The sequence below is a fragment of the Phenylobacterium sp. GW821-FHT12F10 genome (assembly GCF_058806695.1).
On record NZ_JBXAPY010000005.1, the window covers coordinates 169003 to 224699 of the forward strand.

At 68.8% G+C, this 55697-nt stretch carries 52 protein-coding genes (2 of these 52 only partly in view); 23 read left to right on the forward strand and 29 right to left on the reverse strand.

What is annotated here, in order from left to right:
* The 3 genes from AC1RN5_RS21880 to AC1RN5_RS21890 form a co-directional block, all read right to left on the reverse strand.
* Positions 1-1714, reverse strand: the 5' portion of a protein-coding gene (locus AC1RN5_RS21880; RefSeq protein ID WP_493043931.1) for a heavy metal translocating P-type ATPase. 476 nt of this gene lie to the left of the window's left edge; the window shows 1714 of its 2190 coding nt (coding positions 1-1714); it begins with the start codon at positions 1712-1714; its stop codon lies beyond the left edge, outside the window.
* 102 nt (positions 1715-1816) lie between these two features.
* The gene (locus AC1RN5_RS21885; RefSeq protein ID WP_493043933.1) at positions 1817-2539 is read right to left on the reverse strand and encodes a hemerythrin domain-containing protein; all 723 of its coding nucleotides are present in this window, start codon (positions 2537-2539) and stop codon (positions 1817-1819) included.
* Between the two features lie 37 nt (positions 2540-2576).
* Positions 2577-3776, reverse strand: a complete 1200-nt coding sequence (locus AC1RN5_RS21890; protein WP_493043935.1) for an MFS transporter — start codon at positions 3774-3776, stop codon at positions 2577-2579.
* A gap of 185 nt (positions 3777-3961) precedes the next feature.
* Here AC1RN5_RS21890 and AC1RN5_RS21895 point away from each other — a divergent pair, with 185 nt between their 5' ends.
* Positions 3962-4264: a PadR family transcriptional regulator gene (locus AC1RN5_RS21895; RefSeq protein WP_493043937.1), complete on the forward strand. Its 303-nt coding sequence runs from the start codon at positions 3962-3964 to the stop codon at positions 4262-4264.
* A 91-nt stretch (positions 4265-4355) separates the two neighbouring features.
* Positions 4356-5519: a chromate efflux transporter gene (gene chrA / locus AC1RN5_RS21900; RefSeq protein ID WP_493043939.1), complete on the forward strand. Its 1164-nt coding sequence runs from the start codon at positions 4356-4358 to the stop codon at positions 5517-5519.
* A 33-nt stretch (positions 5520-5552) separates the two neighbouring features.
* On the opposite strand, the gene AC1RN5_RS21905 is transcribed toward chrA, so the two are convergent.
* The 3 genes from AC1RN5_RS21905 to AC1RN5_RS21915 form a co-directional block, all read right to left on the reverse strand.
* On the reverse strand, positions 5553-6962 hold the full coding sequence (locus AC1RN5_RS21905; RefSeq protein WP_493043941.1) for an alkaline phosphatase PhoX: 1410 nt from the start codon (positions 6960-6962) through the stop codon (positions 5553-5555).
* A 164-nt stretch (positions 6963-7126) separates the two neighbouring features.
* Positions 7127-7921 (reverse strand): nucleoside phosphorylase, encoded by a 795-nt coding sequence (locus AC1RN5_RS21910; protein WP_493043943.1) that lies wholly within the window; start codon positions 7919-7921, stop codon positions 7127-7129.
* A 78-nt stretch (positions 7922-7999) separates the two neighbouring features.
* On the reverse strand, positions 8000-8665 hold the full coding sequence (locus tag AC1RN5_RS21915; RefSeq protein WP_493044102.1) for an ArsR/SmtB family transcription factor: 666 nt from the start codon (positions 8663-8665) through the stop codon (positions 8000-8002).
* Between the two features lie 89 nt (positions 8666-8754).
* On the opposite strand from AC1RN5_RS21915, the gene AC1RN5_RS21920 reads away from it, so the two are divergent.
* From AC1RN5_RS21920 to AC1RN5_RS21950, 7 genes are all read left to right on the forward strand, one after another.
* Positions 8755-9495, forward strand: coding sequence for an MBL fold metallo-hydrolase (locus AC1RN5_RS21920; RefSeq protein WP_493043945.1), 741 nt, complete (start codon positions 8755-8757; stop codon positions 9493-9495).
* A 4-nt stretch (positions 9496-9499) separates the two neighbouring features.
* Positions 9500-10744: an MFS transporter gene (locus AC1RN5_RS21925; protein ID WP_493043947.1), complete on the forward strand. Its 1245-nt coding sequence runs from the start codon at positions 9500-9502 to the stop codon at positions 10742-10744.
* Positions 10745-10804: 60 nt separating this feature from the next.
* Complete coding sequence (locus AC1RN5_RS21930; protein ID WP_493043949.1) at positions 10805-11158, forward strand: DsrE/DsrF/TusD sulfur relay family protein; 354 nt, start codon at positions 10805-10807, stop codon at positions 11156-11158.
* A 95-nt stretch (positions 11159-11253) separates the two neighbouring features.
* A complete protein-coding gene (locus tag AC1RN5_RS21935; protein ID WP_493043951.1) occupies positions 11254-11634 on the forward strand; it encodes a GFA family protein in 381 nt (126 codons plus the stop codon).
* 25 nt (positions 11635-11659) lie between these two features.
* Complete coding sequence (locus AC1RN5_RS21940; RefSeq protein ID WP_493043953.1) at positions 11660-12787, forward strand: cysteine desulfurase family protein; 1128 nt, start codon at positions 11660-11662, stop codon at positions 12785-12787.
* An 8-nt stretch (positions 12788-12795) separates the two neighbouring features.
* Complete coding sequence (locus AC1RN5_RS21945; RefSeq protein WP_493043955.1) at positions 12796-14853, forward strand: methyltransferase domain-containing protein; 2058 nt, start codon at positions 12796-12798, stop codon at positions 14851-14853.
* A gap of 100 nt (positions 14854-14953) precedes the next feature.
* Entirely contained in the window at positions 14954-15343 is a 390-nt protein-coding gene (locus AC1RN5_RS21950; RefSeq protein ID WP_493043957.1) for an SHOCT domain-containing protein, read from the forward strand.
* Between the two features lie 48 nt (positions 15344-15391).
* On the opposite strand, the gene AC1RN5_RS21955 is transcribed toward AC1RN5_RS21950, so the two are convergent.
* Positions 15392-15724 carry a YnfA family protein gene (locus AC1RN5_RS21955; RefSeq protein WP_493043959.1) on the reverse strand — a complete coding sequence of 111 codons (333 nt, stop codon included), beginning with the start codon at positions 15722-15724 and terminating at the stop codon, positions 15392-15394.
* Positions 15721-16170: a MerR family DNA-binding protein gene (locus AC1RN5_RS21960; RefSeq protein WP_493043961.1), complete on the reverse strand. Its 450-nt coding sequence runs from the start codon at positions 16168-16170 to the stop codon at positions 15721-15723. Before AC1RN5_RS21960 ends, AC1RN5_RS21955 begins: the two co-directional genes overlap by 4 nt.
* 203 nt (positions 16171-16373) lie before the next feature.
* Here AC1RN5_RS21960 and AC1RN5_RS21965 point away from each other — a divergent pair, with 203 nt between their 5' ends.
* The 3 genes from AC1RN5_RS21965 (at position 16374) to AC1RN5_RS21975 (ending at position 20322) form a co-directional block, all read left to right on the forward strand.
* Positions 16374-16652, forward strand: a complete 279-nt coding sequence (locus AC1RN5_RS21965) for a metal-sensing transcriptional repressor (protein WP_493043963.1) — start codon at positions 16374-16376, stop codon at positions 16650-16652.
* Complete coding sequence (locus AC1RN5_RS21970) at positions 16652-17695, forward strand: hypothetical protein (protein WP_493043964.1); 1044 nt, start codon at positions 16652-16654, stop codon at positions 17693-17695. The genes AC1RN5_RS21965 and AC1RN5_RS21970 overlap by 1 nt, the downstream gene beginning before the upstream one ends.
* Before the next feature lie 149 nt (positions 17696-17844).
* Complete coding sequence (locus tag AC1RN5_RS21975; RefSeq protein ID WP_493043966.1) at positions 17845-20322, forward strand: heavy metal translocating P-type ATPase; 2478 nt, start codon at positions 17845-17847, stop codon at positions 20320-20322.
* A gap of 188 nt (positions 20323-20510) precedes the next feature.
* Here the strand turns inward: AC1RN5_RS21975 and AC1RN5_RS21980 are convergent, their stop codons facing one another.
* The 4 genes from AC1RN5_RS21980 to AC1RN5_RS21995 are packed head-to-tail and all read right to left on the reverse strand — an operon-like array spanning position 20511 to position 22336.
* Positions 20511-21014: a nuclear transport factor 2 family protein gene (locus AC1RN5_RS21980; protein WP_493043968.1), complete on the reverse strand. Its 504-nt coding sequence runs from the start codon at positions 21012-21014 to the stop codon at positions 20511-20513.
* Positions 21015-21027: 13 nt separating this feature from the next.
* A complete protein-coding gene (locus tag AC1RN5_RS21985; protein WP_493043970.1) occupies positions 21028-21612 on the reverse strand; it encodes an RNA polymerase sigma factor in 585 nt (194 codons plus the stop codon).
* Positions 21609-22049 (reverse strand): Spy/CpxP family protein refolding chaperone, encoded by a 441-nt coding sequence (locus AC1RN5_RS21990; RefSeq protein WP_493043972.1) that lies wholly within the window; start codon positions 22047-22049, stop codon positions 21609-21611. The genes AC1RN5_RS21985 and AC1RN5_RS21990 overlap by 4 nt, the downstream gene beginning before the upstream one ends.
* Positions 22049-22336: a hypothetical protein gene (locus AC1RN5_RS21995; RefSeq protein ID WP_493043974.1), complete on the reverse strand. Its 288-nt coding sequence runs from the start codon at positions 22334-22336 to the stop codon at positions 22049-22051. Before AC1RN5_RS21995 ends, AC1RN5_RS21990 begins: the two co-directional genes overlap by 1 nt.
* A gap of 139 nt (positions 22337-22475) precedes the next feature.
* On the opposite strand from AC1RN5_RS21995, the gene AC1RN5_RS22000 reads away from it, so the two are divergent.
* Positions 22476-22883, forward strand: coding sequence for a MerR family DNA-binding protein (locus tag AC1RN5_RS22000; RefSeq protein ID WP_493043976.1), 408 nt, complete (start codon positions 22476-22478; stop codon positions 22881-22883).
* Between the two features lie 20 nt (positions 22884-22903).
* Here the strand turns inward: AC1RN5_RS22000 and AC1RN5_RS22005 are convergent, their stop codons facing one another.
* The 9 genes from AC1RN5_RS22005 to copC form a co-directional block, all read right to left on the reverse strand.
* Positions 22904-23245, reverse strand: a complete 342-nt coding sequence (locus AC1RN5_RS22005) for a copper-binding protein (protein ID WP_493043977.1) — start codon at positions 23243-23245, stop codon at positions 22904-22906.
* A gap of 522 nt (positions 23246-23767) precedes the next feature.
* The gene (locus AC1RN5_RS22010) at positions 23768-26929 is read right to left on the reverse strand and encodes an efflux RND transporter permease subunit (protein WP_493043979.1); all 3162 of its coding nucleotides are present in this window, start codon (positions 26927-26929) and stop codon (positions 23768-23770) included.
* Positions 26926-28407 carry an efflux RND transporter periplasmic adaptor subunit gene (locus tag AC1RN5_RS22015; RefSeq protein WP_493043981.1) on the reverse strand — a complete coding sequence of 494 codons (1482 nt, stop codon included), beginning with the start codon at positions 28405-28407 and terminating at the stop codon, positions 26926-26928. The genes AC1RN5_RS22010 and AC1RN5_RS22015 overlap by 4 nt, the downstream gene beginning before the upstream one ends.
* A complete protein-coding gene (locus AC1RN5_RS22020) occupies positions 28404-29633 on the reverse strand; it encodes a TolC family protein (protein WP_493043983.1) in 1230 nt (409 codons plus the stop codon). The genes AC1RN5_RS22015 and AC1RN5_RS22020 overlap by 4 nt, the downstream gene beginning before the upstream one ends.
* 128 nt (positions 29634-29761) lie before the next feature.
* Positions 29762-30031 (reverse strand): hypothetical protein, encoded by a 270-nt coding sequence (locus AC1RN5_RS22025; protein WP_493043985.1) that lies wholly within the window; start codon positions 30029-30031, stop codon positions 29762-29764.
* 100 nt (positions 30032-30131) lie between these two features.
* Entirely contained in the window at positions 30132-30518 is a 387-nt protein-coding gene (locus tag AC1RN5_RS22030; RefSeq protein ID WP_493043987.1) for a hypothetical protein, read from the reverse strand.
* 46 nt (positions 30519-30564) lie between these two features.
* Positions 30565-31677 carry an acyltransferase family protein gene (locus tag AC1RN5_RS22035; protein WP_493043989.1) on the reverse strand — a complete coding sequence of 371 codons (1113 nt, stop codon included), beginning with the start codon at positions 31675-31677 and terminating at the stop codon, positions 30565-30567.
* Between the two features lie 245 nt (positions 31678-31922).
* Positions 31923-32858: a copper homeostasis membrane protein CopD gene (copD, locus tag AC1RN5_RS22040; RefSeq protein WP_493043991.1), complete on the reverse strand. Its 936-nt coding sequence runs from the start codon at positions 32856-32858 to the stop codon at positions 31923-31925.
* 6 nt (positions 32859-32864) lie between these two features.
* Positions 32865-33239: a copper homeostasis periplasmic binding protein CopC gene (gene copC, locus AC1RN5_RS22045; RefSeq protein ID WP_493043993.1), complete on the reverse strand. Its 375-nt coding sequence runs from the start codon at positions 33237-33239 to the stop codon at positions 32865-32867.
* 179 nt (positions 33240-33418) lie between these two features.
* Between copC and AC1RN5_RS22050 the strand changes: the two genes are divergently transcribed.
* The 6 genes from AC1RN5_RS22050 (at position 33419) to AC1RN5_RS22075 (ending at position 42514) form a co-directional block, all read left to right on the forward strand.
* Positions 33419-35203 (forward strand): copper resistance system multicopper oxidase, encoded by a 1785-nt coding sequence (locus tag AC1RN5_RS22050; RefSeq protein WP_493043995.1) that lies wholly within the window; start codon positions 33419-33421, stop codon positions 35201-35203.
* Positions 35200-36225, forward strand: a complete 1026-nt coding sequence (locus AC1RN5_RS22055; RefSeq protein WP_493043997.1) for a copper resistance protein B — start codon at positions 35200-35202, stop codon at positions 36223-36225. Before AC1RN5_RS22050 ends, AC1RN5_RS22055 begins: the two co-directional genes overlap by 4 nt.
* 136 nt (positions 36226-36361) lie before the next feature.
* On the forward strand, positions 36362-38728 hold the full coding sequence (locus tag AC1RN5_RS22060; protein ID WP_493043999.1) for a phosphoketolase family protein: 2367 nt from the start codon (positions 36362-36364) through the stop codon (positions 38726-38728).
* Between the two features lie 14 nt (positions 38729-38742).
* Positions 38743-40101, forward strand: a complete 1359-nt coding sequence (locus tag AC1RN5_RS22065) for an MBL fold metallo-hydrolase RNA specificity domain-containing protein (RefSeq protein WP_493044001.1) — start codon at positions 38743-38745, stop codon at positions 40099-40101.
* Positions 40098-41621, forward strand: coding sequence for a thymidine phosphorylase family protein (locus AC1RN5_RS22070; RefSeq protein WP_493044003.1), 1524 nt, complete (start codon positions 40098-40100; stop codon positions 41619-41621). The genes AC1RN5_RS22065 and AC1RN5_RS22070 overlap by 4 nt, the downstream gene beginning before the upstream one ends.
* The gene (locus tag AC1RN5_RS22075; protein ID WP_493044005.1) at positions 41618-42514 is read left to right on the forward strand and encodes a ribose-phosphate pyrophosphokinase; all 897 of its coding nucleotides are present in this window, start codon (positions 41618-41620) and stop codon (positions 42512-42514) included. Before AC1RN5_RS22070 ends, AC1RN5_RS22075 begins: the two co-directional genes overlap by 4 nt.
* Positions 42515-42530: 16 nt before the next feature.
* Here AC1RN5_RS22075 and AC1RN5_RS22080 read toward each other — a convergent pair whose 3' ends face one another.
* The 8 genes from AC1RN5_RS22080 to AC1RN5_RS22115 form a co-directional block, all read right to left on the reverse strand.
* A complete protein-coding gene (locus AC1RN5_RS22080; RefSeq protein ID WP_493044006.1) occupies positions 42531-43163 on the reverse strand; it encodes a sigma-70 family RNA polymerase sigma factor in 633 nt (210 codons plus the stop codon).
* A gap of 228 nt (positions 43164-43391) precedes the next feature.
* Complete coding sequence (locus AC1RN5_RS22085; RefSeq protein WP_493044008.1) at positions 43392-44585, reverse strand: methionine adenosyltransferase; 1194 nt, start codon at positions 44583-44585, stop codon at positions 43392-43394.
* A 20-nt stretch (positions 44586-44605) separates the two neighbouring features.
* On the reverse strand, positions 44606-44884 hold the full coding sequence (locus AC1RN5_RS22090) for a hypothetical protein (RefSeq protein ID WP_493044010.1): 279 nt from the start codon (positions 44882-44884) through the stop codon (positions 44606-44608).
* Positions 44885-44995: 111 nt separating this feature from the next.
* Positions 44996-47356: a heavy metal translocating P-type ATPase gene (locus AC1RN5_RS22095; RefSeq protein ID WP_493044012.1), complete on the reverse strand. Its 2361-nt coding sequence runs from the start codon at positions 47354-47356 to the stop codon at positions 44996-44998.
* A gap of 33 nt (positions 47357-47389) precedes the next feature.
* Positions 47390-48058, reverse strand: a complete 669-nt coding sequence (locus tag AC1RN5_RS22100; RefSeq protein ID WP_493044014.1) for a methyltransferase family protein — start codon at positions 48056-48058, stop codon at positions 47390-47392.
* Between the two features lie 9 nt (positions 48059-48067).
* Positions 48068-48271: a DUF2933 domain-containing protein gene (locus AC1RN5_RS22105; RefSeq protein WP_493044016.1), complete on the reverse strand. Its 204-nt coding sequence runs from the start codon at positions 48269-48271 to the stop codon at positions 48068-48070.
* 61 nt (positions 48272-48332) lie between these two features.
* Complete coding sequence (locus AC1RN5_RS22110; protein ID WP_493044018.1) at positions 48333-48821, reverse strand: hypothetical protein; 489 nt, start codon at positions 48819-48821, stop codon at positions 48333-48335.
* Positions 48822-49051: 230 nt separating this feature from the next.
* Positions 49052-50092, reverse strand: a complete 1041-nt coding sequence (locus AC1RN5_RS22115) for a type II glyceraldehyde-3-phosphate dehydrogenase (RefSeq protein WP_493044020.1) — start codon at positions 50090-50092, stop codon at positions 49052-49054.
* A gap of 225 nt (positions 50093-50317) precedes the next feature.
* Here AC1RN5_RS22115 and ppsA point away from each other — a divergent pair, with 225 nt between their 5' ends.
* The 4 genes in view from ppsA to AC1RN5_RS22135 are tightly spaced (at most 20 nt apart) and all read left to right on the forward strand, a layout consistent with a single transcriptional unit that may run on beyond the window.
* A complete protein-coding gene (ppsA, locus tag AC1RN5_RS22120) occupies positions 50318-52738 on the forward strand; it encodes a phosphoenolpyruvate synthase (protein WP_493044022.1) in 2421 nt (806 codons plus the stop codon).
* A gap of 20 nt (positions 52739-52758) precedes the next feature.
* The gene (locus AC1RN5_RS22125) at positions 52759-53979 is read left to right on the forward strand and encodes an acetate/propionate family kinase (RefSeq protein WP_493044024.1); all 1221 of its coding nucleotides are present in this window, start codon (positions 52759-52761) and stop codon (positions 53977-53979) included.
* Positions 53976-55256 carry an ATP-grasp domain-containing protein gene (locus AC1RN5_RS22130; RefSeq protein ID WP_493044026.1) on the forward strand — a complete coding sequence of 427 codons (1281 nt, stop codon included), beginning with the start codon at positions 53976-53978 and terminating at the stop codon, positions 55254-55256. The genes AC1RN5_RS22125 and AC1RN5_RS22130 overlap by 4 nt, the downstream gene beginning before the upstream one ends.
* Positions 55257-55262: 6 nt before the next feature.
* Positions 55263-55697 carry the start of an MFS transporter gene (locus AC1RN5_RS22135; protein WP_493044028.1) on the forward strand. The gene runs 801 nt beyond the window's last position, so 435 of the gene's 1236 nt are visible here — the first part of the coding sequence; it begins with the start codon at positions 55263-55265; the stop codon falls past the right edge of the window.

The following is a 55697-nucleotide window of genomic DNA, read 5'->3' on the forward strand; positions in this document are numbered from 1 at the left end:
CGGTCAGCATGACGGTGCGCACCCCGGCCGCCTTCAAGAGCCTCAGCCCGGCCAGGGCGTCCGCCCGGGGTTCGTCGCGCATGGCGATGGCGCCCAGGATCGCGCCGTCGCGAAGGACGATGGAGACGGTCTTGCCCTGGTCGTTCAAGGCGGTGATCTGGTCGGTCTGTTCGGCGCCGAGGGCGGTCTGTTCGCTCGCCGCCAGGGGGGAGCCCAGGAAAATCCGCGCGCCCTCGACCGTCCCGGTGACGCCCTTGCCCCCGACCGCGGCGGCGTCCGTCGCCTGGGGGATGGCGATCCCGTCCGCCGCGGCCCTGGCCAGGATCGCGCTCGCCAGCGGATGGCTGGAGCCGGTCTCCAGGGCGGCGGCATAGCGCAGGACCTCGGACTCGGCGGCTCCGAAGCTGACGACGTCCGTCACCCTGGGCTTGCCTTCGGTCAGGGTGCCGGTCTTGTCGAAGGCCGCCAGATTGATCTTGCCGAGCGTCTCCAGGACCGCGCCGCCCTTCAGCAGCAGGCCGCGCCGGGCGCCTGACGATAGGCTGGCGGCGATGGCGGCCGGGGTCGAGATCACCAGGGCGCAGGGGCAGCCGATCAGCAGGATCGCGAGGCCCTTATAGACCCAGCCATGCCAGGCCGCGCCGAACAGCAGGGGCGGAACCAGCGCCACAGCCAGGGCGACCAGCACGACGCCCGGCGTATAGTAGCGTGAGAACTGGTCGATGAACCGCTCGGTAGGCGCCTTGCTCTCCTGGGCTTCCTCGACGAGCTTCACGACGCGGGCGATGGTGTTGTCCGCCGCTGTGGCTGTGACCCGCACGCGCAGGGCCGCGTCCGCATTGACGGTTCCCGCGAAGACGAGGTCCCCGGGTCCCTTGCGGGTCGGCGTGCTCTCCCCCGTCACCGGCGCTTCGTTGATCTCCCCCGCGCCCGATTCGATCGTCCCATCCGCGGCGATGCGGTCGCCGGGACGGACAAGGATCATATCGCCCACCACCAGGTCCTCGGCCGGGACCTCGTCGGTCGCGCCCGCCCGTTCGCGGAAGGCGGTCTTGGGGACAAGCTTGGCGAGGGCCTGGATGCTGGCGCGCGCCTTTCCGGCGGCGACGCCTTCCAGAAGCTCGCCGATCAGGAACAGGAACACGACGGCGGCGGCCTCCTTCGACGCGCCGATGAAGACCGCGCCGACCGCGGCCACGGTCATCAGCATCTCGATCGAGAAGGGCGTGCCGGCGCGCGCGGCCATGAAGGCGCGCCGGCCGATGGGCAGCAGGCCGACCAGCATCGCCGCCGTGAAGAGCCAGTCGCTGGAGGCCGGCGCGAACCTGGAGCCGAGGAAGGCCAGGACCAGCGCCCCGCCGTTGAAGCTCATCAGGCGGCCCTTGGGCGCGCGCCACCAGGGCTGCGGGACGGCGTCGTCGCCGTGGCTGTGCAGGCCTTCCACACACGGATAGTCGGCCTCGGCCCCGTGAGCGGCGGGATCAGCCAGGGGCTGGGGTGTCGCCGGGGAGACTCCGTAGCCCAGGCCGGTCACCTGCCTCACCAGGGCGACCAGATCGGTCTGCGGGCTGTGTTCGACCACCATGCTGTGGCCGGCGACCGACACCGTCACCTCCGCCACGCCGTCCACCCGGCGCGTGGCGGTCTCGATCTTCGCGGCGCAGGACCCGCAGTCCATGCCTTCGATGCGGTAACGGGTCTTGAGCAGCGCCATGGTCGGGAATCCTTCGTGCGACGCCAGCCTGCATCCTCAAGTCACTAGAGGAGCAAGGCGTTTGCGCGGGCCGGATCAGGGTTCCCCGTCGCGATGGCGCTCCTAGGATCCGCCCAGGGCGGGGGCGGTGTAGCGATCAAGGTCGGAGAGCCCCAGCCTCTGTTCGATCGCCTTGACCTGGTCGACCGCCAGGTCGAACCCGTCGCCCTTGAACTGCTGGAGCTCGATATCCTCGAACTTCTCCGACAGGTCGGCGAGCTGGGCCTTCGGCATGGAAGCCTTCCAGGCCTGGAAGACCACGGTGTCTTCGAGGGCGGCGTGGATCTCATACATCCGCGCGAAGCCTTCGAGCGCCCGCGCCAGCTGTTCGCCGTTCCCGGCCGGCACCTTTCCGGACTTGCAGGTGGCGGTGACGAAGTCGTTGATCTCCCGGCCGCGGGCGTGCTGGCGCAGGAGGGCGTCGATCAGGCCCGCGGCCTCGCCGCCGGCCTTGCGGACCGCCGGGAACACATACTGCTCCTCCAGCTGCTTCTCATGATAGTCCTCGCCGAACCGCCGGAAGAGATCGGCGGCGGCGACCAGGGCGCCGGCGTCGAGGTCCGCCGCGCCGGCGCGGATCATGCCCGCGCTCTCGCGGTAGACCACCAGGATGCGGCGCAGGATCCCATGTTCCCGCATGAGGTCTTCATTGGCTGAAACCCCGCCGTCGTCCTCCTTGTCCTGGGCCTTGGTGCAACCCGGCAGCATGAGGGCGGTTCCCGCGGCGAGCCCCACTGCGGTGGCGAAGGCGGCGCGGCGCGAGACGGATTGGGGGGAAGAGCTCATCGGGTGACTCCCAGGTGGCGATGAAGACGGTGAACGCTCAAGGCGCGGACAGTGAGGACTGCGCCGGAACCAGGATCAACAGGGCAAGGGCGCCGACGATCGCGGACGCCGCGCCGTAGAGGAACACCGTGGCGTGGCCCACATGGTCCCAGAGCAGGCCGGCCATCAGGCTCGCCACAAGGCCGGAGAGCCCGACCGTGGCGCTATACCAACCGACGCCGCTGGCGCGCAGCGCCGCAGGCGTGAAGTCGCTCGCCATGGCCTTGCCGACCGCGCGGAAGACGCCCTGAAAGAGGCCGTAGAGGATGAACAAGGCTCCGGCGACGGCGAGGCTTCGGGTCGCGGCGAAGCCGAGATAGGCCGCCAGGAAGATGGCGAAGGCCGCCAGCAGGATGTTGCGCCGGCCCAGGCGGTCGGAGAGCGCGCCGGCCGGATAGGAGATCAGCGCCGCGACGAGGTTGAAGGCGGCATAGATCAGGATGGTCATGGGCAGGGACGCGCCGAGGTCCTGGGTCTGCAGGATCAGGAAGGCGTTGCTGGAATTGCCGATGCCGAACAGGGCGGTGACCAGCAGGTAGCGGCGATAGGGGCCAGGGAGGCGGCGCGGATCGATGTCGACCTTCGCCTTCGCCTGGGGTGGCACCACGGGCGCCTCGCGGACCAGACTTATCATCAGGACGGCCAAGAGACCGGGGATGATCGCGAGGTAGAAGATCCAGCGCAGGTCGATGCGCCAGACCGCCAGGAGGGCCAGGGCCAGCAACGGGCCCAGGAACGCCCCGGCGTTGTCGCCAATCCCCTCAAGCCCGAAGGCCTTGCCGCGGTCGGCCTCGGCCACCGATCCGGCGATCAGGGCGTCCCGGGGCGCCGAGCGAATCCCGGATCCGAGCCGGTCGAGGCTGCGGGCGGCCAGGGCCGCCGGCCAGACCGTGGACAGGCCGATGAACGGTTTGGCCAGGGCGCCGAGCCCATAGCCGACCAGGGCGACGGGCTTGCGGCGCTGCAGGCGATCCGACAAAGATCCGGAGAAGCCCTGGACGATGTTCTGGGCTGCTTGGGAGACGCCCTCCACCAGGCCGACCACGCTGCCGCCCGCCTTGAGGGACTGGGTCAGGAAGGTCGGCAGGACCGGATAGAGCATCTCCGAGGAGATGTCGGCGAACAGGCTCGCGCAGGCGAGCAGGACGGTGTCCCGCGAGAGACCGGCGAACGGCCGACGAGGCGTCGCCTGCGCCATCTTCGTGTCAGCTGCGCTGGAGGGGAGGGAGGGGACCGCCGGTTTCCATTGCGCGCTGATCCTCTAAGCTGCGGCTGGTCCCTTGGCAGGGCTCACTCAAGCCGTGACAAGGACCTTCGCCGCGACTACTACGGCATTCGTTATCGATATTCGATTTCGTAGGGCTGTCAACGGAATGTCCCCCCGTGCTGGAACATCAAGACCTGCTCGCCGGCCTGGTCCGGCTCCACGTCCTGCATCACGCCGCCGAGGGCGAGATCTACGGCCAATGGATGATCGAGGAGCTCGCCCACCACGGCTACAAGCTGAGCCCAGGCACCCTCTATCCCTTGCTGCACGCTATGGAGCGCAAGGGCTATCTGGTGTCGCGCAAGGAGAAGCTCGGCCGGACCTTCCGCCGGCTATATCGCGCGACGCCGCTGGGGTTGGAGGGGCTGGAGCTCGCCGAGCTGCGCTTGAAGGAACTGGTGCGTGAAGTCCGAAAATAGGCCAAGTCCAGTCGGTGAGGGGACCGGCGCGATGGTCGCCGAAGCTGTTGAGGCTGGCGGGCCCAAGCGTTCTGTACTCAAGGTCTTTGTCGTGTCGCTAGGCCTGGGCCTGACCTCGTTCGGCGGACCGATCGCCCATCTAGGCTATTTCGAACGGGCCTATGTTCAGCGCCGCAAGTGGCTGTCGGCCGCCGACTATGCGGGCCTGGTGGCGCTCTGCCAGATGCTGCCGGGGCCGGCCAGCAGCCAGGTCGGCGCCTTGATCGGGCTAAAGCGCGCCGGCTGGGCGGGCGCCCTGGCGGCCTGGCTCGGTTTCACCCTGCCGTCCGCCCTGGCGCTCTATCTGTTCGCCCTGGCCGCGACGGCGCTCCGAGATCCGCTCACCCTGGCGGGTCTGCACGGCCTCAAGCTCGTCGCCGTCGCCGTGGTCGCCCAAGCGGTCTGGAGCATGGGGCGTAAGCTCTGCCCCGATCTGACCCGCGCTGGCCTCGCCCTGGCCTCGGCCGCCCTGTTGCTGGTGTTCGGCGGCGCCATCCTCCAACTCGCCGCCTTGGCGCTTGGAGCCGTAGGAGGTCTTCTGCTCTGTCGAAACGGCGATGTTCCGCCGACGCCGCCCGCCCTGCCGATCCGCAGGCGGGTCGGCGCGGTCGCCTTCGTGATCTTCGCGGTGCTGCTGGTGGGACTGCCCTGGCTGGGCCGTCTGGCGCCGCACTCCCTGGCGGATCTGGCCGGCATCTTCTACGGCGCCGGCGCCCTGGTGTTCGGGGGCGGCCATGTGGTGCTGCCGCTGCTGCACGACGCCCTGGTCCCGTCCGGCTGGCTGAGCGACGACGGCTTCCTGGCGGGATACGGCGCCGCTCAGGCGGTCCCGGGGCCGTTGTTCACTTTCGCCGCCTATCTGGGGGCGGCGGTCGCGCCGACGCGCGATCCGGCCGTGATGGCGCTGTGGGCGGCGGTGGCGACCGGATTGATCTTCCTGCCCGGCGTGCTGATCGCGGTGGCGGGTCTACCGCTCTGGACTTGGATCAGCAGGCATCCCGCCGCGGCCGGTGCGCTCGCCGGGGTCAACGCCGCGGTCGTCGGCGTCCTGGGCGCGGCGCTCTACGATCCGATCTGGACCAGCGCTATCGGCGACGGCCGCGATGTCGCTATCGCCGCGACGGGCTTTCTGCTGCTCGAGCGCTGGAAGGCGCCGCCCCTGGCGGTGGTGAGCTTCTGCGTTGCGGCCGCGGTGCTCTTCGCGGCGATCCGATGACGCCGGTGCGGCCTTGTCGTTGCTGAGCTTGGCTCAGCTGCGGAGGCTGCGCCAGGGCCCGGTGACGGCCAGGGTGATGCCAGGCCAGTAAATGTTCACGAACAGGGTCGAGCCGTCGGGGGAGAAGCAAGCGCCGGCCAGTTCCGCATTCTCCCGGAAGACGTTTCGGGCGATCGTGTAGACCTTCCCCTCCGGCGTCACGCCGCGGAGGTGATTGCGTTTGACGTCGGAGTAGCGATCCTCGCACACGATCAGATGCCCCCACGGCGCCACGGTCAGGTTGTCGCCGAAGTCGTAGACCTTATCGTTGGCCGATTCGAGGAACAGCTGGATCCGACCTGGTGCGTCGCGCTCTCCGGAGCCGCCTTCACTGGCGCTCGGGACATAGCGCATGATCTGACCGTGCCTGGCGCCGCCGCCAGCGGTGCAGGTGAAGAACATCTCTCCATCGCCAAAATGGATGCCTTCACCCCTGGCGAACATCGCCGCGCCGGCCTTGGCGCCCCGCAGACGAAGGTCGTCATCGGGACTTTCGACCCCGTCGAGATCGATCCACACCACGTCCTTCCAATCACCCGGCCGCCAGACGACCTCGCTGTGATTGCTGGTGTTCACGCCCTCAGGCGCGTCGCGGAAACCGAGGGCCTGCAATTTCCCACCCTCATGGAGCTCACCGCGTGCGTTGGGCAGGAAGCGGTAGAAGAGACTGTTGGTCCCGAAACTGTCCTCGGTCATGTAGACAATGCCGGTGCGGGGATCGACGCAGGCCGCTTCGTGCTGGAACCGGCCCATCGCCTTTAGCGGGACCGCCTGGACTAGACCTTTCGCCCGGGCGGGCACCTCGAAGACCCAACCATGGTCCTGTGAGCGGCCGCCGCCGGCCTTCACGGTGGTTTCTTCGCAGCTCAGCCAAGATCCCCAGGGTGTCGCCCCGCCGGCGCAGTTCATCGCCGTGCCCGCAAGGCTGAGGTGCTGACGGATCAGCGTCTGCTTGGCGAGGTCGTAGACCAAGGTAGTGGTCCCACCGGGCAAGGCATGGCCGTCGGCGGCGACGTCGAAGGCCTTCGACCGGTCGAGGCGCGACGCCAACCGGCGGCCCAGGCCAGCGGCGCCGTAGTTGAGGTCGCTCGGCTTGAGTTCATGATTGCGGACAAGAGCGACACGCGAACCGCTCAGCGGAATGCAGCCCATGCCGTCGGCCTTGTAGGGGACTTCCAGGCCATCGCTCATCGTCTCGCCGAACCGGGACACCACCCGATAGGAAAACGCCGCCGGCAGGTCGAGAATGCCGTTCGGATCCTGGACGAGCGGGCCATAGCCCGCGACTTCGTTGGCGTAGGTCTCGCTCCCAGGGTCGGCCTGGGCGTTTGCCAGCCGGGCGTAGCCTAGAAACGCCAGTCCCGCGGTCGCGGTGGACAGGACGGAGCGGCGGGTAGCGGGCATTCGTGAGTCTCGCATCTACGGTCGTGCAGTCCGTTCCTAGCCAAGGAGACTCGATAACCCTATGGGCGTCGACCTCATTCCGGCTGATCCTGTGCGACGAACACGTCCTTTGAGTCACCTTGTCCATAGGCTGCCTCCTGCAAGCGAGTGGCGACGCCCGCGCGTCACACCGGCAAGGCGGCCACAAGAGCGTTGAGGACCTGCAGCGCATCATGGGCGCCATTGGCCTCGCCCTTTTCGAAATCCTCGCCACTAAGCCCCATGGTGTTGGTCACATGGGCAAGGCAGAGAACCCGCTGCCGGCGAGTGGCGGCGAAGGCATAGAGGGCCGCCGCTTCCATCTCGACGCCCAGCAGCCCCATGGAACGAGCCGCCTCGACCGCGCTGTTGGTCTCCCGAAAGGGAGCGTCCGTCGTCCATGTGCCGCCAACGTGGAAGGGGACATCCGTCTCGCGCAGCGCTTCCGCGGCCGCGGCGATCAAGGCCGGGTCAGCCTCGGCAAATGCGCTCGGCGGCAGGTAGTGATGACTGGCGCCCTCATCGCGAAGCGCGCGATCGATGATGACGAAGTAGGGTGGCGGCCCCGCAGGCAGGATCTGTCCCGCGGAGGTCACGCTGATCAGAAGCTCACAGCCGAGGGCAAACATCTGCTCTGCGACCAGCACCGCGTAGGGGGCGCCGACGGCGCAACCCACGATGCCGATTTCGCGATCGGCCAAGCGAAAGCGGTCGAGACCGGAATGGTAACAGGGCCAGGCCGTGCATCGGCTGGCTTGTTCGGTTCGCCGCAAATAGCGAACAATGTCGCCATCAGGGTCCAGAACGCACACGGTTGGAACCGGTACTGACGGCAGGCCTTTCTGGCGGCGAGCTTCCCGGATCAAGGATTCAGGTTGAAACACCGACGGTTCGCTGGGCGCCTTGTGGTTCAGCAACGGTGACGGGGTGATCTCGCCCATGGGGCTCCAAACTTAGCTAACAAGACTCTCATCGGCGCCGTGCTGGCGACCACTTAGTGGCGCGGGCGATTCCAAATTTCAGGTGACCGGCAGCCCGGCCGCTCTCCACTCCGGAAAGCCGTCCTCGAGCCGCCGGACCTTGAAGCCGTGCCGGCGCAGGAGCGCGATGGCTTCGAAGGCCAGAACGCAATAGGGACCCCGGCAGTAGGCGACGATCTCCTGATCCTTCGGCAGGTCGCCGAGGCGCTGGGCGAGATCGCGCAGCGGGATGTTCAGGGCCGATGGCACCCGGCCGGCCGCGAACTCGTCCTCTGGCCTTACGTCCAGGACTGTGACCAGGCCATCTCTCAGTCGATCGATCAACTCGCCTCGCGACACCGGTTCCAGGGCGTCGAGATCGTGGAAGTAGCCGCCCACCACGGCGCGGACGTCGGCTTGTTTGCGCTCGCCCAGGCGGCCCAGCGCCGTCATCAGGTCCACGACCGCCGGGTCGCTCAGCCGGTAGATCACGTGCTTGCCGTCGCGCCGCGAGGACAACAGGCCTGCGCGGCGCATGACCTGCAGGTGCTGTGAGGCGTTGGCGACTGACAGACCGAGGCGGCTCGCGATGCCGTCGACGTTGCGCTCCCCCTGACCCAGGAGTTCGACGATCTCGATCCGGTTTGGGCTCGCGAGCGCCTTGGCCACCTCGGCCAGACCCGCGAAGACGGTGTGCTTAGGGGAGTCGCTTGACAGGCTTGGCATGTCGCTCAATCATTCATTTGAATGTTTAATTCGTCAAGCCGCTTGGCTTCGTGAGCGGCCACTCGCCGCACTCGTAGGGGGAGGATTTCATGATCCTGCGCCAGTACCTGCACTTCGATCCCGTGGCCATTTCCTACCTGTTCGGATGCGGCGGCCAGTCGGCGGCGGCCGTGGTCGATCCCGTGGGCGACATTGAGCCTTATCTTCGGGCCGCTGAAGAGACAGGCATGGCGATCCGCTATGTGATCGACACCCACCTCCATGCCGACCACCTATCGGCCGGACGGCGTCTCGCCGAGGCTACCGGCGCACCCTATGTCCTTTTCGCGGAGGCTCCGGCCGCGGCGCCGTTCAAGGGGGTGCGTGACGGTGACGTGCTCGAACTCGGCAATGTCGTAGCCGAAGTGCTGCACACCCCGGGGCATACCCCCGAACATATCTGCCTGGCGGTGAGGGACCGGACCCGAGCCGACGAACCGTGGTTCGTGCTCACCGGCCACACCCTGATGGTCGGCGACCTCGGTCGCACGGAGCTGGCTTCGTCGGCGGAGGAGGGCGCCCGGACGCTGTTCCGCAGCATTGGGCGCCTCAAGGCCCTGCCGGACTATGTCGAGGTGCTTCCGGGCGCCTTCTCCGGCTCGGTCTGCGGCCGCAAGCTGAGCGGCAAGCCCTCGTCCACCATCGGCTTCGAGCGGCGGAACAATGAAGCCTTCCGGATCGAGGACGAGGAGGCCTTCGTCCGGGCGATGCTGGCCGACATCCCCGAGCCGCCGGCTCAGGCGGCCGAACTGCGCGCCGCCAATTCCGGCCCAGCCGCCGCAGCTGCCTAGCCTGATGTCCGTTCAGGAGAGAAAGGGCGGCATCCGGCTCGGACTGGCCGAGAACTGGCGCCAGTTCTCGTTGCTGATCCTGGTCAACGCTTTCGTCGGCGGCATGGTCGGCCTGGAACGCACGGTCGTGCCGCTGATCGGGTCCGAGGAATTCCGGATCGCGTCGACCACCTTGGTCACCTCATTCATCGTCAGCTTCGGCGTGGTCAAGGCCTTCACCAACCTGATCTCGGGTCACTTCGCGGACATCTATGGGCGCAAGCGCCTCCTGATCTTGGGCTGGCTCGTCGCCTTGCCGGTCCCGTTCATGATCGGCTGGGGCCCGAGCTGGGGATGGATCGTCGCGGCCAATGCGCTGCTCGGCGTCAGCCAGGGGCTGGCCTGGTCGATGACGGTGATCATGAAGATCGACCTCGTCGGGCCGAAGTCGCGCGGCCTCGCCGTGGGGCTCAACGAGTTCGCGGGCTATCTGGCGGTCGGTCTGACGGCGCTGGCCACCGGCTATATCGCCCAGCGCTACGGCCTGCGGCCCGCCCCCTTCTATCTGGGTATCGGCTACGCTGCGCTCGGCCTGATCCTCTCCGTATTCCTGGTGCGCGACACCCGCCATCACCTGGCGCTGGAGACCGCCAGTCACGCCGCCCCAGCCGAGCCTATTCGCTTTTGGGAGATATTCCACCGGACCTCCTACGGGGACCGCAACCTGTTCGCCGCCTCCCAGGCCGGGCTGGTGAACAACCTCAACGACGGCATGAGCTGGGGGCTGTTCCCGCTGTTCTTCGCCGGCTTCGGACTGACCGTCGGGCGCATCGGCATTCTGAAGGCCGTCTATCCGGTCGTCTGGGGCGTCATGCAGACCATCACCGGGCCCTTGAGCGACCGCTGGGGCCGCAAGGGTCTGATCGTCGCCGGCATGTGGGTGCAGGCGGCGGGTCTCTTCATGACCGCCGCCACCCGACAGTTCGGCTGGTGGCTCGCCGCCAGCGTCCTGCTCGGTCTTGGCACCGCCATGGTCTATCCGACGCTGATCGCTTCGGTGTCGGACGCCTCGCACCCGTCCTGGCGAGCGCGATCCCTGAGTGTCTACCGCTTCTGGCGGGACATGGGCTACGCGGTCGGCGCGCTGGCCTCGGGGATCATCGCCGATCTCTTCGGCGCCGCCTGGGCCATCGGCTCGATCGGCGCCCTGACCCTTGCCTCGGGCGCCGTGGTCGCGATCGCCATGCGCGAGGGTCCCGCCGGTGAGTGAGCCAGCTCAAGCGATGGTCGCCCCAGTGCAGTTAGCCTCGTTGACCTTTGGAGGACGGCCATGCGCGTGCTGATCATTCTCAATGACGCGCCCTACGGCGGCGAGCGGACCTACAACGGCGCTCGGCTCGCCCTGGCTCTGCTGAAGGTGGACCCGCAGTCGCAGCTCACCGTCTTTCTGATGGGCGACGCGGTGCTCGCGGCCAAGGCCGGCCAGAAGACGCCCGAGGGGTACTACAACCTTGAGCGCATGCTGGGGCGCGTTGTCCTGGGCAAGGGGTCGGTCCTTCTCTGCGGAACCTGCATGGCGGCCCGGGGCATCGTCGACGCCGAGATTCTGGAGGGCGCGCAGCACAGCACGATGGACGCCCTCGCCGAGGCGACCGTCGCCGCGGACAAGGTGCTGGTGTTCTAGCAAGGGAAGACGGCCATGGCGTCAAACCCAAGGGGTGCAATCGAGGTGACGGCGCCGCTCCCGGGGTTCGGGTTCGGCCTGGGAGAGCGGCGGCCATGAGCGAGGTCTGGGAGGGTGGCTGCCTTTGCCAAGCCGTCCGGTTCCGCGCTAGCGGTGCGCCGAAGTGGACGATCTGGTGTCATTGCCAGAGCTGCCGCAAACACAGCGGCGCGCCGGTCTCGGCGTTCGCCTCCTTCGACGCGGCGTCGGTCGAGATGATCCGGGGCCAGATCTCCAGGTTCGCATCCTCGCCCGGCGTGCTGCGCGGGTTCTGCGCCACGTGCGGATCGACCCTCACCTGCGAGGGTGACCGTTCGCCGGGCGAACTGCATATCCATATTGGAGCCTTCGACGCGCCGGAGCGACTGGCCCCTATCGTCGAGGTCTTTCCGGAGGAACGCCTTCCCTGGGTCTGTCTCAGTCAGCCTGCGCCGTGAGGGCGAAATGGAACCATTGAGCGTGATGCCGATCTACCTCGACTTTAATGCGAGCACCCCCATCGATCCGCGGGTGGCGGCTGTCATGCGACCCTATCTGGAAGAGGCGTACGGGAACCCCTCGAGCCCGCATTGGGGTGGGCGCCCGGCGCGCGAGGCGGTCGAACGGGCGCGGAACCAGGTCGCCGGCCTCCTGGGCGTCGCCCCCGACGAGATTGTGTTCACGAGCGGCGGCAGCGAGGCCAACAACCTGGCGCTCAAGGGCGTGTACTTCGCGCTGAAGCATCGCGGCGATCACATCGTGACCAGCGCCGCGGAGCATCCCGCCATCCTCGCGCCGTGCCGGTTTCTGGAACGGCTTGGCGCGCAGGTGACCTATCTGCCCGTGGATCACACAGGCCGGGTCGATCCCGACGATCTGCGCCGGGCGATCGGGCCACGCACCATCCTGGCCAGCATCATGCACGCCAACAACGAGGTTGGAACGATCCAGCCCATCGAGGCGTGCGCCCGCATCGCGCGGGAGCGCGGCGTGCTCTTCCACACCGACGCGGCTCAATCGGTCGGCAAGATCCCGACGGATGTGGGCGAACTCGGCGTCGATCTGCTCTCGGTGGCGGGGCACAAGCTCTATGCGCCCAAGGGTGTCGGCGCCCTCTATGTGCGGCGCGGCGTTGGGCTTGAGCCCTTGATCCACGGCGCCGGCCACGAAGGTGGCCGACGCGCCGGCACAGAGAGCGCCTTGCTGACGGCGGGTCTCGGCGAAGCCTGCGCGCTCGCCAAGGACCTCTCGTCCATGACGGGCGTCCGGACCTTGCGCGATGCGCTGTGGGACGGGTTGCAGAAGACGTTCGGCGAGGCCGTGGTCCTCAACGGTCATCCCGAACATCGCCTGCCGAACACTCTCAACGCCTCCTTCGCGGGCATGGTCGGCGCCGAGATTCTGGAGTGGCTTGACGGCGTGGCGGCGTCGACCGGATCGGCCTGCCATGCAGGCCACGTCGAGCTGTCGCCGGTGCTTGCGGCCATGGGCCTATCGCCCGAGGTCGGCATGGGCGCCGTTCGCTTCAGCCTTGGGCGGGGGACGACGGCCGACGAGATCGAGACTGTCGTCGGGCGACTGACCGAGCTTGCTGCACCGGGCGTCGGGTGACGATGGCCATGTCAGCACGGCGCAAGAGGGGCGGGGACGACAAGATCGATAGCGCGATCTCAGCGCTGCCGGAGTCGTACCGACTTTGGCGCGCAAGCGGGCTCGGCCGCGTCACCGACACGCTTGAGCGAGACCTGATCCTTGAACTATGCGGAGAGGTCGCCGGCCTTCAAATTCTCGACGTTGGCTGCGGCGATGGCGACCTCGCTGCGGCGCTGGGCCGGGCGGGCGCGGAGATCACGGGGTTGGACGCCGACCCGCGGATGCTCCGCGCAGCATGGGAACGGCTGGCCTCGGAAGTCCTGTCGATCCGCTTCGTGCGCGGTGATGTCAACACGCTGCCTTTCGCCGACCGAAGCTTCGACGTGGTGACGGCGATCACGGTGCTCTGCTTCGTGCCCGACGCGCGAGCGGCCGTGGCGGAGATGACGCGGGTGTTGAAGCCCGGCGGCCGCCTCGTGCTGGGTGAACTGGGTCGCCACAGCGTTTGGGCGGCATCCCGTCGCATCAAGGGGTGGCTGGGATCGGCGACCTGGCGCGCGGCGCGATTCCGGAGCGCTCAAGACTTGCGGCGGTTGGTCGAACAGGCCGGCCTCGCCGTGAGCGCAATTCGAGGCGCTGTCTTCTATCCTCCGGTCGGCTGGCTGGCGTCTATGATGGCGGGCGCCGATCCTGCGCTCGGTCGACGCACAACCATCGGAGCCGCCTTCATCACCGTCGCCGCGAGGTCGGCGACGCGGCCCGACACGCCCGGCATCAATGCCGACGCCGCGGGACTTGGTGACTATTCCAATAGCCCATCCTGGGCCAATGACGGAAGGCCAGATACGGCAATGGCGAAACGAACCACCACTCTTGGCGCTCTCGCCATCGGGTTAGGGGTGACCATGGCGCTTGGCGCGGGCAGTGCGGCGCTGGCCCAACCCGCCAGTGGCCTGGTGGATGCGGTAAAGGCGGGCACTCTGATCCTGGACGCCCGCGCCCGCTACGAAGGCGTCGATCAGGATCGCTTCGCCGAGACCGCCGGCGCCCTGACGCTGCGCACCCGGCTTGGATGGGAGACGGGAAAGTGGAACAACCTCAAAGCCCTGGTGGAGTTCGAGGACGTGCGCGCCCTCGGCGGGGAGAGGTTCAACTCCACCTTGAACGGCAAGACCGCCTATCCCGTGGTGGCCGACCCCGATGTTACGGAACTGAACCGCGCCCAGATCGCCTGGACACCCAGCCGGAATTTCGCGGCCACGATTGGGCGGCAGACCGTCGCCATCGGCGATCAGAGGTTCATCGGCTCGTCGGCTTGGCGTCAGGACCAACAGACCTTCGACGCAGTCCGGGCGGACGTGATCCAGGGTCCATTCAGCGCCAGCTACATCTATATCGACCGGGTCAATCGCGTCTTCGCCGAGGCGCAGGACTGGGATTCCGACAGCCATGTGGTCAACGCGGCCTACGCCGTCACCAAGCCGCTGCGGATCGAAGGCTTCCTCTACGCTCTGGACTTCAGGCAATCGCCGGCCAATTCGAGCCGCACCTATGGCCTGCGCGCCACGGGCGTGCTCGACACCGCGCCGGTGGCCCTTTCCTATGCCGCCACCTACGCCAATCAGCGTGATTACCGAGGGAACACCGGCGATTTCAGCCTCGACTACTGGTCGGCCGAGCTGTCGGGGACGTGGGACGTCTTCACCCTCAAAGGGAACTACGAGGTGCTTGGCGGTAACGGCGTGCGTGGTTTCGCGACGCCCCTGGCGTCGCTGCATCCCTTCCAGGGCTGGGCCGATGTGTTCCTGACCACGCCGGCCAACGGGATCAAGGACGCCAACCTCGCCCTGGCGATCAAGCCGAAGCTGAAGCTGGGCCCTCTTTCGAACATCGTCCTGACCGGCGCTTATCACGACTTCAAGGCCCAGCGCGGTGGCGGCGCGCTGGGGAGCGAGGTGGACATTCAGATATCCACCGCGATCACCAAGCAGCTCTCGGGGCTGATCAAGTTCGCCGACTACGATGGCGTCCCGGGCTTCCCCAGCCGCCAAAAGGTCTGGCTCGGCCTGGAGTTCAAGCTGTGACTCTCCGGCTGGGACCGCAGGTCATGCTGGGTACGAGCAACAAACAAACGACAAGGCGGCCAAAGGGCCGCGAGCGGATCAAATCGCCAGGAGTGGAAACATGAAGGTTCGCAGAATACTCACCGCCAAAGCCAGCGGACCCGTCGCCGCCGCAGGGGCGGGCTCGGCTTTCGTCTTGGCGCCCGGCTGGGTCTGGGCGCAGACGCCGTCTGACCCCGCGAGGTATGCATACGGCCCACACATGATGGGCTGGGATGGAGGATGGTACGGAATGATATTCGGTCCGCTGGTCATGATTTTTGTCCTGGCCGCGGTGATCGCGGTCGCGGTTCTGCTGGTGCGAGGGCTCGGCGGGCCCTGGCACGGCCCACAGCCGACCCATCATGCGCCGCCTGAACGCACGCCGCTCGACATCCTGAAGGCGCGGTATGCGCGCGGCGAAATCGACAAGGCAGAGTTCGAAGAACGCCGCCGCATACTCGGCGATTGAGCCCGCTCATCGCGGTCAGGGATACAGCAGCTTTCCGTTAGCCGTGCGCTAAGCCGCCGCGCGGGGCCCGAGAAAGATCACAGCCGCGCCAATGATGCAGATCAGGGCGCCAAGTGTATCCCATCGGTCGGGACGTACGCCCTCAACAGCCCACAGCCAGGCCAGCGAGGCGCAGATGTAGACCCCGCCATAGGCGGCGTAGGCTCGCCCGGCGGCGGGGCTGTCGACCAGGGTCAGCAGCCAGGCGAACAGGGCCAACGACACCAGGCCGGGCGCCAGCCACCATACCGGCTTGCCCTCACGCAGCCACATCCAGAAACTGAAGCAGCCGGCGATCTCCGCCACCGCGGCGGCCATGTAGACGAGCGCGGTCTTGGTCATGGGTGGGCTGGTCGCTGGCGGCGACTAACCAAGTAGGCGGCCGACTCGGCGAGATCCTCCAGGATGACGCAGTCGGGGCCAGGCCCGCCGGCGCAGGACGCATCGCAGGTCTGGACGAGCCTCGCGATGCTGCGCTCCAGGGCCTTGAGTTCCGAAAACTTAGTCCGCACCGCCTCAAGCTGCTGCTGGGCGAAGTCACGCGCCTCGGTGCAGCAGCGTTGCGGGTCCTGCATCAACGCCGCCAGGGAACGGACCCGCTGAATCGGAAAGCCGAACTCGCGGCAGCGGCGGATGAAGGTCAGCGGCTTGACGTTAGCCTCGTCATAGCGCCGCTGCCCGCTCTCGCGCCGGCTGGCCCGGGGCAGCAGTCCGATGTCTTCGTAGTAGCGGATCTTGGGCGCGTTAGGTTCCGTCCGTCGGGCCAAGGCGCCAATCTTCAGGGCCATGCGATGTCTCGATCGGAGCTTGAACCTCAAGTTACTTGAAGATGTGGCCTTAGACCAGTCGCCCCCGCCATCACCGGTGGGTGGATCGCAAGGAGTGTTGATCGTGAAGACCCAAGACCCACCCCCCATCTCTTGCGCTTTGGCGGCCGGCGCCACGTCGTCGTCGCGTTGACAGTATCCCCTCCAGGAGGATAGGAAGAAGCGTGCGGGACCGAGAACGCCACGAAACCCATCCGGAGATTGTCAAGCGTCTGAAGCGCGCCGAGGGGCATTTGCGCGGCGTCATCGAGATGATCGAGTCGGGCCGACCCTGTGTCGATGTGGCTCAGCAGCTTCACGCGGTCGAAAAAGCGATCGGCCAAGCGAAGAAAACGCTGATCCAGGACCATCTCGACCACTGCCTGGAAGACGTCGTGGGTCCTCTGCCGCGCGATCAGCGCCAGTCGATCGACCAGTTCAAGCTGATCACGAGATACCTCTGATGGGCGCCACGCGCATGACCGAAGCATTTTTTCTTTCCGTCGTGGCGACCGGGTTCGCCGTCGCCTTCGCCCATGCCGCCATTCCGACCCATTGGCTGCCCTTCGTGGCGGCCGGTCGCGGGCAGCGTTGGAGCAAGGCGAAGACGCTTATGGTGGTCGCGCTGTGCGGGTCGGGCCATGTCCTTTTCACCACGGGTCTGGGTGTTCTGGTCGTCTGGCTCGGGGTTGAGACCAGCAAGTGGACCGGCCACATATTTCCCTGGATCGCCGGCGGCGCGCTGATCCTGTTTGGGCTCTACTACCTTATTCGGCAGGTGCGTGGCGGTGGCCACGGCCATAGCCACTTTGGCCCTGGCCACAGCCATGAAGGCGACGCTCACGATCACGCGTCGGAAGCGAAGCGGATCGACACCGGCCACGGCGTGCTGATGCTGGAGGTTTTCGAGGAGGGCGTCCCGCCCAGGTTCCGGGTGCGGACCGAGGGTGCGCCGGCCACCCTGCCAAACGCGGCGGCGCTGTCGGTTGAGACGCTCCGGCTTGATGGTGCTCGGCAGGTCTTCTCCTTCGTCGCCCGCGAGGGCTACCTCGAATCCGTCGAGGAGATCCCGGAGCCGCACGAATTCACTGCCGGCCTCAGCCTGTCTCACGGCGATCACGCCCATCGCCACGAGGTTCGCTTCGAGGAACACGAGCACGCGGCTTCCGCTCAACCGGCGGCGAAAGCCCAGGCCGGCTTGTGCGCGCCCGCCATTGCCAAATCCGACCAGGCCGTGGTCCTGGGCCTGTTCACGCTTCTGACCTTCTCGCCCTGCGAGGGTTTCCTGCCGGTCTACCTGTCGGGGATCAAGTATGGCTGGATGGGCTTCATCATTCTCAGCGCGGTGCTGGCTTTTGGGACTATATCTGGAATGGTCGTCTTCACTTGGCTGACCCTGTCGGGGATGGAGCGCCTACGCCTCGGTTTCCTGGAGCGATACGAAAGCGGCATCCTCGGCGCCTTCATCCTACTCCTCGGAATCGGCATCATCTTCTTCGGTTTCTAGCAAAGGGAGGCGGACAGAGGTCGCGTGGGCGGCCGACTTACCACTGGCATTATCTTGCCGATCTCCGCAACGCGGCCTGGGTCATTCGTCCGGAGGCTCCAGGCAGGTCACCCAAGGTCGCTTTTCGCCACAGCCGAATGGACGCCCCGATGGCCGAAGAAAAGCTCCGTCTCGAAATCCCGGTGGTTCTGCCCAAGGCGGCCGAGGCGTGCGGTCGCTGCATCGAGACCCTCATCTCCAACCTCAAGGCGCGGCCCGGTGTCTCAGAAGTCCACATGCGGCGCGACGCGCTCGGCGACGGGGACAGGCTCTGTATCCACTTCGATCCCGCGCAACTGTCGCTCTCCCAGGTGCGGAGCATGGCCCAGCGGGAGGGCGCAACGGTGGCCGGCCGCTATGGCCATCTCACGCTCCTCTTGTCGGACCCCCTGCACGCGCGGTCGGCCCGGTCGCTTGCCGATCGACTGAGGGCTGAGCCCGGCGTCGTCTACGCGGAGGTTGGCGTCACCGGGTCGGCCGTGATCGAGTTCGACCGCGACCAGATTGGTGAGCAGGCTGTCCGCGATCTGGTCGGCCAGGACCTCCGGGATCTTGCGCCCGGCCCGGAGGCGCCTGCCCCGAGCCAACCCGACGCCCATGCCGCGCGTGCCCACGGGCCGGGCGAGCATGATCACGGCAAGGCCGGCCACAAGCACGCCCATGGCGGCGTCTTCGGCGAGCGGACCGAGCTGATATTCGCGGTCCTCTCAGGGGTGTCGCTCCTGGTCGGTTGGGTGATCTCGTCGGGGGCGCCGCCGGCCTTCTCACTGGCCCTCTACGGCTTGGCCTACGTCCTGGGCGGCTACTTCACCTTGAAGGAGGCGTTCGAGAATGTCCGTCGGCGGCGCTTCGAGATCGACACCCTGATGCTGGTGGCGGCAGCTGGGGCGGCTTTCCTCGGCGAATGGGCTGAGGGCGCCCTGCTGCTCGTGCTCTTCAGCCTGGGCCACGCCCTGGAGCACTACGCCATGGGCCGCGCTCGGCGCGCCATCGAGGCGTTGGCGGAACTGGCGCCAGAACAGGCTACGCGCAAGCGGGGCGAGCAGTTCGAGGAGGTCCTCGTCGCCGAGCTCGGGCTCGGCGACATCGTGCTCGTCCGGCCTAACGAACGCCTGCCTTCCGATGGCCTGGTGGTCGCCGGTGAGAGCAGCGTCAACCAGGCGCCCGTGACTGGCGAAAGCGTGCCGGTCGACAAGCGGCCGATCGCGACGGATGTCGACTTCGACAAGGCTCCGCCGGAGCATCGCGTCTTCGCGGGCACCATCAATGGCGTGGGCGCGCTGGAGGTGAGGGTCGCCCGCAGGGCGACGGAGACCACCCTGGCAAGGGTCGTGAGGATGGTGGCCGAGGCCGAGGCGCAGCGGTCACCGACCCAGCGCTTCACCGACCGGTTCGAGCGCATCTTTGTGCCGGTGGTCCTGTTGGGGGTAGTCGCCCTCATGATGTCCTGGCTCGTGCTCGACGAGCCGTTCAGCGCCAGCTTCTATCGCGCCATGGCGGTGCTGGTGGCGGCGAGCCCCTGCGCACTGGCCATATCGGTGCCGAGCGCGGTGCTGAGCGGTGTCGCCCGGGCAGGCCGAGGGGGCGTGCTGGTCAAGGGCGGCGGCCCGCTGGAGAACCTGGGGACCCTGACCGCCATCGCCTTCGACAAGACCGGCACGCTCACGGAAGGCAAGCCGAAGGTGACCGACATCGTGCCGGCCGCCGGCGTGGCGGAGGCCGAGCTGCTCTCAATCGCGGCGGCGGTCGAGGCCCAAAGCGACCACCCGCTCGCCGCGGCGGTCGCAACGGCCGCCCGCGAAAACCTGGGCGCCGTCGACCTGCCAAGGGCGGAGGCGGTGGAAAGTCTCAACGGCGAGGGCGTCAAGGCCAAGGTCGATGGACGCGAGGTTTACATCGGCAAGCCGAAGCTCTTCGAGCGCCTCCCAGGCCCGCCCATGCCTGAGGACCTCCAAGGCGCGATCACGCGGCTGGAGGCGTCCGGACGCACGGTCATGGTCGTGCGATCGGCGGAGCGCTTCCTCGGTATCCTCGGCCTGCTCGACACCCCACGCGAGGGGGCGGCCGAAGTCATCGCTCGGCTGCGCGCCCTCGGCCTGCGGCGGATCGTGATGCTCTCAGGCGACAATCAAGGCGTCGCTGACGCCGTGGCCGCCAAGCTCGGCCTGGATGAGGCCAAGGGCGGCCTCATGCCCGAGGACAAGGTCGCCGTAATCAAGGCGATGCGCGAACAGGAAGGCCTGGTGGCCATGGTCGGCGACGGGGTCAACGATGCGCCCGCCATGGCCAACGCCACGGTGGGTATCGCTATGGGCGCGGCGGGATCGGACGTGGCCCTTGAAACGGCGGACGTCGCCCTGATGGCCGATGACCTCGGCCATCTCCCCTTCGCGGTGGGCCTCAGCCGCCGCACCAGCCGCATCATCAAGCAGAACCTCTGGGTGAGCCTGGGCATGGTCGCCTTCCTCATCCCGGCGACCCTGTTTGGCCTGAAGATCGGTGCAGCCGTGGTGTTTCACGAAGGTTCCACCCTGCTCGTGGTGGTCAACGCCCTTCGGCTGCTGGCTTATCAGGACAAGCGAGCCTGACGCGCGGGCGTACTTGGCCGGTCGTTCTGCAAGGGCGCCGGCCGAGCAGGGCGGCATGTTCGGCGAGGAATGGGATAGCGGCGGAGAGTCGCGGATGGTGAATTGACGCTACGGTGACGGTCTCGTTTGGCCGCAATTTCGTAGTTTGCCGTCGGTCTTGCTGATTGGCTCGCAGCCTCGCGGTCCGCTCAGCCGGGCGGCTTGGCTGCATGGGAGGACCAATGGATGTGGACGATGCGCCAGCCCTGGGGTGTCCGGCGCAGCACCATGGTTTCGGTCGTTTCCCGGTCCACGGTCTTGTCATGGAAGCGGCCCTGCGCCCGCCCGCGTGTCGCGATCCAGGCCAGGCTGCCCGTTGCGGCGCCGCTGCGATCCACGGTGACGTCCCGCACGTCCTTCAGATAGGCGATATCGGCCGCTAGATGGCCTGCCGCATAGTCCGATTTGGACTGTTCGGCTTCGCCTTCCTCGAAGATCAGGGCCGTATCGTCGAGCAGGGCCGCCGCTGCGGCGGCGTCGCCGCGCCCGAGGGCCGCATGGAAGGCGTCAACGGCCTTGGCCGCCTCCTGGGCCTCCGCCGGAAGCCTCGATGCGGATGCGGCTGGGTAAGGCGTTTCCGGGTGTGCGCTCGCAGCGCTTGTGGCGCCGAGCGTGAGGGCGGCGGCCAGGGCGATGAAATGGGCTGTTTTCATGGTCGGGTTCCTGTCAGGCCTTTGGCCGCAGTTCAGGGTCGAGCGTCCGGGCCAGGATCTTCCGGGCCCGGTAGACGCGGGTCTCGATGGTCTTGACGGAGACGCCCAGGATGTCGCCGGCCTCGGCTTGAGACCAGCCGTCGAAGGCGGTGAGCAGCAGGGCTTCCTTGAGCGGGGCGGGGAGCCCTGCGATGGCGCGATCCAGCACCCGCATCTCCTGGCGTTCGATCACCGCGTCATCGGCCGCGGCGCCTGGGTCGGGTTCTGCCAGGGCGGCATGGCCGTCCAGGCCCTCCGACCCGAACAGCAGGCGGCGAAATGACGCCCGCCGCCCGCGGTCGCGCGCTTTGTTGATGGCGATGGTGCGCAGCCAGGCCAGGAAAGAGCGAGACGGATCATAGCGCCGGATCGCCGACCACGCGGCGATGAACGCCTCATGCGCCGCCTCATAGGCGTCGTCGGCGTCGCCGGTATAGCGCCGCAGCAGCCGATAGAGTGGCTCCTTGTGTCGCCGGACCAGTTCGGCGAAAGCCCGGTCGTCGCCCTCGGCCGCGCGGCGGGCGAGCACCGCGTCGGTTGGGGCCTCGCCCTCGGTCACGACCCTTCGGCGGTCAGCGACCTAATCACGATGTCGTCGAACTGCGCCGCCTGATCGGGCGTGAGCACGGCGCGCATGGCGATGACATGCTCCATCGTCTCCGTCTGCAGGGCGCCCATGGCCTTGTGGAACCGGCCGATGGCCGCCTCAACCTTCGGCGAGAGGGCGTGGGATTCCTGATAGGCCTTGGCCAGCTCGGCGTTGGCCGCGCGCATCTCGCTCTCTATCGCTCGGCGATTGACGGCGTGGTCACGCTCGAGACCCTCGATGCGGCGTTCCTGGTCGGCGGTCAGGCGCACCCGCTGGTGCAGCATTTCGTCCAGCCCCGGCCGTGGGTGAGCGCGGGACTCGACGTATTTGGCGCCGCCCCAGACACCGACCGCCGCCGCCAGGACCGACAGGACCAGGGTCAGGATGATGCTTCGCACGATGCTCATCAGTCGTCCAACAGGCTCGAGGGCGCGAGGTTCGAGGCGACCAGGAAGCTCCCGGCCTTGGGTTCAGCGGCTGCGGAGGTCGCGGCGGTCACCCCGCCCGCCGTCAGGCCGATGGCCAGGGCGAGCCCGACTGAGGCGACCCCCACGGGGGCAAACGCGGCGCTGGCGCGCGACTGGGCGCGCCGGGCGACAATGCTGCGGCTGACGCCGGCCTCAAGCCCCTCGAGCGTGCGGTCGGCCGGCGCCGTGGCCAGCCGTTCGACAAGGTGGTTCAGTCGTTGGTTCATCATAAGATCCTCGCCCTGCCCTAGGTATACGACTCGCACGGCCCCAATCCCCTGACCATCTGGGTTTGAGCGCCTCCGTCGCGCCGCCTTGAGGGGTGCGGGCCTCTCCGGACGTATATCCAACGGAGGTGCGGTGGGCATGAATATCGGTCGGGCGGCGGAAGCCTCAGGCGTCTCAACCAAGATGATCCGCTACTATGAGCGGATCGGCCTGGTACGCCTCGCCGACCGGACCCAAGGCAACTACCGAAACTTCGGCCTGCGCGAGGTCCACGAGCTGACCTTCATCCGGCGCGCCCGAGATCTTGGGTTTTCCGTCGAAGAGATCGCCCGGCTTCTGGGGCTCTGGCGTGAGCGCGAGCGCCCAGCAGAGGAGGTTCGGGCGACAGCCGACCAGCATCTCGCCGACCTTGAGGCGCGCATCGCGGGGCTGCAAACCCTGGCCGACGTGTTGCGCGACTTGTCGTCGGCCTGCGCGGACGGGGAGCGCCCGGAGGCGCCTATCCTTGGCAAGGCCGACCGGACCTCACCCGCCGGCTTGCGGTGAAGGTGAAGTCCGGCGCTGACCTACTTGGTTTGGATCGCCGTCACCGTGGTCGCACCGTTCATCTGCATGAGCTTGAAGCGGACGGCCTGGCCGGCCTTCACGCTCTGCAGGATCGAAGGCGGGGTCGCCTTGAACGGCATCGTCATGGCGGGCCACTTGAGGGCGGGGATGGGGGCGTGCTGGATTGTCACGGTTCCGGCCTTGGCGTCGACCGACTTCACCACGCCCTCGCCGTCGGCCAGGGTCATGGCGGCGTGGTCTGCGGCGTGCGCGCCCGGCATGGCCTTTATGTCTCCGCCGGTCTGGGCGACGGCGGCTCCGGTGGCCGTGAAGGCCAGGGCCGCGGCTAGCAGCAGTCTCATGGTCGATCTCCGTTGAGCTTGGTCTCGCTTGGCGCAGGGGCGGGGCGAGGCGAGGTGGTCTGGGGAATACGCACGGCGCCTGCCGGGTCCCTCGCCGGGTTCGGCGAAGGCGCGCGATCGGCGGCGGGGCGAATAGGCGCCGTAGCCAGGGGGGCATGCCAGTCGTCCTGTGCCTCGTGCCCCTCGCGCATTACGTCGTGCAGGTGTTGCAGCCTGACTTGAATGTCGCGCCCGTCCTGCGGGCTGAGGTAGCTGTCCCGGAAGCGATACCAGGATTCCCGCCGGCGAATCTGCCGAAGCTCCCACATCAACCACCGCGCTTCCTGCGGCGCGTAGGCCCCATCTTCCGGGCCCTGCCCGATCCGGCATGGTCGTGCTGATAGGCGCCTCGAAGCTCTGGTCGCCGCCGAAATGCTGCGCGTGGCGCGCATCGTCGCCATCCGGCCGACCCGTGACCTTCCGCGCCGTGAGGCGTCAGGGCCAGGAACCACGGCTCGCATGAGTCTGCCCTGATCTCCATGGTCAGGTCCTGTTCATCCGCGCCGTCGGCGGGCTTCGGTGCGCCGCCTGGGCCGCGCGCCGGCGCAGCAGCAGGTAGCCGGCCGGCACCACCAGCATTGAGAGCAGGGGGGCGCTCAGCATGCCGCCGATCATGGGCGCGGCGATGCGGCTCATCACCTCCGAACCGGCGCCATGACCAAGTAGGATGGGCAGGAGACCGGCCAGGATCACCGCCACGGTCATGGCCTTGGGGCGGACCCGCAGCAGGGCGCCCTCACGGACGGCCGCTTCGACCTCCGCGGGGGTGGGAGAGGGGCCGCGATCGGCCAGCGCATGCTTCAGATAGATCAGCATCACCACCCCGAATTCCGCCGAGACCCCCGCCAGGGCGATGAAGCCCACGCCGGTGGCCACAGACTGGTCGTAGCCCAGCCAATAGAGGGTCCAGACGCCCCCGGTGAGCGCGAAGGGCAGGGTGGCCATGATCAGCGCCGCCTCGTCGAAGCGCCCGAAGGTGACGTAGAGCAGCAGGAAGATGATCAGCAGGGTCGCGGGGATCACCAGCTTCAGCCGCTCGACGGCGCGCTGTAGGTACTCGAACTGGCCCGAATAGGCGATCGAGACCCCCTGCGTCAGCTTGACGTCTCGCGACACCGCCTTACGCAGGTCGGAGACCACGGAGGCAAGGTCGCGGCCGCGCACATCGACATAGACCCAGGTCGAGGGCCGCCCGTTCTCGGTCTTCAGCATCGGCGGGCCATCGGCGATCTCGATCCGGGCGACGGTCCCCAGCGTGGTCTGCTGGCCCGCGGGCGTGAGGATGGGCAGGGCTCGCAGGCCCTCGAGGCTGCCCCGCAGCTCGCGCGGATAGCGCAGGCTGATGGGATAGCGCGCCAGGCCCTCGACGGTCTGGCCGACGTTCTCGCCGCCGACGGCGCTGGACACGATCGCCTGGACGTCAGCGATGTTGAGCCCGAGCCGCGCGGCCGCGCCCCGGTCGATGTCCACATCCACATAGCGTCCGCCGGTCAGCCGCTCGGCCAGGGCCGAGCTCACGCCTGGAACGGTCTTGGCCACGGCCTCGACCTTCTGGGCGATACGGTCGATCTCGGCGAGGTTGGCGCCGGAGACCTTGACCCCGATCGGGCTCTTGATGCCGGTGGCCAGCATGTCGATGCGATTGCGGATGGGCGGCACCCAGACATTGGTGAGGCCGGGAACCTTCACCGTTCGGTCCAGCTCCTCGACCAGCTTCTCCGGGGTCATGCCCGGCCGCCACTGCGACCTCGGCTTGAACTGTATGGTGGTCTCGAACATCTCCAGCGGGGCTGGATCGGTGGCGCTCTCGGCCCGACCGGCCTTGCCGAACACGGTCTCGACCTCCGGGACGGTCTTGATCAGCCGGTCGGTGGTCTGCAGCAGCTGGCCGGCCTTCTGGGCTGACAGGCCCGGCAGGGCGGAGGGCATGTAGAGCAGGTCGCCCTCGTTCATCTGCGGCATGAACTCGCCGCCCAGCTGGCTGAGCGGCCAGGCCGTGGTGGCGAAGACCAGGGCCGCGACGACTAGGGTCGTGCGCGGGCGCCGCAACACCGCGTCCAGGGCCGGGCGATAGAGGGCGGTCAGCCAGCGGTTCAGCGGGTTGGCGCTCTCGGCCGGGATGCGGCCTCGTATCAACCAGCCCATCAGCACGGGCACCAGGGTCACCGACAGGATGGCTGCGCCGGCCATGGCGTAGCTCTTGGTGAAGGCCAGCGGTGAGAACAGCCGCCCTTCCTGACCTTGCAGCGAGAACACCGGCACGAAGGACAGGGTGATGATCACCAGGCTGAGGAACAGGGCCGGCCCCACCTCTGCGGCGGCCTCGGTGATCACGGTCCATCGCGCTTCCCCTTCGAGGCGCTCGCCGGGATGGTCATGTTCCCAATGCTCTATCTTTTTGTGGGCGTTCTCGATCATCACCACGGCGGCGTCGACCATGGCCCCGACCGCGATGGCGATGCCGCCCAGCGACATGATGTTAGCGTTGACCCCCTGGGCCCGCATAACCAGCAGGGCGAAGAGAACGCCTAGCGGCAGGGTAAGGATCGCCACCAGGGCCGAGCGCGCGTGCCAGAGGAACAGCGCGCAGACCAGGGCGACGACGATAAACTCCTCGATCAGCTTTTCGCGCAGGTTGCCGATCGCCCGGTCGATGAGCTGGGAGCGGTCATAGGTGGGCACGATCTCGACGCCGGCGGGCAGACTGGCCTTCAGCTCCGCCAACCTGTCTTTCACCGCCGTGATGGTCGCCCGGGCGTTCTTGCCGGAGCGCAGGATGACCACGCCGCCAGCGACTTCGCCCTGGCCATTCAGCTCCGCGACGCCGCGGCGCATCTCCGGGCCGATCTGGACGGTGGCGACATCGCCCAATCGCACCGGGATCCCGCCGGGGGCGGTCCGAAGCGGGATGGCGCGGAAGTCGTCGAGCGAGGTGAGGTAGCCCGAGGCGCGGACCATGTACTCCGCCTCGGCCAGCTCCAGCACCGAGCCGCCAGTCTCCGAATTGGCCTTCTGGATCGCCTCGGCCGCCTCAGCCTGGGTGACGCCATAGGCGGCGAGCTTCATCGGATCGAGGACCACCTGGTACTGCTTGACCATGCCGCCGATGGAGGCGACCTCGGCCACGCCGGGCAGGGTCTTCAGCTCGTAGCGCAGGAACCAGTCCTGCAGCGATCGGAGCTGGGCGAGGTCGTGCCGCCCGGTGCGGTCGACCAGGGCGTACTCGTAGACCCACCCAACCCCGGTCGCGTCGGGCCCCAACGACGCCTTGGCCTCGGGCGGAAGCCGGCTCTGCACCTGGTTCAGGTATTCGAGCACGCGCGACCGGGCCCAGTAGAGGTCGGTGCGGTCCTCGAACAGCACATAGACGAAGCTGTCGCCGAAGAAGGAGTAGCCGCGCACCGTCTTGGCCCCCGGGACCGAGAGCATGGTGGTGGCCAGCGGATAGGTGACCTGGTTCTCGACGATCTGGGGCGCCTGGCCGGGATAGGTCGTGCGGATGATGACCTGCACGTCCGAGAGGTCTGGAAGGGCGTCGACGGGGGTGGTGCGCAGCGCCATGACGCCGGTGACCAGCAGGGCCAGGGCGGCCAGCAGGACGAAGACGCGATAGCGGACCGAGGCGCGAATCAGGGCGGCGATCATTGGGCCCGCCCCTTGGCGATGTGGCGGATGACGGCGCCGGAGGGCCGTTGCTCGAAGCCGAAGCCCACCCGATCGCCAACCTTCAGTCCCTTCGCCAGGCTAGGGGGATCCAGGGTGAAGGTCATGGTCATGGCCGGCCAGCCGATCGTGGGCACCGCCTCGTGGCTGAGGGTGATCTGGTCGCCGGCCAAGGCCTCGACGCGCCCGCGCGTCTCGTTGAGGGCCGCTGCGGCCGCTGCAGGGCGAGGCGTCGCTGCGGGAAGCGGCCGGGCGTCGAGGCCGGAGAGGCTGGCTTCGGAGTCGATGAGGAACTGGCCGGAGGCCACCACCTTGTCGCCTTGGTCGAGGCCGGCCAGGATTTCGGTGCGATCCCCGTCCTCGCGGCCGAGCCGGACCTCCACCGGCTGATAGCGTCCGCCCGGGGCGGCCAGCATCACCAGCGACCGCTTGCCGGTGCGGATCACCGCCTCGGACGGCACGAAGAGGGCGGACCCCACGGCGCTGTCCAGGTGGACGGTGGCGAACATGCCGGGCTTCAGCCGACCATCGCGGTTCGCAAGTTCGATCCGGGCGGTCAGGGTGCGGCTCTCGGCCTGGGCGGCGGGCAGCACGGCGGCTACCCGCCCGCTGAAGGTCTCGCCGGGGTAGGCGGCGAGCTCGGCCCGGGCAGAGGCGCCGACGCGCAGCTGTCCGGCCTGGGCCTCCGGTACGGCGGCGTTCAGCCAGACGGTCGACAGGCCGGAGACCTGGGCCAGGGTCTGACCCATGCTCACGGTCATGCCCTGGCGGACCTCGAGGGTCTGGATCGCCCCGCCCACGGGGGTTGTCACCGTCACCACCGTACGGAGCCGTCCATCGCGGGCGATGGCGGCGATCAAGCCCTCGGGCATGCCCAGCAGTCGCAGCCTTTGACGGGCGGCGGCTTCCAGCGCGGGGCTCTCGGAGCGCCGCACCGCCAGATACTCCGCCTGGGCCCCGCCCCAGCTCGGGACCAGGAGATCGGCGATCGGGGCGCCGGCGGCGATCACGTCGCCGGGCGCGCGCGCATAGACCCGTTGGACGAAGCCCGCCGCGCGGGCCTGGACCACGGCGACCTCACGCTGGTTGAAGTCGAGAACCCCGGTGGCGTCGACGCGCTCTGCGAAGTCGCCCCGCTGGACGATTGCGAGCCGCATCCCCAGGTTCTGGGCCGCCGAGGGATCCATGCGGACCCCGACGGCGCCCGGCGCCAAGTCGGCGTATTTGGGGACCATCTCCATCCCCATCGGCGACTTGCCCGGTTTGTCGAAATGCTGGTCCGGAACCATCGGGTCGTACCAGTAGAGCACCTTGGGGCTGGCGGCGGCCGCGGCTGGCGGGGGAGTGGCCGGGGGACTGTGACCGAGCTGGGCCAGGCCGAAGCCGGCGGCGCCGGCGGCCAGGGCGATGGCGGCGGCGGCCAGGGCCAGCCGTGCGCGGGAAGAGGTCTGGACGGTCATGGCGCGTCGGTTCCGTAGGTGAGGGCGATGCGGACGGTGTCGCGGGAGAGCGCCGCCTCGCGATCCAAGCGGTCGATGTGGGCGTCGGCCAGGGACAGGAAGGCCTGCAGCACATCGTCCAGGCCGGCCGAGCCTGCGGCGTAGCTGGCGGTCTCCAGGTCGGCGCGGCGCTTGGCCAGCGGGACCAGGGTGGTCTCGGCGCGCGCCAGCCGGTCGCGGAGCCGGACCTGGTCGGCGAGGTCGGCGTCCAGGGCCGCGCTGAGTTCGCGACGGGAGGTCTCGCGGTCGAGACGCACCCGGCTGGCTGTCGCGGCGCGGGCGGCGATGGCGGGGTCCTGGCGTTTGGCGGCGAACAGCGGAAGCCCGACCGTCGCGCCGACGGAGACCATCTCCCCCCAGCGGGGGTCGCGGTGCTGGTAGGTGAGCTCCCAGGTCCAGTCCGGACGCTTGTCGGCCCGGGCGGCCGCAAGGTCGGCGGCGGCCTGATGCTCTTGGGCGTCATAGACCGCGAGGGCGGGGAGCCGCTCAAGGTTGGCGCGCAGACCCGCGGGGTCCAGGGCGTAGGCCGGCGGCGCGCCGGCGACCTCGGCGGCCGGATCGCCGGTCCAGCGGATGAGCTCCGCCCGGGCCTTCGCGATGGCGGCGGTCACATCGGCGCGGCGGTCGCCCAGGGCCGCGGTCAGCTGCTCGGCCTCCAGGGCCTGGGCCGGCCGAACGGCGCCGGCGACGAGCTGGGACGGGGCGGTCCTGCGCAGAGGCGCCACAGCGTTGTCGACCTCGTCCAGGGCGGCCAGCCAGCGCTCAGCGTAATGGAGGTCGATCCAGGCCAGGGCCGCCCCCAATCGCACGTCGCGGACCTCGAGCCGGCCGGAGGCCTCCGCCGCGCCAATGTCGGCGGCGGCGCGGTCTCGCGCCGCCCGGCGCTTGGCGGCGCTGGGCACGTCCTGCATGACGCCCAGGGTGGCCATGGTCATGCTCTCCGGGCCGAAACGCCAGGCCGGCGGGCCCGAGACCGGAAAGTTGTCGAGACCCAGCCGCAGCTTGAGGTCGGGCAGGCGGCCAGCGGCGATGGCGGACGACCGGGCTGCGACGACATCGAGCGACTTGGCCGCGAGGCTGGGCGCGCTCTGTTCGGCGAGCCTCAGCGCGGCGTCGAAGGTGAGGGGGGCGGCTTGGGTCGCGCTGGCCAGCAAGGCCGAGGCGGCGAACAGCCAGGCAGTGCGCATCTTGGGCTCCTGGGGCGAGGATCAGGGACAGGGGGTGGCCGCGCGGAAACGCCGACGGGTGGTCGTGAGCACCCGTCGGCGCCCTCCGTCGCCGCGCCAGGGGATAACCGGCGCGGCTGGGAAGCCGGTTAGCCGGGCAGGCCGGGCGTGGCGGGCGGGGCCTGCGGGCCGTCCCCCGGCGTCATGTGCTGCCGATGCAGGGCGTCGTCGCCCTTCATCATCGGGCAAATGCAGCTGGCTTGATGTTGGTCGGGCTTGGCGGCGCGATCCGGCGCGGGGCGCGGGGCCAGACTGTAGTTCCCGCCCTTGCCATAGGGTTGGGCGGCGGCCGGGGCGGCGAGGGTCAGGACGGGGCCGAGCGATAGCGCGCTGGCGACCAGAAGGTCACGGATGGACATGGGAAGACTCCCTTGGAGGTTCGATGGCTATGGCCGGACGGAGTCCGGCCGGCTGGCGCGCAGGTGCGCGCGATCCCGCCGGCGCATAGGCGCCGCGGGTTCAGCCGATCGATCTGGGAGGTCGTTCGAGCCGGGCCGGCGCCTGCGAGGCCCGCGAGGTCATCGAGGGCGGGCGGACGGCGGCGGCGGTCGCATAGCGGGCGACAGAGACCGCTGGGCTCGGCAGGGCCACGATGACGGCGCAGGCTGCGGCGCAGGCCCGGACGCAGCTCAGGTCAGCCATCTTGGACTTTCCGGAATGGTCGCAGCAGGGATCGGGGCTCGCCGTCGCGGCGCTTGCGTCAGACATGTCCGGCATCCCGGCCATGTCCATGCCGCTCATGGCGGTCGCGTCCCCATGGGCGGTGCAGGCGACCTGAGCGGCCCCGGCGGTCACCGGGTTGGCGAGCAGGGCCAGGACGGCCAGAAGGGCGAGCAGGAGTCGCATCGTCTCGCTTCTACAGCCTCCGGTGCGCCAGATCATATGATCAAGATCAATTGCCGGCGGCCACCGCCGCCGACCGCGCTCGAAGCCGGGTGCGGTCGCGTTGGAAGGGGACGCCGTGGCGGCGCATGGCGTCGCGCGCCGGGCGTTCGACTAGGTGGTGCAGGACCATCGCCGCTGGGATGACGCCCGCAAACATGGCGAGCCAGAGGGCTAGCGGCATGGGGCCGTCGGGAAGGCCAAAAACCCGGTGGGCGGCCTTCTCGAAGACCAGCTGCCAGGGGATGCAGACCATATAGACGGCGAAGCTGACCTCGCCGAGATAGACTAGGGGCGCCGCTGTCAGCAGCCGCGACCCGGCGCTGGCGAGGCCAGCAAGGCTGTAGATCAGCCCCCCAAAGAGCGCGATCGCGACCGCGTCCGGCGCGCCCGCCTGCGAAACCAGGAGGATCGCGGCGAGGCTCGCCGCGGCGCCGGCGGTCGCCACGGACGGCCGCAGGATCGGGCGCTCCGACCACAAGAGATAAACGGCGCAGCCCAGGGCGAAGCAGGGGATGATGCGCAGCGCGCCCCAGGCGATGGTCGCCTGGGTGAGGGGGAAGCCCGCGAGCCGCTCGAAGCCGGTCTCCAGCGCCGCAACGAGCACTAGGGCCAGAAGCAGGGCGAGGCCGGGGCGGCGGCGCAGGCGCCAGGCCGCCCACGCAAAGGCCGGGAAGGTCAGGTAGGCGAACCATTCCGCCGAGATCGACCAGGAGGGATGGTTCCAGCCGCCATGTAGTCCCAGACCCCAGGCCTGGGTAAGGGTGAGTTGGGCCGGCAGGGAGGACCAGACCAGCGCCTTGTCGCCGGCTTGAATTCCCAGCAGCGTGGCGCCGCCGACCAGGGCCGCCATGCCCAGAAGGGTCACCAGATGGACGGGATAGACGCGCGCCAGGCGGGCCCAGAGGAAGTCGGCGTAGCGGAAGCTGCGCGCCCCGAAGCTCTGCAGATAGACGTGGCTGAGAATGAATCCGGACAGCACGAAGAACAACTCGACCCCGAGATAGCCCTTGCTCACCAGGCGAGGCGTGACGGCTGTGAGGTCATGCCAGTAGTCGAAGCTGACCACCCACATGGCCGCGATGAAGCGCAGGGCGGTCAAGGCTTTAAGGTTCTGCGGCATGGCGGATCCGGTTTTAATGATGGAGCCCTCGGCACTTGGCCATCCTTAGTTTGCCGGTCTCGCCCTAATAGAATGGAAATATCGATGAGTTGTCGATAACATTGACATGATTGGAATGTTGGGATGGAATGTCGAATACATGGTGATTACATAGAGGTGTGGACGTTCTGCCGTTACATCTCGACTGCGATCAAGGAACGGTGCGCCGTTTTCAGCGTTGCTGATGCGCGATCTGGGCAATCCCCTCAGTCCATGGCGGACGGCGGCGCAAGCGTTCCCAGCAGACTGACCAGGGCGAGGACGACGATGGCAGCGGCGGTCTCCAGAAGGACGCTCCGTCGCAGAGCCGCCAGCGCCGCCAGCGGCGGCGCGCCAGCGAGGGCCGCGCCGAGACCGGGCGTCAGCCGGAACCGGTTGATCGCGGCGAGCCCCAGCATACCGGCGAACACCAGGACCTTGGCCCCCAGCAGCAGCCCGTACGCTGAGGTCGCCAGGGCGTCCAGGTGGTCCGGCCCGATCAGAAACCAGCTGTTGACCAGCCCCGTGAGGAGGAGGAGCGCCACCACCGCGGTCCCGACGCCGGAAAAGCCCTCAAGGCCGCGATGGAGCGTCTGCAGGGTCCATTGGTCCGGGGTCTGGCGGGTGGTCCTCAGTAGCGTGGCCAGGACCGCCAGCGCCCCCAGCCAGACGCCGGCGGCCAGCAGGTGGATGATGTCGGCCCCGAGGTGGACGAAGCCTGCGACGCCGTCGTCGGCCGCCCCGTGTCCTGTCCAGGCGAAGCTGGCCAGGGCGCCCGCGCCCAGGCCGGCGAGCACCGCCCAGAGGCGCCGGGACGGCCGCATCAGCAAGAGATGGAGGATGGCCGCCGTGGCCAGGCCCAGGCGCGCGGCGACAGCCAGGCCGAACCGGGTTCCGGACATCACCGCCCACAGGCTGTCGGCCTGGAAGGCCGCGGCAGGCTGCCCGGTCATGGACGCGGTCTGGGCGCCAAGGGAGACGACCGTCCCGACCAGCAGGGCTGCGCCGGCGACGGCGAGGCCCCAGCGCGGCCAGCCGAGCCGCGCCGGCTCATCGCCGACCCGTGCGCGCAGCCCGTACAGAAAGAACAGCGGCGCGCCGAACAGCACAGTGGCGGCGGGGAACGCGATCAGGCGCGCCGCAACCTCAAGGGACGATCCCATGCCGCTTCAGTGGACGGTGAAGCTGAAATCGCCCTTCATCCGGTGGCCGTCGGCGGAGACGACATGCCACATCACCATGTAGCTCCCGGGGGCGAGCGGGGTGACCAAGGCTGCGGTGATGGTCTTGCGATCCTTCGCGGCGACCGACGATTTGACCGTCACGGGCTTGCCGTCGGCCTTCATCAGGTCGATGCCGGAGAACTTCGGCTCGAGCTTTTCGGAGAAGGTCAGGCTCAGGCTCTTGGGTGCGGCCACGGCGGCGTTCGCCGCCGGCGTCGCGCTGACAAGGTGGGCATGGGCCTGTGCGCCGGAGGCCGCGGCGAGGAGCCCAGCCGCGGCGACCAGGGCGAGGACGGGACGGGTGGACGGGGAGCGGACCATGTGGATCTCCAGACAGGGCGACCGACGGCCACCTCCAAGCAGGATACGCGCGGTCCGGGCCCAACCCCTTGCGACCGGCGAGCCTGGCGTGAGGGCCGCGGACGGGGCCATGCGTATCCGAAGAACACGCGTGAGCCGCGCGCTTTCGCCGATCAACGGGTTTGGGACGTCGCAGTGACATGAAGGATTTTGACCGCCGCCAGCTGTTGCGGAACGTCTCTCTGTTGGGAGGCGGGCTCGCGCTCGCCGGCCTGACGCCGACCTGGGCGATGAGCGCCACCGTCGGGGCGACGCCGGACCTGCCCACCCTGACCGGACCCAATATCGATCTTCGGATCGGACACGCCAGCGTCACGATCGATGGCCGCATGGGCCACGCGGTCGCGATCAACGGCACGGTTCCCGGTCCGCTACTGCGCCTGAAGGAGGGGCAGACCGTCCGGATTTCGGTGACCAACGACCTGGCGGAAGACACCTCGATCCACTGGCACGGGCTGCTGACGCCATCGCAGATGGACGGCGTGCCGGGCCTGAGCTTCCCGGGCATCAAGCCCGGCGAGACCTTTGTCTATGAATTCGCGATCAAGCAGTCGGGGACCTACTGGTATCATAGCCATTCGGGTCTGCAGGAGCCGATGGGGCACCTGGCGCCGATCATCATCGATCCGGCCGGCCCCGATCCGGTCGCCTACGACCGGGAGCACGTGGTGGTGCTCTCCGACTACAGCTTCATGCACCCGCACCTGATCTTCAAACGCCTGAAACAGCAGTCCGGGTTGTTCAATTACCAGAAGCAGACGCTCGCGGGCCTCGCCGCGGGCAAGGACCAGACCCTCCAGGAGCGTCGGGAATGGGCCAAGATGCTCATGGACCCCACCGACATCTCCGACATCACCGGGGCGGTCATGACCTTCCTGGTCAACGGCCACGGGCCCGCCGACAACTGGACGGGCCTGTTCACGCCCGGCGAGCGGGTGCGCCTGCGCTTCATCAACGCCGCCGCGCAGATGATCTTCAATGTCCGCATTCCGGGTCTGAAGATGACCGTGGTGGCCGCCGATGGCCAGAACGTCCGGCCGGTCGCGATCGATGAGTTCCAGATCGGCAACGCCGAGACCTATGATGTCATCGTCCAACCCACGCAGGACCAGGCCTTCACCCTGGTGGCCGAGGCGGTCGACCGGTCCGGGATGGCGCGCGCGACCCTGGCGCCGCGCCCGGGCATGACCGCGCCGGTTCCGCCCCTGCGTCCCCGGCCGCTCGCCAACATGCGCGACATGGGCATGGACATGAGCGCCATGGCGGGCATGGGCGGGACGCAGCCCGCCGCCGGGCCGAAGGCGGCGCCGGGCATGGCGCCGCCCCGGGCCCGCGGCTCGGATGCGATGGGCGACATGGGCGGCATGACCATGTCCATGCGCGACGGCCAGAACGCGCCCCAGGTGAAGCTTGGCCCCGGGGTGCAGATGATCAACCCCATGCCGATGGATCGGACGGGTGAGCCGGGCCAGGGCCTGGAGAGCGTCGGCCACCGGGTGCTGGTCTACAAGGACCTGGTCGCCCTGGAGCCCAACCCCGACCTGCGCACGCCGACCCGCGCCCTGGACATCCGCCTCACCGGCAACATGGAGCGGTTCATGTGGGGGTTCGACGGGATGAGCTTCAACGAGACGACGAAGCCCTACTCCTTCGACAAGGGGGAGCGGGTGCGGGTGCGGTTGGTGAACGACACCATGATGGCCCACCCCATCCACCTGCACGGCCATTTCTTCGAGCTGACCCACGGGCCGGCGGGCCATGGCCCGCGCAAGCACACCGTGATCGTCGCCCCCGGCGGCGAGGTCTCCTGGGACTTCACCGCCGAGCCCGGGGACTGGGCCTTCCACTGCCACATGCTCTACCACATGCACGCCGGCATGTTCCAAGTGTTCAGCGTGCGGCCCCTCGACGGAGCCGCCGCATGAACCGCCTCGTGCTCACCACCCTGGTCCCCATGTTCCTGGCCGGTTCCGCCGCCGCCCAGACCATGGATCATTCCACCATGCCGGGCATGGTGATGCCCGGCGATCTGCCCAAGACGCCCGCAAAGCCCAAGCCGCTCGCCCATCAGCATGCCGCTCCCCCGGCCAGCCCGGCGGCCTCCGCGCCCGAGTCGATGCCCGGCATGTCGATGCCGGCGGCCCCGCCGCCGCCGGCCGCCGCCGGCGGAACGGCCGGCCAGGACGCGGCCGGTGCGCCGGCGCCGGAGATCCCGCACGGGCCGCCCCCGCCCGCGCCGACCGACCGTGCGGCGGACCGGTACTTCCCGCCGGCCGCCATGGCCGTGGCGCGCGTCCAGCTGCAGCGCGAGCACGGGGCGGCGACGACCTGGAAGGTCATGGCCAATCTCGCCGAATACCAGGCGCGAGCTGGCGCCGACGGCTACCGCTGGGACGGCCAGGCCTGGTTCGGCGGCGACATCCACCGCCTGGTGCTGAAGAGCGAAGGGGAGGGGACCCGCGGCGAAGGGGTCGAGGCCGCCGAACTGCAGGCCCTCTATTCCCGGGCCGTGGGCGTCTATACCGACGTCCAGGTGGGCATACGCCAGGACTTCGAACCGCGCGCCCGCACCTACGCGACCATCGGGTTCGAGACCCTGCTGCCCTATTGGTTCGACCTGGAGGGCGCGGCCTTCCTTTCGAACAAAGGCGAACTTCTCGCGCGCCTGGAGGGCCTCTACGATCTGCGGCTCACCAACCGGCTGATCCTGCAGCCCCGCGCGGAGCTGAATTTCGCCGCCCAGGACACCGCGGCCACCCGGACCGGTTCGGGCCTGTCCAAGGCCGAGCTGGGCCTGCGCCTGCGCTATGAGATCCACCGGGAGTTCGCGCCCTATGTCGGGGTGTCCTGGGATCGCAAGCTCGGCAGGACGGCCGATTATGCCCGGGCGGACGGCGACGATGTGGAGGCCACGAGCCTGGTGGTCGGGGTGCGCGCGTTCTTCTGAGGGTGAGGATGCGGCGGCCCCTTGAGCCCGCTCCGAGGGACCAGGCCGACAATCCGTCCACTGGGCCGTAAGCGCGTAGGCCTTGCCGCGTCCTAACCTGCGCCGCCCTTGAAGGGCGCGCGGTGGAGGCAGGTGCGTGACCCACGATTGGGCCGAGGCGTGGAAGGCTGGCTATGGCGTCCTGGAACGCCGGCCGGACACGGTGGCGAAGGTCGAGGCCCTGGTCGAGCGGCTGGTTCGGCGGGGCGGCTGGGCCGATGCGGAGAGCGTCTATCGCGTGCTGGCCGCGGCCGACCGCCTGACCCGGGCGGCGATGTGGCTGATCGTCCACATGACCTACGCCCGGAAGGTCGACCTCACGGGGTCGGCGCTGCCGGCCCAGAGTTTCAAGGCCGATCCGGAGGGGCACACCGGCGGATCGCTCAACATGGCGCCGGCCTTCGCGGGCTACCTGGCGGCCAATGTACTCTCGGGCGTCACCCGCTCTTGGGTGATGGGTCAGGGTCATTGCGTGGCCGCGATCGAGGCGATCAACGTCCTGACCGGCGACGTCTCGCCGGCCCAGGCCAAGCGCTACGAACGCACCGAGGCCGGCCTGTCGCAGCTGGTCTGCGATTTCTACGGCTACGGGATCCGGGCGGACGGAACCCCGTCGGCCCCGCTCGGCAGCCATGCCGGGCCGCAGACCGCCGGCGCGGTCTCCGAGGGCGGGTATCTCGGCTTTGCGGAACTTCAATATGTGCACATGCCGCTGCGCGGCGAGAGCCTGGTGGCCTTCCTCAGCGACGGTGCGTTCGAGGAACAGCGGGGATCTGACTGGGCGCCCCGCTGGTGGCGCGCCGAGGACAGCGGCCTGGCCACCCCGGTGATGATCCTGAACGGGCGGCGGATCGAGGAACGCTCGGAGATCGAGCAGGACGGCGGCGAGGGTTGGCTGGAGCGCCACCTGGCCCTGAACGGCTTCGACCCCCTGGGGATCGACGGGCGTGATCCCGCCGCCTTCGCCTGGGCGATCCTGGAGTCCGAAGACCGCCTGAAGCGGTTCACGGCCGATCCGGAGCGCCGCTATCCGGCCCCCTTGCCCTATGTGATCGCCCGCACCGTCAAGGGGTTCGGGTTCCCGGGCGCCGGGACGAACCGCGCCCACAACCTGCCGCTTGCGGGAAACCCGAACACCGACCCCGGCGCCCGCGACGCCTTCAACGCCGCCGCCGCCGAGCTCTTCGTGCCCATGGCCGAGCTCGACGCCGCCGTGGGCGTCCTTCGGACCCATGCCCTGCAGCATCGGCCGCCCGAGAGCCAGCACCCGGCCGCGACGCGCCGGCCGGAGGCGCCGCGCGAGTCGGCGTTCACCCCCGTCACCGGTGCGGCGTCCCCGATGGAGGCGCTCGACGCCTGGTTCGTGGATCTGGTGGCGGCCAATCCGCACCTGCGGCCCCGGGTCGGCAATCCCGACGAACTGCGCAGCAACCGCATGGGCCAGACCCTCGATCGTCTCAAGCATCGGGTGAACCGGCCCGAGCCTGGGTCGGCCGAGGCGGTGGACGGAGCGGTGATCACCGCGCTGAACGAGGAGGCGGTGAGCGGCGCGGCCCTGGGCAACAAGGGCGGCCTCAATCTGATCGTCAGCTACGAAGCCTTCGCCATGAAGATGCTGGGCGCGTTGCGCCAGGAGATCGTTTTCGCCCGGCGCCAGCGGGAGGCCGGCGCGCCGGCGGGCTGGATCTCCATCCCGCTGATCGCCACCTCCCACACCTGGGAAAACTCCAAGAACGAGCAGTCCCACCAGGACCCGACCCTGGGCGAGGCCCTGCTCGGCGAGATGTCCGACACCGCGCGGGTCCTGTTCCCCATCGACGCCAATAGCGCCGTGGCGGCGCTGCGGGGCGTCTATCGTACGCGCGGGCAGATCGCCTGCCTGGTGACGCCCAAGCGCGTCCTGCCTCGGCTGCTCGACGCGGCGGGGGCGGCGGATCTTGTCGTGCAGGGTTGGGCGCACTTGGCGGGCGCGCCGGGCGACGCCCAGGTGCAGATTGTGGCGGTCGGCGCCTACCAGGCGCTCGAGGCCTTGAAGGCCCGCGACCGGCTCGAGGCCCAGGGGCGGCGCGCCTGCGTCACCGCGGTGCTGGAGCCCGGCCGCCTGCGCGCGCCGCGCGACGCCCTGGAAGCCCAATGCACGCTCGCCGACGCCGAGCTCGAAGCGGCCTTTCCCCGCGACCTGCCGCGCGTGCTGGTGAGCCACACGCGGCCGGAGCCGATGCAGGGGCTCCTGCGCCGGATCGACGGCGGCGGCGATCGGCTGGTCTCCCGCGGCTATATCGGCCGCGGCGGCACCTTCGATGTGTTCGGCATGCTGTTCGCCAACCGCTGCACCTGGGCCCACCTGGTCGAGGCGGCGGCGCGGGTCCTGGATGTCTCGCCCTGCGACCTGCTCACCGAACCTGAACTGAAAGCCGTGGCCGGCCGGGCCAATCCGCGCGCCCTGGACGTGGCCGCACTCTGAGGAAGGACAAGGACGTGATCAGTCTCACAAGTCTCGGCGGCGCGGGCACCGTCACCGGCTCCAAGCACCTGTTGGAGGCGGACGGCCAGCGGCTGCTCGTCGATTGCGGCCTGTTTCAGGGCCTGAAGCGCCTGCGCGAGCAGAATTGGCAGCCGCTTCCGGTGGAGCCAGGCTCGATCGACGCGGTGATCCTCACCCATGCGCACCTCGACCATTCCGGTTACCTGCCGAAGCTGGTGAAGGACGGCTATCGCGGCCGCATCCACGGCAGTTCGGCGACACGGGACGTCGCCGATCTCATCCTGAAGGATAGCGCCCACATCCAGGAGAAGGACGCCGAGGACGCCAATCGGCATGGATACACCAAGCACAAGCCGGCGCTTCCGCTCTACGGCGTCCACGACGCGGAGCGCACCATGGAGCACTTCACGGATATGGCCTTCCATGAGGAGACGCGGGTCGCGGGCGGCGCGCGGGTGACCCTACGCAGGGCCGGCCACATCCTGGGGGCCGCGACAGTCCAGGTGGATTGGCACGGGACGAAGGTCGTCTTCTCTGGCGACCTCGGCCGGTATGGCGACGCCACCATGGTCGATCCCGAACCTGTCGAGGACGCCGACTACCTCGTGGTGGAGTCGACCTATGGCGACCGCAAGCACGAGGCCCGGGATCCGGACGACGCGCTTGCCGACATCATTGAGCGAACCACGCAGCGCGGCGGCACGGTGATCATCCCGACCTTCGCGGTCGGGCGCGCCCAGTCGCTGCTCTACCACCTGTGGAAGCTCAAGCAGGCCGGCCGGCTTGGGCTCGTCCCGATCTACCTGGACAGCCCGATGGCCATCAACGCCACGGACCTGTTGTGCAAGCACCTCGAAGACCACCGGATGGCTCCGGACGTCTGTGACGCGGCCTGTGCGATCGCCACCTATGTTCGCGACGTGGAGCAGTCCAAGGCGGTGACGGCGGATCGGATGCCCAAGGTGATACTTGCCGCCAGCGGCATGGCCACGGGCGGACGGGTGCTGCACCACATCAAAGCCTATGGCCCGGATCGCCGCAACACCATCCTGTTCTCGGGCTTCCAGGCCGCCGGCACCCGGGGGCGCGCCATGGTCGAGGGCGCCAAGGAGGTCAAGATTCACGGCCAGTGGATCCCGATCCACGCCGAGGTCCAGAACCTGCAGATGCTGTCGGCCCACGCCGACGCCGACGAGATCCTGCGCTGGCTGTCGGGCTTCCGCCGGCCGCCGAAAAAGACCTTCATCATCCACGGCGAGCCCAACGCTTCGGACGCCCTGCGCCTGAAGATCCAGGACAAGCTCGGCTGGGACTGCGTAGTCCCGCAGATGATGGAAACGCACACCCTGTGAGCCTCGAACCGCATTCGTCCGGCAGTGCGCACCAGTTGCGGGCGCGCCGGCTTGGGCTGTTCGCTCAGCATGAATCGATCGTGCTGATGCGGCGCGACTGCCATGTGTGCCGCTCGGAGGGGCTGTCGGCCCGCTCGCAGGTGCTGCTCACGGCGGGCGATCGCGAGATCTACGCCACGCTCTATCAGCTGGACGGCGACCTCATCGACTTGGACGAGGCGGCCCTGTCCGAGGAAGCTTGGCGCCTGCTCGGCGTGGCGCCGGGCGCGCCCATGCAGGTCCGCCACGCCCCGGCGCTGGAATCGATGTCGAGCGTCCGGCGACGGATCTACGGCTCGCGCCTGGACAGTCCAGCCATCGCGGCGATCGTGCGCGATGTCGCCGCCGGCCGGTACACCGACGTGCACCTCGCCGCGTTCCTGACGGCGTCCTCGGCGCTCCCGCTCGACCAGAGCGAGACCATCTCGCTCACCAAGGCCATGGTTGACGTGGGCGACCGCCTGAGCTGGAACGCCGAGATCGTCGTCGACAAGCACTGCGTCGGCGGACTTCCGGGAAATCGCACCACGCCCATCGTGGTCGCGATCCTGACAGCCTGCGGCCTGGCGTGCCCCAAGACCTCCTCGCGCGCGATCACCTCGCCGGCGGGCACCGCCGACACTATGGAGACCTTGGCCCCCGTGGAGCTCGATCTTGCAGCTATGCGGCGCGTGGTCGAGGCCGAGGGCGGTTGCATCGTTTGGGGCGGGGCCGTGAACCTCAGCCCCGCCGACGACATCTTCATCCGCGTCGAGCGGGTTCTGGACGTCGACACCGAAGGCCAGCTGGTCGCCTCGGTGCTTTCGAAGAAGATCGCGGCGGGTTCAAACCACGTGGTGCTCGACCTTCCGGTGGGGCCCACGGCGAAAGTGCGCTCCCAGGAGGCGGGACAAGAGCTGGCGGAGCGCCTCTCGGCCGTCGCTGCGCACTTTGGCGTCAGGACCCGTTGCGTCATCACCGACGGCAGCCAGCCGGTCGGTCGCGGCGTTGGACCAGCGCTGGAGGCGCATGACGTTCTGGCGGTCTTGCAGAACGCGCCTGGCGCGCCCCAGGATTTGCGCATGCGTGCCTGCGCGCTGGCCGGCGCCGGACTCGAGCTCGCCGGCGTCGCCAAGCCCGGCGAGGGCGCCCGTATCGCCGAGGCGACGCTTGCCGACGGCCGGGCCTGGGCTAAGTTCCAGGCGATCTGCGAAGCCCAGGGCGGGCTTAGAACACCCCCCACCGCGCCTCTCCAGTCACCAATCCTCGCGCGGCGATCCGGCCGGGTGGTTCACATCAACAATCGCCAGGTTTCCACCCTGGCGAAGCTTGCGGGCGCGCCGGACCGCAAGGCGGCGGGCTTAACGATCGAGGCGCGTCTGGGGGACGAAATCGGCGCGGGGCAGCCGCTGCTGACCCTGCACGCGGAGTCCGAGGGCGAGCTCGCCTACGCGCTCGAATACGCCGCCGCCCACCCTGACCTGGTGGAGATTCAGGCGTGACCGCGGGCCCGTTCGTCTTCGCCATGCCGGGCTCGGAACGGCAGGGCCGCGACCTGGCTGGTCAGCTTGGCGCGGAGATGGGTGTCCTAGAGACCCGGCAGTTCCCGGACGGGGAATCCTATGTGCGGATCGTGTCCGTCGTTGCGGGACGCGAGGTCGTGCTCATCTGCTCCCTCGCCAGGCCGGACGACCAGTTCCTGCGCCTGGTGTTCGCCGCGCGGACGCTGCGAGAGCTCGGCGCGTCGCGCATCACCCTGGTCGCGCCCTACCTGGCCTACATGCGCCAGGACAAACGGTTCCATTCCGGTGAAGCGGTGACCTCGACCCACTTTGCCGACATGCTGTCGCGGGAGGTGGATCAGCTCATCACGGTGGACCCGCATCTGCATCGCCACAAGGCGCTCTTGGAAATCTACGCCATACCGGCCGTCGCCCTGCATGCGGCGCCCCTCCTCGCCGATTGGATCGCCGCCAACGTGGAGCGGCCGCTGATCATCGGCCCCGACATCGAGAGCGAGCAGTGGGTGTCCGACGTCGCCGATCGGGCGGGGGCGCCCTATGTCGTGCTTCGGAAAGAGCGCCATGGCGACCGCGATGTCGAGATCGCGATCCCAGACCTTGGCGCGTGGGCCAGCCGGCGCCCCGTGCTGATCGATGACATAGCCTCCTCGGGCCGGACCTTGATCGAGACCGCCCGTGGGCTGACCGGCCAGGGATTGCGACCGCCGGTCTGCGTGGTCGTCCACGCCCTGTTCGCCGATGACGCCTTCACTGAGCTGTCGCGCTTTGCCGAGCGCATCGTCTCGACTGACACCGTCGCGCACCCGAGCAATGGGATGTCCGTGGCGGGCCTAATCGCCGACGCCCTGCAGGGCGAAGGCGCGGCGGGCTGAGTCGAGTCGGACGGTCTCAGGCGGTGCGGTCGAGGAAGCGCTGTGCGAGCTCGCAGCGGGTGGCGCAGGCCGCGCAGCGCGCCTGCATGGCCTGGCGGAGCGCCTCGCGGGCGCGATGCACCCGCACCCCGGCGTTGTTGGCGGTGATCCCCAGATCGTCCGCCAGGCGGCGCAGGGGCGTCTCCTTGAGCTCGGCGCGGCGCAGGAGGTCGCCGGTCTCGGGTCTCAGGTCTGCGAGTGTGTTCGAGAGGCAGCGCAGCGGCGCGTCCAGATCCTCTTCGGGGTCGATGGGCGCCTTGGGCTCGGCCTGCGCGGCCTGCTGCAGCCGGGCGCGTCCGGCGTTGCGACGGTAGCGGTCGAACAGGGCATTGCGCAGGGTGACGGCGAGCCAGGCGTCCACCTTGGCCGGATCGGTCAGGCGTTCAGCGCCCTGGACCGTCTTGAGGGCGAATTCCTGCAGCACGTCCTCGGCGTCCTCCCGTGAGCGCAGGCGGCTGCGCAGGAACCGCATCCGCCCGGCCTGGCCCTCGCGAAGGCGCTGCTCGACCAGCCGCAGGATCTCGGCGCGAGGCGTCGATCTGGCCGTCAGGCGAAGGCATGCGCCGGCGGCCGGCGGAGCTTCGATGATGGCGCGGGCGACTTGGGTCATGGGGGCGTCCGATCTCGGTCTGCGAGCGAAGATCAATCGCAACTGACGGAAGCTCTTTGATGGAGGTCAATTGACGGTCTGACAAAGACAGAATTCGACAGAATTGTTCCCGAATTGCGGAAATAGTCGATTGAAAATGGCAAGGTTACAATTGTGGTAAGGTTGAAATATGGACTCTAAACCTTGCCGTAACTGTAAGGTTGCGCGAGAGGAAGCGGCGCATGCCTATCAGTACAGGCTTATCGCTCCGTCCAGGAACGCATCGGCCGTCGCAGGCAGCCGGGCAAGCGCGTCTGCGACGCGGGCTTCGACCGGGGCGGACAGGTCGGGCAGGGCGGCGGGATCGGCGAGCGCGAGGCGGACTTCGGCCACGGCCGGCGTGGTGATGGGCGCGCCGATCCGGCTCACTAGCAGGCATTCTGCGTAGAGGATCTCCGGCAGCTCGGCGACCAGGCGGCGGGCGATGGCCTGGGCGGCGACGTTGTAGATCTTGCCCACATGGCTGACGGGGTTCTTGCCCGCGGCGGCTTCGAGGCTCATGGGGCGGCCCGGTGTGATCAGGCCGTTGATCCGGTTGCCGCGGCCGACCTGGCCGTCGTCTCCGGCCTCCGCGGAGGTGCCGGTCACGGTGAGATAGACTTCGCCGAGGTCTGGACGGTCGGCGGCGTTCACGGCGACCTCGACCGAGCCGAAGCCGAAGCCCGCCGCCGTCTCCAGGACCAAGGCCTCCAAGGCGGCCTTTTCGCCGAGATAGGCCGCAAGGTCGGGCAGGTGGGCGCCGATCATGGCGCAGGAGAGGGTCAGGCGCACCCGGTCGCCGATCCGGACTCCCATGACCTTGACGTCCTCGCCCCAGGCGGGGCGTTGGCCCGGGTCGGCCTGGGCGACCACGGCGTGTTCGACGGCGAGCACCAGGCGCTCGAGCGGGCTCAAGGGCGCATAGCCCACGCCGATGGAGGTGTCGTTGGCGCGCGGGACCCCGGCCCGGGCGGCCGCGAACAGACCGCGAAGGTCCGCCGATCCCGGGTGGAGCCTGGGATGGATCCGGACGTGGCGATCGACGTCGAGCGCGTGCAGATGGGTCGCGAGCCAGCGCCGGGCGCCTTCGACGGCGATCTCCGCCACCAGGATGGTCTCGCCGCCGGCCTCGGCCGTCGCCCGGCCCGCCAGGTAGATCTCGATCGGGGCCTCGACCCGGCCGCCCCCGAACGCCGGCGCGGACCGGCCGGCGCTCAGCAGGGCCTTGTCGACATTGTGGTGCAGGATCGTCCCGAACCGCGCGCGATAGGCCACGCTGAGGTCCCGTGACAGCTGTTCGGCCAGGGCGTCGCAGATAGTGTCCGGGTGGCCAACGCCCTTGCGCTCCACAACCTCGACGGCGCGCGTCTCGGCTACGATCGGAGTGAGGATGAAGCCGTCCATTCGCCGCGCGGGCTCGGGCGTCAGGCCCGGGGCGCGGCGAAGGCGTTGTAGAGCCAGCCGCAGACCAGGGCGATGTACCAGCCGCAGGCGAACGCCCAAGCGGCGCCGGCGATGATCAGGGTCGGGCTGGTCCAGTCCAGGGCGGGATAGAGCGCCGACAGGAAGTGCAGGTTCTCCATGCCGGGCAGGAATCCAGCCAGGGCGCACAGGAGGAAGTTTCCGGACAGGAACAGCGAGAGGGTGAGGCCGAGCGGGATGATGGCGACGCCGCCGGTCGGGTGATCAAGCGAGGCGGACATTGGGGGTCTCCTCCAGAAGCGCCGCAGGGGCGGCGGGTATGGGATAGGACGTTGTTCGCGCCCTGGCCTTACAGGCCGGGGTCCCGCGATCGTGCGCGCGTCTGGAGGCGCTCAGGTGGCGGACGCGGAGCTGGTCCTGTCGGTCGACGCCGCGAGGGTCTTGGCGCCCAGGCGCGTGCGTTTCAGCATCAGGGCGTTGACCGCCACCAGGGCCGAGCTGCCGGACATCGCCATGGCGGCGACCTCGGGGCTGAGCGTGATCGGATAGAGCACGCCGGCCGCCAGGGGGAAGGCGACGACGTTGTAGCCCACCGCCCACCAGAGGTTCTGGTGCATCTTGCGCAGGGTGGCGCGCGACAGCTCGATGGCCTTGACCACGTCGGCGGGGTCGCTGCGCATCAGCACCACGTCGGCGCTCTCGATCGCCACGTCGGTGCCGGCGCCGATGGCGAAGCCGACGTCGGCCTGGGTCAGGGCCGGGGCGTCGTTCACCCCATCGCCGACGAACCCGACACGGTGCTTCTGAGCCTGCAATTCCTTCACCTTGGCCGCCTTGTCGCCGGGCAGCACTTCGGCGAGCACGATGTCGATGCCGAGTTCGGCGGCGATCCGCTTGGCCGTTCCCAGGTTGTCGCCGGTGATCATCGCCACCTTCACGCCCATGGCCTGCAGGCGGGCGATCGTGGCCTTCGCCGTCGGACGTGCGGCGTCGGCGACGGCGATGATCCCGATCACCCGGCCGTCGCGGGCGATGTGCACCACGGTGCGGCCCGCGCCCTGCAGGCGCTCGGATTCCGTCGCCAGTTCCCCGAGGTCCACCCCGTTGTCCGCCATCAGCATCCGGTTGCCGGAGAGCACCGGATGGCCGTCGACCTCACCCTTGAGGCCCTTGCCGCCGAAGGATTCGAAGTTGCTGGCCGTGCGCACCGGCAGGCCCTCGGCGTGCGCCAGCACGGCCTTGGCGATGTGGTGCTCGGAGCCGTGTTCCAGGGCCGCGGCCGTGGCGACCAAGTCTGCCTCATCGACGCCGGCGGCCGGTGTGACCTGCACGACCTTGGGCTCGCCCGTGGTCAAGGTGCCGGTCTTGTCGAAGACCACGACGTCAAGTTTCACGGCCTCTTCCAAAGCCGCGGCGTCCTTGATCAGGATGCCGTTGGCGGCGCCCAGGCCGGTGCCGACCATGATCGCCATGGGGGTGGCGAGGCCCAGCGCATCGGGGCAGGCGATGACGAAGACGGTGATGGTAAGGGTGAGCGCGAAGAGCAGCGTCTGGCCGATCACCCAGAACCAGACCACGAAGGTCGCAAGCCCGACCACGATCGCCGCCAGGACCAGCCATTGCGAGGCGCGGTCGGCCAGCAGCTGGGCGGGCGCCTTGGAATTCTGGGCTTCCTGCACGAGCTTGACGATCTGGGCCAGCGCGGTGTCGGCGCCGACCTTGGTCGCGCGATAGCGGAAGGCGCCGCTCTTGTTGATCGAGCCGCCGATCACCGTGTCGCCGACGGTCTTGGAGACCGGCAGGGACTCGCCGGTCAGCATCGACTCGTCGATCTCCGACGCGCCGTCCTCGATCGTCCCGTCCACCGGAATCTTGCCGCCGGGTCGGACCAGAACCTGGTCTCCGGCGACGACCGCCGAGGTGGGCACATCCGCCTCCACGCCGTTGCGCACCACCCTGGCGGTGGGCGGGGCGAGATCCATCAGCCGACGAATGGCCTCGGAGGCGCCGGCGCGGGCGCGCATCTCCAGCCAATGCCCCAGCAGAATGAAGACCAGCAGCAGCGCCGAGGCCTCGTAGAACTGCTCGCCGTCGAAGAAGAACGTGCCCCCGACGCTGAACAGGTAGCCAGTGCCGACGCTGAGCAGCACCAGCACGGCCATGTTGAAGACGCCCTTGCGAAGCGCGCGGACCGCGGCGACGAAGAACGTCCAGCCTGGGTAGAGGATCGCCGCGCTCGCCAGGACGAACAGCACCGGCTTCAGCGGCAGGCCGAAAGGCGGCGTCACCCGCAGCGCCTCCATGCCCATGGGCGCCAGGAAGAAGATCGGGATCGTGAAGCCAACGGCGACCAGGAACCGGTTTCGCATGTCCCGGGCCATGGCGGCCATGTCCATGCCGGCGCCGTGGCCCATGTCGGCCATGTCGTCGTCGTTGGCATGGGCTGCGCCGGCGTCGGACTTTGCGCCGTGATGGTGCGGGGGCGCCGGCGGTTGATGTGAGACCGTCTCGCCGGTCGTCCCGCAGACGTGCTGCGGGACCAGTTCGCCGCGGCAGTGAAAGCCGCAGTCGCGCACCGCCTGCTCCAGGTCCGCGGCGCTGACCGCCGCCTCGTCATAGTCCACGCTGGCCGAGGCCGAGGCGAAGTTTGCGCTGGCGCTGCGGACCCCTTTTAGGGCCCGCAGGTGCTTTTCGATCACGAGCGGATCGAGCGGGGTGCGGAAGCCCGAGACATCGACGGTGATGGTGCGCATGGTGCTCAGTCGGGCTGGAGGAGCGGGACGGCGTCAGGAGCGGCCGAGCGCCGGATCCGAGGCGCGGTCGCGACGCCCAAGGCGAGGGAAGAAGGCGGGCGTCGCACGCCTGTAGGCCGCGTACTGTTCGCCGAAGGTGGCCAGCGCCTCCTTTTCCTCGTTCATCGACAGGCGCCAGTACATGAACACCAGGAACGGGAACATCGCGACGGTGAGGATGGTCGGCCACTCCAGCAGGAAGCCGAACATCACCAGCACGAAGCCGTCGTACTGCGGATGACGGACCGACCTGTAGGGGCCCGTCGTCGCCAGCTTGCCCTCCCGCTGGGCGCGGTAGAGGACGCTCCACCCGGCCGAGATCAGCCAGAAGCCGCCGCCGATGAAGAGGGCGCTGATGATGTGGAACGGACCGAAGTGCGGGTTGGCCTTCCAGCCGAACATCATCTCCAGCAAGTGTCCGGAGTCGTGAGAGAACCAGTTGATGTTCGGATAGCGGCTCTGCAGCCAGCCCGACAGCACATAGATGGTGAGCGGGAAGCCGTACATCTCGGTGAACAGCGCCACCAGGAAGGCGCTGAACGCCCCGAAGGAGCGCCAGTCACGTGTCGTCTTCGGCTTGAAGAAGGTGAAGGCGAAGAAGATGAACATCGCCGAGTTCAGGATCACCAGGGACCAGAGTCCGTAGGATTGCGGTTCTTGCATCGCGGTTCCTCAGGATTGCGGTTGCTGGGGGGGAGTCCGGTCGGCCGGCTTGGCTGGATCGGGGGCGTGGCCGTGTCCATCGTGTCCGCCATGCATTGTCATGTGCAGCAGCGGGCAGGCGAGGAGGATCAGGAAGGGCAGGTAGCCCAGCAGATGCACCCGGTGCTCTCCAAAGAAGAGGTAGGCCAGCACCGCCGCGAAGGCGGCGATCATGAGTCCGCGAAGCAGGCCGCGTGAATTTGGGAGGTTGGGCACGGTCTTGTGTTCCTCTCGGCTAGGCTGGTTGTTTCAGCGTGAAGCGGGCTTCTACCGGCTGGTGATTGCCGGATGGCGTGACGCGGAATTCGAGCCGATAGGGGCCGGGTTCGGGCAGCACGACGTAGTGGCCGTAGCTCGCCTGGCCGTTCACCGACATCGCCTCCATCGGCGCGAAATTTGTCCCCGGATGGCCGGGGCCGGAGAGCCCCACCACCACTTCAGAAGCCGCGACCTTCTGGCCGGTCTTCGCGTCGGTCACGCTCAGCACCACGTGATAGGTGTTCGGTTGGGAGGGCGCGCCGCCATGCATCGATGGATCGGGATGGCTCGCAGGTGGGGCGCCGCGAGCCGGCTCTGCGACCAAGCCATAGTCGAACTTGAGGCCATCGACGACCTGCGACTGGCCCTGGACGGGACCGGGGGAACATGCGGACAGAGCCGCCGCCACCACCGCGATCGCGGCAAAGGTGCGGCTGGACCCGGTGCGAGCAGCTTGCACGTCCATGTCCTTTCCTGGAGCAGACGCCGAGAGGAGCCCGGGCCTGAAGAAGCGATGTTCAGTTTGACGCAGGACGCGGGCAGCCATTACGCGAGGGCGCGGCGACGGGTTGCGGGCTCGTCGCGTGGCAAGTCGCCGGGCCTCTGGAGCAGCGCTTCGCGCCGGCGGCAGGCGTCGGAGCGAAGATCGACCATCGCCCCCTTCACAGAGCGCGACCGGGGGGCGGCGCGCGTGTCCTACCGCCGGCCGACGCGCCCGATGCCGAGGCTAGCGTTGGTGCGCGAGATCGAGGCGCCTGGATCTGGCGTGCGTCCGCTGAGCGCCCGGATGGCGTCGATGGTTTCGGGGATCACGATGGCCTGGTTGTCGACCATGTAGGCGTAGAACAGCTCGTCGTCCTGCACCCGCAGCATGTCGGACCAGAGCGCGACTTCGTAGAGATCGCCGCGCGGCCGGCCGAGGTCGTGCATCATCTCCTTGAGGGCGTTGAGCGCGCCCAATCCGTCGGCGACGCGCACCTGGGCGATCCGCTCGGAGAGGGCGAAGGCGGCGAGCACCTCCTCCTTCCGGGCAGCCCGGGTCATCTGCACCGTCCAATAGTGAAGGTGCCCAACGGTTTCCGGGACCTTCACCGCCATGGTCACCACGTCCAGATCCGGGTCCACGCTTTGCGCGTCGGGACCCTGATGGCTGGGGATATCCGGCTCCGGGACCAGGGTGTTCATGATTCCGCTGTGGTCGCTCTCCCAAGGGTCCGTGGCGCGCCGCAGCAGGGTTCCCCGCGCTCTGCGCAGGAGGCCAGCGCGTTTCAAAGCACCCAGGGTGCGGACAATCGAGGTCGTGTTGCAGGACACGACGCGGGTTGCGGCGCGGCCGACCGCGCCCGCGTAGTTGGTCTCCGCCACGAAAGAGTGGCCGGTGACGCTGTGCTGCTCTCCGCCCTGCACGATGAACTTCAGGCCGCGCTCGGCGTATTGCGCCACATTGGCCGCGGCGACCTTCTTGGGCGTGCAGTCGACGACCACATCGATCGACCCCAGCAGCTCCGCGAGCACGCCGCGCACATCGATCCTTGCCGCGGTCATCGCGTCTGAGGCGTCGGGCGACGCCGCGTAGACGGGAACGCCCTGGTCGGCCGCCACCCGAAGGCGCCAATCGGCGGTCAGGTCCGCCACGCCGACGAGCGTCATGTCGTCCTGCAGGGCCACGGCGGCGGCCACGCGCTTGCCGATGACGCCGTAGCCGTTCACGGCCACCCGGATCTGTTCGCCAATCATCGTGCTCCCTCGGTCTCCGCGCAGTGGTCGATTGGCGCGGTCGGTGCGGAGTCGGACCCTGGGCGGCGCCTGACTTCAAAGACGCAACGGCTTCATCGACATTACCCCGGCCGTCGATCTGTCCGCGTAAGGGGCGAGGGGCTTCCGCGTCAGTTGAATCATCCTGATCGCGCCCGGGACGGCATCCGTCGCCCGGCCGCCGCCCTGCCTGTCGAGATTGACACCATGAGTAAGACCGCCCCGCTGATCCTGCCGTTCGAAAATGTCGATCGCGCCTCGGTCGCCCAGGTGGGCGGCAAGAACGCGTCGCTTGGGGAGATGGTGCGCAATCTAGGCGGTCGCGGCGTTCGCGTTCCTCCAGGATTTGCGACTACGGCCGACGCCTATTGGCGCTTCATAGACGGGACCGGTCTGCGGCCCTTGATCGCGTCCGCCCTCGCCGATTGGACTGCCGGCAAGGCCTCGCTCGCCGACACCGGGACGCGACTCCGCGCGGCCATCCTGGCGGCGCCCTGGCCGGAGGCGAACGCTGAAGCCACGCGTGCCGCCTACCGCGACCTCTGTGTACGCATCGGCCGGCCAGATGCGGACGTCGCGGTGCGGTCGAGCGCCACGGCCGAGGACCTCCCCGACGCCAGCTTCGCCGGCCAACAGGAGAGCTTCCTCAACATCCGTGGCGAAGCCGCGCTGCTGGAGGCGTGCCGGCGGTGCTACGCTTCGCTCTTCACGGACCGCGCCATCAGCTACCGCCAGACCAAGGGTTTCGACCATCTGAAGGTCGCGCTTTCGATCGGCGTTCAACAGATGGTTCGCTCGGACCTGGCCGGGGCGGGGGTGATGTTCTCAATCGACACTGAGACCGGCTTCGACAAGGTCGTGCTGATCAACGGCGCCTGGGGCTTGGGTGAGAACGTCGTCCAGGGCGCCGTCGACCCGGACGAACACCAGGTCTTTAAGCCGCTGCTCGACCAGCCCGGGACCGTTCCGATCCTGGAGAAGCGCCTCGGCGGAAAGGCGCAGAAGATGATCTACGCCGAAGGCGGGGAGCATCCCACGCGGAATATCCCCACCACGCCCGCTGAGCAGTCCGCGTTCGTGCTCAGCGAGGAGGAGGTCCTGACGTTGGCGCGCTGGGCCGTCGCCATCGAGACCCACTACGGCTGCCCGATGGACATGGAGTGGGCGAAGGACGGCGAGAGCGGCGATATCTTCATCGTCCAGGCGCGGCCGGAAACCGTCCAGTCCCGCATCGGCGCAGGCGCCTTGCGCAGCTTCAAGATCATCTCCAAGGGCGCCCTGCTGGTAGCCGGTCTCGCTATTGGAGACGCCGTCGTGGCCGGTCAGGTCTGCCGGATCGACAGCCCCCGGGACATCGACCGGTTCGTGGACGGGGCGATCCTGGTGACCACCGCCACCGACCCCGACTGGGTGCCGATCATGAAGCGGGCCGCGGCCATCGTGACGGACCACGGCGGACGCACATCCCACGCCGCCATTGTCAGCCGGGAACTCGGACTGCCGGCGATCGTGGGGGCAGGCAACGCCACCGTGGTGCTCAAGGCTGGGCAGGAGGTCACCGTCTCCTGCGCCGAAGGGGACGAGGGTTTTGTCTACGAGGGCCGCGCGGATTTCGAGGCGCAGGACCTCGACGCCAGCGCGGTTCCCGAGACCTCGACCCAGATCATGCTCAACCTCGCCAACCCCGCCGCGGCCTTCCGCTGGTGGCGTTTGCCGGCCGATGGCGTGGGGCTGGCGCGGATGGAGTTCGTGGTGAGCAACCACGTGAAAATCCACCCGATGGCACTTGTCCATTTCGACGCGGTCGAGGATCCGGCCGCGCGGAGCGCCATCGGGGCGCTGACGGCCGGCTACGCCGATCGGACGGAGTATTTCGTCGACCGCTTGTCCCGTGGCCTCTCCCGGATCGCCGCCGCCTTCTACCCGAAGCCGGTCATCATCCGCATGAGCGACTTCAAGACCAATGAGTACGCCAACCTGATCGGGGGCGCCGGGTTCGAGCCCAAGGAGGAGAACCCGATGCTCGGGTTCCGCGGCGCCTCGCGCTACTATTCGCCGCGATACCGCGAAGGCTTCGCCCTCGAATGCCGGGCGATCCGCCGCCTGCGCGAGACCTTGGGCCTGCGCAACGTCATCGTGATGATCCCCTTCTGCCGCACGATCGGCGAAGCTCATCGGGTCCTGGAGGTCATGGCCGAGAACGGTCTGGTCCGGGGACAGGACGGGCTCCAAGTCTATGTGATGTGCGAGATCCCGTCGAACGTGATCCTGGCCAGCCAGTTCGCCGAACTGTTCGATGGCTTCTCAATCGGCAGCAACGATCTCACCCAGCTGACGCTGGGCGTCGACCGCGATTCGGGCGAGCTCGCGGAGCTCTTCAATGAGCAGGATCCGGCCGTCGAATGGATGATCGATCAGGTGATCGTCTCTGCGCATGAAGCGGGCGTGAAAGTGGGACTCTGTGGGGAAGCGCCCAGCAACCACCCCGAATTCGCTCAGTTTCTCGTCCGGCGGAGCATTGACTCGATATCGGTCAATCCAGACAGCTTCATCGCCGTGAAAACGGCTGTCGCTGCGGCCGAGGAGGCTACCCACAAGACTCCCGACCGCTCCTTGACGACCGGCTGAGGCGACGGGCGGGGACGGCCATGACCCACCACATTCTCGCCGTCAACGCCGGCTCCTCGACGACCAAGTTCGCCGTCTTCGACATGGAGGTCGCTGATCCTCGGCTCATTCTGCGCGCCAGGCTGGGCCATGGGTCTGTCGATCCTGGGGTCGAGGCTTGGGATGCCGAGGGGGCAGCCCTCCCGGCGCCGGCCAAGGCGCCGACGGAGGTCGTCGGCCCGGCCTTTCTCGACCTGTTGAGCTGGATCGAGCGCCAGATTGATGCGCCCATTGACGCGGTGGGCCATCGCGTGGTCCACGGCGGTCCGCAATTCCGCCGGCCGGTGATCTTCACGCCCGAGATCGGAAGGGCCCTTGAGGCCCTCGCGCCACTGGCGCCGCTCCACCAGCTTCCGGCGCTCAACCTGGTCCATGCGGTTGCTGAGGCCCGCCAGAACCTGCCTCAGGCGCTCGCCTTCGACACGGCGTTCCATCATGGGCACGAGCCGGTGGTGGACCGCCTGGGCCTGCCGCGCGAATTTGAAGCCCGGGGGCTCCGCCGCTTCGGCTTCCACGGCCTTTCGTATGAGTACCTCGCGGGCCGGCTGGCGGCGTTGGATCCCGCCGTCGCGGGCGGGCGCGTCATCGCCGCCCACCTCGGGTCCGGCGCCAGCCTCTGCGCCTTGCTGGGCGGGCGCAGCGTCGACACCACGATGGGCGTGACCCCGCTCGACGGGCTGCTGATGGGCGCCCGCTGCGGATCCCTCGACCCGGGCGTGATCCTCTATCTGCAGACCCAAGGCCTCGATGGGGCGCAGCTGAGCGACCTGCTCTACAAGAAGTCTGGTCTGTTGGGCGTCTCGGGTCTTAGCGCCGACATGCGGGTGCTGCTCCAGAGCCCTGAGGCGTCGGCGCGCGACGCCATCGAGCTCTTCGTGTTTCGGGTCGCACGCGAGGCGTCGGCCCTGGCCGGAACGCTCGGCGGGCTGGATGGGGTCGTCTTCACCGCCGGCATTGGCGAAAATTGTCCGCCGGTTCGCGCCGCGATCTGCGAACGTCTGGCGTGGCTTGGCGTGCAACTCGACGACGCGGCCAATCGGCGCGGAGACGCCAGGATCAGCCTCCCGGGGAGCGGCGTCGCCGTCTGGGTCATTCCAACGGACGAGGAGCAGATGATCGCTATCCATACACGAGAGGCCATGGCCCCAGGTCCCCCAGGGGGCGTGCAAAGTGGCCAGCCCGCGCTGGAGACACCCCGATGAGCTGCGGCTGCGATGATGGGGCGTCTGGCGCGCTCACCAGAGCCGGCCGGCTCAACGCGGGATGTTTCTGTCAGACCCTGGACGAGGGCGCGCTGCTCGCGGCGCTCAGCGAGAGCCTGGGTGATCTCGCCGCGCCGATGCTGGAGGCCCGCCCGCACCTGTTCTCGCGCGCGCCGGTCTTCCTGTCGGCCGGCGAGGTGGGCGAGCTTCGGGCCGTCGTCGCGGCGATCGAGGAGGTGGCTCGCCATCCCGCATACCAGCAGGCCGCCCTCGCCTGGGCGCCCGAGATCGCACAGCGCGACCTGGGCCCGCGCGGGGCGTTGATGGGCTACGACTTCCATCTCACGGCGGATGGCCCCCGCCTGATCGAGGTGAACACCAACGCCGGCGGCGCCTTCCTGAACGCCTTGTCGGGCCAGGCGCAGCGCGTCTGCTGCGCCGAGGCCGGCATCGGCGTGGCGCCGGGTGAGGCCGAGGCGTTCGCCGAGGCGGCGCGAGACATGTTCGCCCGCGAATGGTCCCTCCAAGGCCGTGCCGGCGCGCTTCGGCGCCTGGCGATCGTCGACGATGCGCCGGCCGAGCAGCACCTCTATCCCGAGTTCTTGATCGCCCAGCGCATGCTGGCCGCCGCGGGGGTGGAGGTGTTGATCCTGGACCCCGCCGAATTGAGCTACCGCGACGGCGTGCTGTCCGCGGCCGGCGCGCCGATCGACCTCGTCTACAATCGCCTGGTCGATTTCGCGCTCGACGAACCGCGCCACGCCGAGCTGCGGCGCGCCTACCTGGACGGCGCGGTGGTGGTGACGCCCAATCCCCATCTGCACGCGCTCTATGCCGACAAGCGCGATCTCATCCTGTTCTCGGACCTGCCGACGCTCGCCGCGTGGGGCGTCAGCGCCCCGTCGCTTGCGGCGCTGAAAGCTGTCCCCCGGACGATCGGTGTGACGCCGCAGAACGCCGAGGATCTTTGGCGGGAGCGCAAGCGGTGGTTCTTCAAACCGACCCGCGGCCACGCCAGCAAGGGCGTCTATCGCGGCGAGAAGCTGACCACGCGGGTGTGGTCCGAGATTCTCGACGCCGACTATGTGGCCCAGGCCTATTCGCCGCCGAGCGAACGCCAGATCGAGATCGATGGGCGGCCGGAGACGCGGAAGCTGGACGTTCGGCTCTACACATATGATGGCGCGGTCCTGCTGTCGGCGGCGCGTCTCTACCAGGGGCAGGCGACCAACCTTCGCACGCCGGGCGGGGGGTTCGCCCCCCTGTTCGTGGTCTAGGCGCGGGTGGACGCCCAGCCGACTGCCGCGACGGCGGCGATGCGATCGCGCGTCGTCGTGGCCCTGGTCGCCGCGACCTTCGTGATCTCGGCCAGCTTCGGTCTGAACATGCCGTTGTTGCCGTCCCTGATCGCGGCGGTGTCGCCGGACGCCGCCGCCAGGGTTCCGTTGCACGCCGGCCTCTTGGGGGCGCTGTTCACCCTGGCGCTCGGCGCCGCCGCGCCGGCCTGGGGCGCGCTTTCAGACCGTACGGGACGGCGGACGGTGCTGCTTCTCGGGATGACGGGGTTCGCGATCACCCTGGCGATGTTCGCCCGGCCGTCAGGCCTGCCGGAGGTCTATGCCGAACAGTTGCTGACCGGGGTTTGGGCGGCGGCGGTGATGCCGGTCTCCTCCGCGCTGGTGGCGGATTTGGCGCCGGACGACCACTGGCGGGCGAGC

What these genes read in the sequence shown, in the direction of transcription:
- AC1RN5_RS22000 (WP_493043976.1), top strand. Translation starts at nt 22,476, where the DNA reads ATGAATATCGGTCGGGCGGCGGAAGCCTCAGGCGTCTCAACCAAGATG.
- AC1RN5_RS22105 (WP_493044016.1), bottom strand. Translation starts at nt 48,271, where the DNA reads ATGATCGCCGCCTTCGCGGCGGTGCTGGCCTACCTCTTCTTTGGAGAG.
- copD (WP_493043991.1), bottom strand. Translation starts at nt 32,858, where the DNA reads ATGGGATCGTCCCTTGAGGTTGCGGCGCGCCTGATCGCGTTCCCCGCC.
- AC1RN5_RS21890 (WP_493043935.1), bottom strand. Translation starts at nt 3,776, where the DNA reads ATGGCGCAGGCGACGCCTCGTCGGCCGTTCGCCGGTCTCTCGCGGGAC.
- AC1RN5_RS22030 (WP_493043987.1), bottom strand. Translation starts at nt 30,518, where the DNA reads ATGCGACTCCTGCTCGCCCTTCTGGCCGTCCTGGCCCTGCTCGCCAAC.
- AC1RN5_RS22110 (WP_493044018.1), bottom strand. Translation starts at nt 48,821, where the DNA reads ATGGACGTGCAAGCTGCTCGCACCGGGTCCAGCCGCACCTTTGCCGCG.
- AC1RN5_RS21925 (WP_493043947.1), top strand. Translation starts at nt 9,500, where the DNA reads ATGTCCGTTCAGGAGAGAAAGGGCGGCATCCGGCTCGGACTGGCCGAG.
- AC1RN5_RS22025 (WP_493043985.1), bottom strand. Translation starts at nt 30,031, where the DNA reads ATGTCCATCCGTGACCTTCTGGTCGCCAGCGCGCTATCGCTCGGCCCC.
- AC1RN5_RS21905 (WP_493043941.1), bottom strand. Translation starts at nt 6,962, where the DNA reads ATGCCCGCTACCCGCCGCTCCGTCCTGTCCACCGCGACCGCGGGACTG.
- AC1RN5_RS21920 (WP_493043945.1), top strand. Translation starts at nt 8,755, where the DNA reads ATGATCCTGCGCCAGTACCTGCACTTCGATCCCGTGGCCATTTCCTAC.
- copC (WP_493043993.1), bottom strand. Translation starts at nt 33,239, where the DNA reads ATGGTCCGCTCCCCGTCCACCCGTCCCGTCCTCGCCCTGGTCGCCGCG.
- AC1RN5_RS22090 (WP_493044010.1), bottom strand. Translation starts at nt 44,884, where the DNA reads ATGTCCGCCTCGCTTGATCACCCGACCGGCGGCGTCGCCATCATCCCG.
- AC1RN5_RS22050 (WP_493043995.1), top strand. Translation starts at nt 33,419, where the DNA reads ATGAAGGATTTTGACCGCCGCCAGCTGTTGCGGAACGTCTCTCTGTTG.
- AC1RN5_RS21960 (WP_493043961.1), bottom strand. Translation starts at nt 16,170, where the DNA reads ATGGCCCTGAAGATTGGCGCCTTGGCCCGACGGACGGAACCTAACGCG.
- AC1RN5_RS21995 (WP_493043974.1), bottom strand. Translation starts at nt 22,336, where the DNA reads ATGAACCAACGACTGAACCACCTTGTCGAACGGCTGGCCACGGCGCCG.
- AC1RN5_RS21990 (WP_493043972.1), bottom strand. Translation starts at nt 22,049, where the DNA reads ATGAGCATCGTGCGAAGCATCATCCTGACCCTGGTCCTGTCGGTCCTG.
- AC1RN5_RS21935 (WP_493043951.1), top strand. Translation starts at nt 11,254, where the DNA reads ATGAGCGAGGTCTGGGAGGGTGGCTGCCTTTGCCAAGCCGTCCGGTTC.
- AC1RN5_RS22080 (WP_493044006.1), bottom strand. Translation starts at nt 43,163, where the DNA reads ATGACCCAAGTCGCCCGCGCCATCATCGAAGCTCCGCCGGCCGCCGGC.
- AC1RN5_RS22035 (WP_493043989.1), bottom strand. Translation starts at nt 31,677, where the DNA reads ATGCCGCAGAACCTTAAAGCCTTGACCGCCCTGCGCTTCATCGCGGCC.
- AC1RN5_RS22125 (WP_493044024.1), top strand. Translation starts at nt 52,759, where the DNA reads ATGACCCACCACATTCTCGCCGTCAACGCCGGCTCCTCGACGACCAAG.
- AC1RN5_RS22020 (WP_493043983.1), bottom strand. Translation starts at nt 29,633, where the DNA reads ATGCGCACTGCCTGGCTGTTCGCCGCCTCGGCCTTGCTGGCCAGCGCG.
- AC1RN5_RS21915 (WP_493044102.1), bottom strand. Translation starts at nt 8,665, where the DNA reads ATGCCAAGCCTGTCAAGCGACTCCCCTAAGCACACCGTCTTCGCGGGT.
- AC1RN5_RS21950 (WP_493043957.1), top strand. Translation starts at nt 14,954, where the DNA reads ATGAAGGTTCGCAGAATACTCACCGCCAAAGCCAGCGGACCCGTCGCC.
- AC1RN5_RS22130 (WP_493044026.1), top strand. Translation starts at nt 53,976, where the DNA reads ATGAGCTGCGGCTGCGATGATGGGGCGTCTGGCGCGCTCACCAGAGCC.
- AC1RN5_RS21955 (WP_493043959.1), bottom strand. Translation starts at nt 15,724, where the DNA reads ATGACCAAGACCGCGCTCGTCTACATGGCCGCCGCGGTGGCGGAGATC.
- AC1RN5_RS22100 (WP_493044014.1), bottom strand. Translation starts at nt 48,058, where the DNA reads ATGCAAGAACCGCAATCCTACGGACTCTGGTCCCTGGTGATCCTGAAC.
- ppsA (WP_493044022.1), top strand. Translation starts at nt 50,318, where the DNA reads ATGAGTAAGACCGCCCCGCTGATCCTGCCGTTCGAAAATGTCGATCGC.
- AC1RN5_RS22115 (WP_493044020.1), bottom strand. Translation starts at nt 50,092, where the DNA reads ATGATTGGCGAACAGATCCGGGTGGCCGTGAACGGCTACGGCGTCATC.
- AC1RN5_RS22010 (WP_493043979.1), bottom strand. Translation starts at nt 26,929, where the DNA reads ATGATCGCCGCCCTGATTCGCGCCTCGGTCCGCTATCGCGTCTTCGTC.
- AC1RN5_RS21970 (WP_493043964.1), top strand. Translation starts at nt 16,652, where the DNA reads ATGGGCGCCACGCGCATGACCGAAGCATTTTTTCTTTCCGTCGTGGCG.
- AC1RN5_RS22015 (WP_493043981.1), bottom strand. Translation starts at nt 28,407, where the DNA reads ATGACCGTCCAGACCTCTTCCCGCGCACGGCTGGCCCTGGCCGCCGCC.
- AC1RN5_RS21910 (WP_493043943.1), bottom strand. Translation starts at nt 7,921, where the DNA reads ATGGGCGAGATCACCCCGTCACCGTTGCTGAACCACAAGGCGCCCAGC.
- AC1RN5_RS22055 (WP_493043997.1), top strand. Translation starts at nt 35,200, where the DNA reads ATGAACCGCCTCGTGCTCACCACCCTGGTCCCCATGTTCCTGGCCGGT.
- AC1RN5_RS21945 (WP_493043955.1), top strand. Translation starts at nt 12,796, where the DNA reads ATGTCAGCACGGCGCAAGAGGGGCGGGGACGACAAGATCGATAGCGCG.
- AC1RN5_RS21940 (WP_493043953.1), top strand. Translation starts at nt 11,660, where the DNA reads ATGCCGATCTACCTCGACTTTAATGCGAGCACCCCCATCGATCCGCGG.
- AC1RN5_RS22005 (WP_493043977.1), bottom strand. Translation starts at nt 23,245, where the DNA reads ATGAGACTGCTGCTAGCCGCGGCCCTGGCCTTCACGGCCACCGGAGCC.
- AC1RN5_RS22095 (WP_493044012.1), bottom strand. Translation starts at nt 47,356, where the DNA reads ATGCGCACCATCACCGTCGATGTCTCGGGCTTCCGCACCCCGCTCGAT.
- AC1RN5_RS21980 (WP_493043968.1), bottom strand. Translation starts at nt 21,014, where the DNA reads ATGAAAACAGCCCATTTCATCGCCCTGGCCGCCGCCCTCACGCTCGGC.
- AC1RN5_RS21930 (WP_493043949.1), top strand. Translation starts at nt 10,805, where the DNA reads ATGCGCGTGCTGATCATTCTCAATGACGCGCCCTACGGCGGCGAGCGG.
- AC1RN5_RS21975 (WP_493043966.1), top strand. Translation starts at nt 17,845, where the DNA reads ATGGCCGAAGAAAAGCTCCGTCTCGAAATCCCGGTGGTTCTGCCCAAG.
- AC1RN5_RS21885 (WP_493043933.1), bottom strand. Translation starts at nt 2,539, where the DNA reads ATGAGCTCTTCCCCCCAATCCGTCTCGCGCCGCGCCGCCTTCGCCACC.
- AC1RN5_RS22085 (WP_493044008.1), bottom strand. Translation starts at nt 44,585, where the DNA reads ATGGACGGCTTCATCCTCACTCCGATCGTAGCCGAGACGCGCGCCGTC.